This is a genomic window from Maribacter sp. IgM3_T14_3 (assembly GCF_049603095.1).
Taxonomy (GTDB): domain Bacteria; phylum Bacteroidota; class Bacteroidia; order Flavobacteriales; family Flavobacteriaceae; genus Maribacter.
Map to the genome: position 1 here is coordinate 2,045,073 of NZ_CP187138.1, position 57,671 is coordinate 2,102,743.

Sequence of the window (57,671 nt, forward strand, 5' to 3'; positions counted from 1 at the left end):
CCCAAAATATCGGCAATACCTGAGTTCTGTAATATTTTACCAAAAATTCCGCCGGCACCTGTTATCAGTAATATAGAAGCTGCATCCTTAATTGCCTTACCTACCCAACCAGCTGATGATAGCATATCGTAAGTTAATTTTTTAGGTAAGAGCAGACATAAGAAAACTCCAATCAAAAGTGATATCACCGGTTCGCCAATGAAGTTGATAAAATCTAATAATCCGTTTTGTTGACCGATATCCATAGAGTTTAAAACGGACTTCAAGACAATTAGAAAAATAGGAACTAGAATTGGTATTGATGCTTTCAAGGCACTAGGAGAAACTTTAATTTCTTGTTCTGCTTCTAGGGCATCTTCAACATCAGGTTCTATCATCGTTTTTGATGCATACTTTTTAGCGAAAATGATGCCGACTACTAAAGCCACAATACTTGTTGGAAAACCGAAAGCAATAACCAAACCTAAATCTGCCCCAAGAATACCCGCAGCTGCAATCGGACCAGGAGTTGGTGGCACCATCGTATGCGATGCCATTAAGCCCAAACCTAATGCTATTGCCGGACCAGCAATTGATATTTTCGATTTCTTGGAAAGACTTTTATTTAAAGGATGCAACAACATAAATCCGCTATCTGCAAAGACCGGAATAGACACAATGTAACCGATAATACCCATTGCCATCGTTACACGTTTCTTCCCGATTACGCCCAATACTTTTTCTGCAATGGCAAATGCACCACCTGTATGTTCTAAAAATGCCCCGATGATGACTCCGAGTACTATGATTAATCCTATTTTACCAAGAGTACCGCCAAAACCTTCATTAATAGAAACTATAATTTCGGCATAAGGCATGCCAGCAAAAATTCCGTATAAAATTGAAATGATAAACAAGGCTAGAAACGCGTGTATCTTAAGCTTTGTCGTCAGTATAATTATGGCAATGACCGCGAGAAGTAAGTAGAATATTTCCATGATTTCAGATTATTATTTGAGGTTAGGCCTTGTCTTCCTAGTTTCTATAGTCATTAAACTAACAGCTATTTTACCATTCAAAAAATTCAATATAAAATCAAGATAACTTAATTAATATTTATCGAACCTCAACAATAGTCAACTCCTTGCCATTAAAACTAAAGACATCGCCAACGGCTTTACCAAAGGCGAGTTTACCAATAGGTGTTGCAGCAGATATACAGTATACTGATTTAGGTTTGCTTTTAAATTCCCCGGCCGATATAGCTATATAATAAATGAAAGTATCTGTAATGACCAAACTACCTAAACCTATAGTTGGGGCTTTTCTGTCTTTTGGTACTTTTGATAATAGTTGTTGGGTTTTTTCTAGTTCTGCGAGCTGCTGACCTAGTTTTTCACGCTCTAGCTGAATCATTGCGCGACCTGTTTCGTGTTTGTCGCCAGCACTACTTTTTGTCTCTGAGGTAAGTGCAGTTTCCAATTCTTTAATGTGCTCTTGAATTCTTGTCAGCCTATCGGTAACGAAAAGAACACAAAAATTATAAGCTTCTTTTTTTAATGTATCAAATGATTCAGTTTCCTTCAATGTGGTACAGATCTGCCAGTTTATAGATCAAGTAATTTACGATTTGATAATCACTTTCACCAGTACTCATCATCTTTTGAATCTCTTTTTCATTCTCAGATTTAAAATACTCCAAATCACCCGAGCGGTCTTCACTAAAAACATTCCATGATTTGAGTCCGCTGAGCATTGCCTTATGTGCCTCGTAACGTTTTGTAATTTCTTGAATCTTTTTTTTATCCGTTTTTACAGTGTTCTCATTATCATTCAACAACCTATAATCGGCAGTTATTCTCGCATCTGCCTTTTCGGCTTCCGTAATTATTTTGAAGTAGGCCTTAGAAACTAAAGATTCATACTTTTCACCAAAGCCTGATGTTATAGCATCATCTTCTGCCAACGCGCCCTCTGCATCATTACTTACGTAAAAATCTTCAGAAGCATTCGAATTATTGGCTATTAAAGACTGTTTCCATGCCTCACTTTTAATATACTCTTTCCAAACCTTAGTGTATTCTCGGTGGTAATTGGTTTTAGATACCCCACAACTGGTAAGACAAAAACAGGCTAATACAGCTGTAAAAACAGCCATAGTACTTCTTCTAATTAATATTCTCATATAGTATACGCTATTACATACCATCTTAAAAGTCTACTGTTCTAGGTAAACCGATAAGTGCATTATAGGCAATAGATAATCAAATGGGATAGACAATTTATAAATAAAAATAAGAGTACACCTGCCTTTTAGATAAGATTTTAAAAATTGGGTTAAAAAACACTCGTGTTAACTAAGTAATTGTGCCAGCTTTTTACCGATAGTACTGCCAATTGCAATACCCATACCACCTAAACGCACACCGTAGGCCACATTTTCACTTAGATGTTTTACTATTGGTTTCTTTTGCTGACCTACACCCATAATACCGCTCCAACTATAATCAATTTCAAAAGATTGCCCTGGTAAAATAACGGTTTTCAAAAGTTCTTTAAGCTTATTATCTACGAGTGCTGTAGTACCAAATTCGGTGGTCTCTTCTGTTTTAAAATCTAAATTTCTACCACCGCCCAACAAAATTCGGTTATCTATATTCCTAAAGTAATAATAACCTTCCTCTAGATGAAAAGTTCCTTCAATATGTAAATCTTTAATAGGTTTGGTAATCAAAACCTGCGCTCTTGCAGGCTTTACGTTTTCAGTAATTAACTGTGCTGCGAACCCATTTGTCGCTATTAATAATTTTTTAGTGGTAAATTCTAATTCAGTGGTTTTTACAGTTACTGTAGTACCCGAATCTTGAAAAGTTTCTACCTGAGTATTATTTAATATGGTGATGCCTGTTAGCTGAGCCAAATGCACTAAAGCATGCATCATTTTACCAGTATCTATTTGCCCTTCAAAAATTTGAGAAATATAATTGTTATTGATTCCGTTGAAATTAAAGCTATTCGGAGTAATCTTAAAAGTATCCTCTTTAAAAACAGGATGTAATAGCTCATTAACCGACTTTAATTCCTTCAAACAACTCTGGTACAATTCTAAATCTTTGTTTAAAAATAATTCGTGTCCGCCATTATTCTCATACCCGATTACAGCATCGCCTAAAAGATTGCGCAACGAATGTATGCCATCATATCTTTCTTGCACTAAATCAATTACCTCTTGTTCTGAGTGCGTTTTTAGGTCAGATAAAATTTCAGAAATACTGCCAAAACAAGCGAAACCTGCATTTTTAGTACTTGCGCCTTGCGGAAGCATTCCTTTCTCTAAAACAAGAATACGTGCTTTCGGATGCTTCTTCTTTACTTCGAGCGCACAGTTTAATCCCACAATACCACTGCCTATAATAGTAAAATCGATATTCGAAAACCACGAGGTACGTTCCCAATAACTAAGATTCATAATAGTATTTTGATTCGGATATAAGATAGACAAATCCATCTTGAAAAAAAGCATAAAAAAACTCCAACATTGCTGTTGGAGTTTTTTTATTAATCTTCTTTAGGTGGATTCATTTTCCAATCGTTCATAAAGGCTGTTGTATAATTACCAGCCAAATAATCTGGATGATCCATTAACTGCCTGTGGAAAGGAATGGTGGTCTTTATACCTTCAATTACAAACTCATCTAAGGCTCGCTTCATTTTATTGATAGCTTCTTCCCTCGTTTGGGCAGTAGTAATCAACTTAGCGATCATTGAATCGTAATTTGGTGGAATACTGTACCCACTATATACGTGAGTATCCATTCTTACCCCATGACCACCTGGTATATGCAAGGTTGTAATCTTGCCCGGCGATGGTCTAAAGTTATTATACGGGTCTTCTGCATTGATTCTACACTCTATAGAATGCAATTTTGGAAGGTAGTTTTTACCTGAAATCGGCACACCTGCAGCTACAAGAATTTGCTCACGAATTAAATCGTAGTCAATAACCTGCTCTGTAATTGGGTGCTCAACCTGAATACGGGTATTCATTTCCATAAAATAGAATTTACGGTGCTTATCTACCAAAAATTCGATAGTACCCGCGCCTTCATATTTTATAAATTCTGCAGCCTTAACCGCAGCTTCACCCATTTGTTCTCTTAACTTATCTGTCATGAATGGTGACGGAGTCTCTTCCGTCAACTTTTGGTGACGACGTTGTATAGAACAATCTCTTTCTGATAGGTGACATGCTTTACCATATTGATCACCTACAACTTGTATTTCGATATGCCTTGGCTCTTCAATAAGCTTTTCCATATACATACCGCCATTACCAAAAGCAGCTGTTGCCTCATTTACGGCGCTATCGAAAAGTTCTTCCATTTTGTCTTCAGAGAATACCGCACGCATACCTTTACCACCACCACCGGCAGTAGCTTTGATCATAACAGGGTAGCCCATTTTTTTAGCTACCTTTTTTGCATCTGCAACATCTTTCAAAAGACCTTCTGAACCAGGTACACAAGGTACACCTGCTTCTTTCATGGTTTCTTTGGCCGTAGCCTTATCTCCCATTTTGTCTATTTGATCGCCAGAAGCACCAATAAACTTTATATCATGCTCTGCACATATACGTGAGAACTTTGAGTTTTCTGAAAGAAAACCATACCCTGGGTGAATAGCGTCTGCATTGGTAATCTCTGCAGCAGCAATTATATTAGGGATCTTTAAATAGGATTCGCTACTAGCAGCAGGACCAATACATACAGCTTCATCTGCAAAACGCACATGTAAACTTTCTTCATCTGCCTTACTATATACAGCTACCGTTTTAATACCCATTTCTTTACAGGTACGGATAACACGCAAAGCGATTTCACCCCTATTGGCAATCAGTATTTTTTTAAACATCTTTTAAATTTTAAGTTCTAGGTTCGACAAGATTCTTACACATCATTATAAAACGACATCTAACAACTACTACTCAAAATTTAGTTAAGATGGATCTACCAAGAATAATGGTTGATCAAACTCTACAGGCGACGAATCATCTACTAATATCTTAACGATAGTACCTGAAACCTCAGATTCGATGTCGTTGAACAATTTCATTGCTTCAATAACACAAAGTACATCACCTGTACCAATAGTATCACCTACCTCAACAAAAACAGGTTTGTCTGGCGCAGATTTTCTGTAGAAAGTACCAATGATCGGAGACTTTATAGTAATGTATTTAGCATCTTCAGCAATTTTCTTCTCAGCATCGGTGGCACCCGCCGAAGCTATTTGCGGCTCTGCCTGTGCAGGAGCAGCAGCTTGCATAGCTGGTTGAGACATAGGCATTGTATGCACATATGTTGGCTCAGAATTTCCTACTAAGCTTCCGGTACGAATGGTAATCTTAATATCATCCGTTTCCAGTTTTACCTCGCTAGCACCAGATTTGGCCACAAACTTGATAAGGCTTTGAATTTCTTTAATATCCATATATTTCTAAGTTATAATTGGTCGTTGTTGTTAGTTAATAAGCCCATTTTAAATAGATAGAACCCCAAGTGAATCCGCCACCGAAAGCTGCGAAGACTAAGTTATCTCCCTTTTTAAGCTGTTTTTCGTAATCAAATAATAATAATGGCAATGTTGCAGAGGTGGTATTACCGTACCGTTGAATATTCATCAACACTTTTGATTCGTCTACACCCATTCTTTTGGCAGTGGCATCAATAATACGCTTATTTGCTTGATGTGGCACTAACCAGTCGACATCTTCTTCAGTAAGGCCATTTCTTGTCATGATCTTAGCTGCGACGTCTGCCATATTTGAAACGGCAAATTTGAATACCGTTTTTCCTTCTTGAAAAATGTAATGTTTTTTATTGGTTACACTTTCTATAGTGGCCGGCATGATAGATCCGCCACCTTCCATTCCTAAAAACTGCCTTCCGCTACCATCTGCTCTCAAATACTCATCTTGTAGACCAAGACCTTCTGTATTCGGTTCAAAAAGAACTGCCCCTGCACCATCTCCAAAAATAATACAAGTTGTACGATCGGTATAGTCAATAATAGATGACATTTTATCGGCACCTATTAATAATACTTTTTTATATCTACCGGTTTCGATATGCCCGGCAACTGTTGACATGCCAAAAAGAAAACTTGAACATGCAGCTAATAAATCGTAAGCAAAGGCATTTACAGCACCAATTTCTGAAGCAACGAAAGCTGCCGTAGAAGCAACCATACTATCTGGTGTTGCCGTGGCAACAATAACAAGGTCTATTTCTGCTGCATCTAACCCCTTCTTCTGCATTAGGTCTTGTGCCGCTTTAATGGCTAAATACGACGTGCCTTCTCCCTCCTCCTTCTTAAGCACCCTTCTTTCCTTAATACCAGTTCTAGTTGTGATCCACTCGTCATTGGTATCGACCAAATCTTCAAGCATTTTGTTGGTCATTACAAACTGGGGAACATAGCCTCCTACCGCGGTTATAGCTGCTGTAATTTTGGTCATACTTTATTTGCTTTCTTGTAAAAAACTTAAAAAACCTGTCAAAAGTCATGAAAATTAGTGATTTTCAACGACTTTTTTGGTAAAGTTATCGGGTTTTTGAAAAATTGCAATTGATAGCCACACCACTATTGCTCCTTATATTATCTGAATAACAAGGTGCTAAAAAACAAATTGGGCTAAAAAAAACTCCCTACTTCAAATGAAGTGGGAGCTTAGTATAATTTAAAAAAGTCTTAAGCTTCTGCTTCTTCAGTTTTATCAACTAAAACTTGACCTCTATAATGTAATTTTCCTTCGTGCCAGTGAGCTCTGTGAAATAGGTGAGTCTCGCCAGTTGTAGAATCTGTAGCCAAAGTAGGAGCTACTGCTTTATAATGTGTTCTTCTTTTGTCTCTCCTTGTTTTGGAAATTTTTCTCTTAGGATGTGCCATTTAAACCTTATTTATCCGTTAATAGTTTCTTTAATTCGTCCCAACGGGGATCGCTTTCTTTTTTGTCTAATCTTTTCTCTTTTGGTTGAAGCTCCTTTAACCTGTCTAACACTTCAGATTCTAAAGTGCCATCTTCAATACCAGGATGAATTCTTTTTTGCGGAACTGCCAATACTAGCATTTCATACACATACTGCGCAATGTTCAATTGGTGTTCGTTATGAGGAAGAATCAATATTTCATCGTTTTCGTCATTATACTCTTCACCAAACTTAACTATCAAATGCAAATCTCCGCTTACAGCTTGATCGTACGGTTCGCTAGTTATGTCACAATCAACATTCACTGTTCCTGATGCTTCCAAGTCAACCTCCATCATTGTACTTGTTTTATGAAGTACTACATCTAAATTGATGTTGGTAGCGTTGAATTCATCGTATCCAAAAGAATCAAAGAACGTATTTTCAATCTGGTAATTAAAGTTGTGTTTTCCTTGCTTCAATCCTGAGAAAGGAATATTGAACTCCTTTTGCTTCATCTCGTACACACTTAAATTAACACTAATCGCCCACAAAAGGCGGGTGCAAAGATACTATAATTTTGATAAAAGACAATAGTTATCAACTATTTATCTTTATAACTTTTTAATCTGATCAAAAATTAACGTTCTCTCTTTAAACGCTGCTTTTTCAACACATCTTTTGTTAGCTCTTCGTACTCGGTTCTGTTCTTGAATATCTTCAACGCCATAAAGACCGCTTCTTTGAACGAACTTGCGTCAGCCACCCCTTTTCCTGCTATTTCATAAGCAGTACCGTGATCTGGCGATGTTCTAACTTTACTTAGACCTGCCGTAAAATTGACTCCCTGACCAAATGATATTGTTTTAAAGGGAATCAACCCTTGGTCATGATATGCCGCTAAAATTGCATCGAACTTTTTATAGCCATCTGACCCAAAAAAGCTGTCTGCTGAGTACGGACCGTATACTAAATGCCCCATATTCGACATTTCTTTAATGACCGGCTTCATTACCTCATCGTCTTCTTTGCCGATTACGCCATTATCTCCGCTATGCGGATTTATACCTAACAAAGCTATTTTTGGCTTACGAATACCAAAATCCATCATCAAGGACTTTTCTATGGTATTGATCTTATCACGTATGAGTCTAGGAATTATTGCTGCAGAAACATCTTTTACTGCCACATGATCAGTCAACAACCCAACCTTTAAGCTATCTGTAACCATAAACATTAAACTTTCGCCTTCTAATTCTTGAGCCAAAAAGTCGGTATGCCCTGGGAATTTAAATTCTTCTGACTGAATATTGTTCTTGTTGATCGGTGCTGTCACCAACACATCTATATCACCCTTTTTTAAAGCATCTACGGCTGCTCGTAATGATTTTATGGCATATTCGCCACCTTCGTTAGTTGCCTGCCCAAAATCGATTCTAGGCATTTCTTTCCAAACATTAACAATATTGATCTTATTGTCTATTGCCTTGGAAGCTTCAGGTATACCATTGAAAACAATACTGAGATTCAACTGTTTCATTTGAAAGGAAACCGTTTTATTAGAGGCAAAAATAATGGGAGTACAAAAGTCTAACATTCTACTGTCTTCGAATGTTTTCAATGCTACCTCACAACCTATTCCGTTCAAGTCTCCGATAGAGATACCTAACCTAATTTTCCTATTTTCCTCCATGATAATCTGTACCTTTGTAACCCCACTCAAAACCCTAAAAAGGGTTTTTACTTCCCCAAAGGAGAGGCAAAGTGGTTATCCCATTTATACATTGGGATATAAATATTGAAGCACAAAATTACTTAAATAAAACGACACATGTTTACGGGAATTATTGAAACATTAGGTAAGGTTACTTCTCTTGAAGCTAAAGGCGGTAACTTAGATATTACTATAGAATCCAGTTTAACGCCTGAACTGAAAATAGATCAAAGTGTCGCTCATAATGGCGTATGTTTGACCGTTGTTAGCTTAACGGATACTACCTATACCGTAACCGCTATTGCTGAAACATTAAGCAAAACCAATCTTGATAGCTTAAAAACGAACGATACCGTAAACTTAGAACGCGCTATGATTTTAGGGTCTCGGTTAGACGGACATATAGTTCAAGGTCATGTAGATCAAACGGGGGAATGTACTAGTGTCAAGGAAGATAATGGAAGTTGGATTTTCTCTTTCACCTACGATGCCAAAACCGGAAACCCAACCATTGAAAAAGGATCTATTACCATTGACGGTACAAGTTTAACGGTAGTTAATTCTGGCAAGAATACTTTTGAAGTAGCGATTATACCTTATACTTACGAACATACTAGATTTAATACGTACAAACCGGGTACTATTGTAAATCTGGAGTTTGATGTTATTGGGAAGTATGTTGCCAAGTTGATGGCGAAATAACCCGCTATACTTTAATAAATATCTTTTTCTGATATAGAATATAGCCCACAAGACTATAAAATAGCACTACACTTAACCCATATAAAAAGGATGATGTTTCTAGTGCTAAAAAATCATGGACATATACTGTTTGAAACAACCACCCATGTAACGAGGTGTCGCCGATTTGTATTTGCCCCATTACCTTGCTAATGAAACTTGACAAGAAATAAATAACAATAGCATTTGCCCCTGCATACCTAAAGACGGAACCGAATTCTATTTTCTTGACGTCGGTCAAATAATAAATAAGTGCTAAAATCAAATTTGCCCAACCTGCTGTTACCAGCACAAAGCTACTTGTCCAAAGGGCTTTGTTTATTGGGAAGACGATGTCCCAAATATGCCCTATAATTAGCAGACTGCCGCCCAATCCCATTAAAATGGTAGCTTTCTTTTCTTGATTACTGGTTAAAATGAGACCGGTGAAGACCCCCAACAAAGAACTGGCAATAGAAGGTATGGTACTTAATAGTCCCTCTGGGTCATAATCTGCTTTGTAATTATGCGAACCGAATACTTTTACATCTATCCAGTTCGCTAAGTTGTTTGGAGCTCTTTCTAGTGTTGATGTCAATCCGTCCACAGGTACAAAAGTCATCAACAGCCAATATCCTATTAATACTATAGCCGTTACCCAAATCAACTGTCTCCAATTCAGGTTGATAAATAATAATGCCGTAAAAAAGAACACAACACCTATGCGCTGCAACACCCCCGGAAAACGAATATCACTGAAACTTTTAATGAACGGAAAATGAATTATAAATGCTCCTAAGAAAAGACCTAATGCAATCAACTTCAACGCCCTTACTGAAATCTTCTTGTAGGCTTTGGCATCTACTGTTCTATTTTTATAGGAGAATGCTATTGATGTACCCACTATAAATAAGAAGAAAGGAAAAACTAAGTCGGTCGGTGTGTAGCCATGCCAATCTGCATGGAGGAAAGGGGCATATACATTAGACCATGTACCCGGAGTATTTACCAAGACCATTAGTAATATGGTAGCTCCCCTAAAAATATCGACCGATAAAATTCTATCCTTCACCATACTATTACTATAAGATGTTTCCTTTTAAGCGGTTCCACGCTTTTACCAATAATACTCCTGCAATTGCAGAAATAACAGTTAGCACTATAGCTTGTGTGGTTCTGCCATAGATCCAATAGCCTGTAGCGAACATTATAGAATAAATTAGAATTACCCCTAACAACATTGCGGTTATACCTGCGGGCACACTCCACTTTTCTTTATCTTTTACAATTTCTACAGCATCGGTTTTTGCATCGGCTACAACTTTAGACCACCCTGGGCCGCCTGGTTGAATCTTCTTGTAGAAACTTCTTAAGGTATCGTTAGATTCTGGTTGTGTCATAAATGTCGCTATCAACCAAATCGTTGTAGTCAACACTACTATAAATATGTACTCTGACCAGTCTGGAAACAGACCCGTCTCTGTAGCAAAAAGATATGCACCTACGGGAGTCAGTTTTAATATGATAGAAATAATACCCGATGCGAACATCGCAGTAATCTCACTCCATGCATTAATTCTCCACCAGAACCATCTTAGAATAAATATGAGTCCGGTACCAGCACCGAAAGCCAATAATATATCAAATAATTGAAGTGCATTTTGAAGTAACAATGCCAATGCAGCACTAAATAGCATTAAAACAACCGTTGAAATTCTACCTACTGCCACCAATCTCTTTTCAGATGCCTCAGGATTTATCTGTTGCTTATAAAAATCAAAAACGATATACGAAGAACCCCAGTTTAACTGTGTACTTATCGTACTCATATATGCCGCAATTAAGGATGCTAACACAACCCCCAACAATCCGCTAGGTAGTTTGGTCAACATTGCTGAATATGCTAAATCATGACCTAATTTATCTGGAGTTACATTTGGGAAAGCTTCTTGTATACTCGCCAAATCTGGGTAGACTACTATAGAAGCCAATGCGACTAGAATCCATGGCCACGGTCTTAATGCATAGTGCATAATATTAAAGAAGAATGTTGCACCAATTGCATGATTTTCATCTTTTGCCGCTAACATACGTTGCGCAATATAACCACCACCACCTGGCTCTGCACCTGGGTACCAAGAACTCCACCATTGTACCGCAAGAGGAATTATAAATAAGGTAATCAATGCTTTCTTGTTACTGAAATCTGGAAGTATGTTCAGTTTCTCCGTTACATTTTCATTCGCCATTAACGCTTCAATACCGCCAACTTCGGGAATATTTACCAAGTAATAAGCAGCACCTATGGCACCTGCCATGGCTACAAAGAATAAAAGGAAATCGGTATAAACTACCCCTTTGAATCCCCCAAGGGCGCTAAAAGTCACTGTAATTAATCCGGCACTTACAACCGTTTGCCAAGGTTCTAAGCCAAGCATAATACTTCCTATTTTTATCGCCGCCAATGTTACGGCCGACATGGTAATTACGTTAAAGATCACCCCTAAATAAACCGCCCTAAACTTTCTTAAAAAGCTAGCAGGTTTTCCGCCATAGCGCATTTCATAAAATTCTAAATCTGTATTTACGTTCGACTTACGCCATAGTTTAGCATAAACGAAAACGGTCAACATACCTGTTATCAAGAAACACCACCATACCCAGTTACCAGAGACTCCGTTGGTACGTACAATATCTGTTACCAGATTGGGAGTATCTGTAGAAAAAGTCGTCGCCACCATTGAAAGCCCTAAAAGCCACCACGGCATGGTTCGACCAGATAGAAAAAATTCTGATGAACTTTTACCAGATGTTTTAGATACATAAAACCCTATGCCTAAGACAAGGGAAAAGAAAACTACAATAAAGGTATAGTCTAACGTACTGAGTTCCATAAGTTGGTTTTAGGTTGATTGTTAAAGATATATTATTTTCGAACATTTATATACCTAATACGCTAAACGTACCACGTGCTACTATCAATAACTACTGAAATTACCCCAACAGCTTGGATTTTGGCCTCTATTGCTACATTTATTATAGGATTATCTAAAGCGGGTATTAAAGGTATTGCTGTCTTAAACGTTACCATTATGGCTTTGGCTTTCGGCGCTAGACAGTCTACAGGCATGGTGGTACCTCTTTTAGTTCTTGCTGATATTTTTTCCGTTATCTACTATAATAAATATACACAGTGGAAATATGTTTTTAAAGTATTACCGTGGATGCTCGTTGGTTTATTAATAGGTGTATTCATAGGAAACGAGCTACCCGAAAAGTTCTTTAAAATAGCCATGGCAACCATAATTATCATAACCGTAGGTATGATGTTTTACTGGGATCGCAAAAAGGATAAGAACGTACCTTCTCACTGGACATTTGCCGGAGCCATTGGCACCATAGCAGGTATTACTACCATGGTGGGTAATTTAGCGGGAGCTTTCTCCAACATTTACTTTTTAGCTATGCGCTTGCCAAAAAATCAATTTATAGGTACGGCAGCTTGGTTATTTTTAATTGTAAATATCATTAAACTTCCATTTCACTTTTTCGTTTGGAAAACCATAACCATTGAATCTTTACAATTGAACTTGATGCTTTTACCTGGTATTCTTTTAGGGTTTTTCGTTGGAGTCCGATTTATAAAACACATTAAAGAAGCTTTCTTTAGAAAGATGATTTTGGTATTGACAGCTGTGGGTGCGGTGCTTATTATGCTTAGTTAGTGCTTTGTTTTAAGTTTGAGTGATTTTGGTATGAAAATCAATTTTAAAGACCTTTTTCGATACTAGATGAAAAATTACATTTTAATACTTTCAATTTTTTCTGTCTTAAATATATTCGGTCAAGATTCAATGACTGCAAGTTTAGTTGAAAATGTTATTGATCATGATTTCCCGAAAGACTTTGAGCACTATTTGTTATTTAAAGAAGGTTTAGAAGAACCTATTATTAACGATTCGCTTCAAAAATTTCAAATACGAGAATTAAAATTGATAGCCAATAATTTTCCTTTAGACTTGATATATAAATCAAATGAGGAAACTATAGACTGGACAAACTACTCTTTAAAAAATGTAAAAAATCTGTCTAGTAAAAAGTATAAAAGATTTTCTCCACCTCTAGCAAAGAGTATCATTTTTGTAAAATATAATATTAGTCCCGGGAAATACGATAGTATTTTAAGAAATAAAAAACGCCATTCTATAGTTGTAAAGAAAAAACTTCTTTGGAATAAAAATAAGATTTGGGCAAATAAAAAACTTAACGAAGAACTGGTTAAAGCTTGGGAAATTGACGAGGAAATTAATGAAGAAGAGAATATATACTTTCAAATTTCTAAGCCTATATTTTCAAAAGACCATAAATATGCTAAAATTTCTATTTTTGAAAACCACCGTTGTAAAGGTGAAGGTTACACCCTACTTTATAGAAACCACAATGAAACTTGGGAAATGCTATTGAGATACAATTTTGTGTCATCTAAGATTTGGACATCGCATGCAAAATGTGGCAATATTCAAATAGTAGGCAAATAATATATTACCAAAGAAACAAATCTAATTAATAGGATTATTTTGGTGTTGATTTCTGTGGGTGCGGTGCTTATTATGCTTAGTTAGTGTTGTATCTTTAGGTTTAATTCTTAGCATAATTGTCAAATTATATAATAGATGAAATTTGGATTAAAATCATTACTAGTTTTACTATCAATACTGGCTTTTTCAAGCACTAATGGACAAGACATTGTTGAAGAATATCAAAAAGCCAAAAACGACAGTTTAAGAATCGGTGAACTAGATTCTGATTTTCTAAAATTTATTGAAAAAGGTTACATACTTGCCAAACCCGAAAATGGAGCGAATATTTCTGGAGTAATTATCTTTTTAGAAGGTTCGGGATTTGATAAAAAGAATATGAGTGCAAAACAAATGTATACACAAGCAAATAAAGCTGGGTTTGCGGTTTTATCTGTTTCGACAGAAATACCATTGGACTTCTTTTTCTCTGAGAACTCAATTTTAGATGCGCATAAAACAATCGAGAGGGCTTTCGACAAAAATAATTTACCGAATAATAATGTATTCTTAATTGGTGTTGGTTTATCTGGTCATCGAGCTTTAAAATATGTTGAATATCAAGAAAAAAATAGTCCAGATTTCACATTAAACTTATCTGGACTCGTTATTTGTGATGCACCATTAGATTGGGTAAGACAATACAATGAAGGCAATAGAGATAGAAGAATAAATTATGACGAAGGCGCTGTTTGGGAAGGTTCTTTCTCAAACTTTATACTTGAGGAGAATCTTAAAGGAACTCCAACATCAAATCTTGAGAACTATCTTAATTTTTCAACTTATAGTTATTCAGACAAAACCGATAGAAAAATTAAATATTATAAAAACTATCCGGTAAGAGCCTACATGGAAGTTGCTATACAATACTGGTTAGAGAAGAAAAGAAAGACTACAATAGACAATAATGGCCCAGATATGGTCGGATTCATTGCTCAATTAAAATTGACAGGAAATGAGAAGTCAGATTTAGTGATATTTTATCCACATGAAAGTAAAACAGAGAAAAAGAATACTGCTGCTACTTGGATTGCGGTAGATAAAGACGAACTAATGGCTTGGATAATAAAATGGTCCAAATAGAAACTAAAGCTATATCCTTAAATCGCCAACCCAATAAAGTCCACAAATTTAAGATTAGGGTTAATCTTTACCTCACGCAACTAGTAATTTAGCAGCAATAACTTAAAAACACTGCTACACATGAATATCATAGGAAATTTCATAAAAGGGGTTATCGACATTACCGACAAAATTACTGGTGATGACAACCCTATTGAAGATCAAAAAGCTGTTCTTCAAAATCTGTTGGAGACCGCGAAAGATACTTCTTTTGGAAAAGCCTATGAATTTGAAAGTATTCTAGAAAGTGACAACCCAGAACAAACATTTCGCGATACCGTGCCTTATTTCGACTATAATCAAATCAATGAGAAATGGTGGAACAAATTGCACGAAGATGAGACCGATGTTACCTGGCCTGGCAGTCCCGATTATTTTGCACTAAGCTCAGGCACTACAGGAAAAATAAGTAAACGTATTCCGGTGACCGATGAAATGATAGATGCTATTCGTCAAGCAGGAATTAAGCAGGTTCTAGCACTTTCTAATTTCGATCTTCCGGCAGATTTCTTTGAAACAGGCATTCTTATGTTGGGCAGTTCTACCGATTTGGTTGAAAATAATGACCATTTAGAGGGTGAAATTAGTGGCATAAGTGCGAGTAATATTCCGTCATGGTTTAGTGGCTACTACAAACCTGGAAAAGAAATTGCCCAAATTGATGATTGGGATGAACGTGTTGCTAAAATTGCTGAAAAAGCTGCGGATTGGGATATAGGTGCTTTAAGCGGAATCCCTTCTTGGATAGAGTTAATGCTGAAAGAAGTCATCAAAAAACACAACCTCAACAACATTCATGAAATATGGCCTAATCTACAAGTCTATACTTCTGGCGGAGTAGCATTCGGACCGTATGAAAAGAGTTTTAATGCCTTAATGGGGAAACCTGTTACGGTAATTGATACCTATTTGGCTTCTGAAGGGTTTATTGCTTTTCAAGCGCGACCAGAAACCGATGCCATGAAATTGGTGACCAATAACGGAATCTACTTTGAGTTTGTTCCCTTCAATCCTGATTATATTTTAGAAGACGGTTCGCTTTCTCAAGATGCTCCTTCACTAACATTGTCCGAGGTTGAAACTGGTCAGAATTACGTACTTATTATAAGCACGGTTAGTGGTGCATGGCGCTATCTCATTGGTGATACTATTGAGTTTACTGATGTAGAACGTGCCGAAATTAAAATTACAGGGCGTACCAAGTTCTTTTTGAATACTGTCGGCTCTCAGTTATCTGTCAATAAATTGGATGATGCCCTACAAGATATCATGGAGACTTTTGATATTGAAGTACCTGAATACACACTATGCGCAAAAAAGTATGAAGACGGATTTTATCACACTTGGTATTTAGGAACCACGGCTACTCAAGACCCAAAAGAAATAGCCGAAAAACTAGATGAATCTTTGAAAGCTGCCAACAAAAATTATAACGTTGCCCGTTCTAAGGCACTAAAAGGTGTGAAAGTTTTTACTATCAATCCTGATATATTTTACGATTGGAACGATAGCAACAAAAAGAAAGGCGGACAAGTAAAAATGGAGCGAGTAATGAAAAAAGAAAAGTTTGCCGAATGGGAAGCTTTTGTAAATGAGCACAATTAAGCCCTATTTACCTTGACTTAACGCATCTCTTTCTTCAACCAATAACATAATTTCTTCTGGAGATAGGTATAGGTTTTTAATACGGTCTACGTATTCTTGTGTTAATCCTGCTTTCTTTAAAATAAACTCTTTGGTGGCAAGAATATAAGTTTCCATACCATGTGTAACGGCAAAAGAATCTGCACGGCGCTCTGCCTCTCGTATATAATTTTCAGAGGTTACATAATTAAAACCGAAGCCTATTAAATTAAAACCGCTTCGCTGCTGGTAATCCATCACATGACCGAGTTCATGACCTAGCCACCCTATCATAATTTCTGAAGGTATGTTTTTGGTATAGTACACCGAATCGGCAATCTTTATCCTTTCGCTAATCAAAATATTATAAGACCTATTTTTCTTAGACTTAAATACGCTCCAAAATGAAGGCTGTGCCTGCATTGTTGACTTCTTGATTTCCTTTTTAAACTTGAATTCAATTTTAGTATTCGCAAGTTCGGGATAATGAGAAAGTGCAATTTTTGCTTCTTCGGTTATCTCAACGGGAATTGTATGTTGTGCAGATGCAACCATAGTGTAACTTAATAATATTAGGGTTAAATAGTTCAAAATTTTTAATAATTAGATATTATAATAGCGGACTAAAGAATTTTGCCAAGCCTTCTAAAAACTTACTAAATGGTGATCTATTTCTAAATTTTTCAAAATTTATTTTTGCCTCTTCAGTACAGTGTTTTATAAATAGCCCTTCTATTTCAGAAGCTAATTCTTTATCATATAAAATCGCATTGGTCTCAAAGTTGTGTTCGAAACTTCTGTAATCAAAATTACCAGAACCCACAGAAGCTATTTCGCCATCTATGATAATGACCTTGCTATGCGAAAAATCAGGTCTCAAATAAATATTTGCACCCACTTCTAACAAAGCTTCAAACGTAGAAAACATACTATACTGAGCCAATAAAGAATCTGATATTTTAGGCGTTAACAAGTTAACTTCTACTCCGCTTAACGCAGCAATTCGAATAGCCTCCAATACCGGTTCTCCAGGTATAAAATAAGGGTTTGCAATACAAATACGTTTTGTAGCGATATTGATCATCGCCAAATATTGCTGCATAATCGCCGGATACCTAGAATCTGGTCCGCTAGAAATTATCTGGGTTACCGTATCACCGACTGGTTCAACCTTTGGAAAATATCTATCTTGTAACAGCAATTCTTCCTTGCTGGCAAAATGATAGTCTTTTACAAATATGCGTTGTAAACTATTTACCGCCGGACCTGCTATCTGTAAATGTAAATCTTGCCAAACACCCAATTCTGAAACGGGTTTTATGTATTTGTCAGACACATTGAATCCGCCAGTAAATCCTATCTTACCATCAATAATTATAATTTTTCTATGGTTTCTATAGTTAAGGGTGAATAATAGATTACCAAAACGAATGGGCATCGTTGAAAAAGCTTTTACACCAATTTCTTTAAATCGTTTTACTCGCTTTCCGCGCATAGAATTACTACCAAAAGAATCGAATAACATGCGAATTTCTACCCCTTCTTTAATCTTCTGTTGAAACAGCTCGTGAAATTTATCTAACAGCATGCCTTCTTCTAAAATATAATATTGAAGGTGTATGAAATCTTTTGCTTCTTCTATTGCTTTAAATATAGCTTCGAATGTTTCTTCGCCACTATTCAACAACGTTATATTATTACCTTCATACGGTGCGAAATAGCTATTTTTTCGAATAAGTGAGGCTAATTTTTCTGGTTTATAATCATCGAACTTATGCACACTTTGTTCACCACCCTCAAGTTCTTTATGGGTTTCTGAATACAGTCTTCTTTTTTCGGTCTGCTTGAGTTTAAAGAGTTTAAATTTTCTTCTATTAATACCAAACAGGTAATACAAAAGAGGCCCTAAAAATGGAAATATGATTACCGATAATGACCAACTAATCATTTTAGTTGCCCTCGATCCATTAAAAATAATATTGATAATACTCCATATTGTAACTACTAAATAAGCAAGCCATAAAACAGTATTCATCTCAATATATTTTGTTATCAAACAAGATACTATAAATTGCTTAAGCCTTAGTTTAATTCAATCTATCAAGACACTTTTAGTCTTAAACGAGTTAATTACTACCTTTAATTGTGAGTACTTTTAAAAAAAAGTAATGGGAGTAATTGCTATGGATAAAAAACAGATAACCCTATATTACAGTTCTGAAAACTCAATAGGGAAACAATTGAACGCGTATGTTGAATCGTCTGGTAAAGACCATTTAACAATAGACATTTCTAAAACCAATGTCACCGGCACCCAGTGGGCTGAACTAGCTGATGGTCTCGGTAAAAATATTTCAGATTTAGTAAACACCGAACATGCCGATTTTAAAAAAATCTATGGCGATGACACTATCGATTTAGATGATGATGGTTGGTTGAAAATATTAAACAAGAACCCTGTTCTTCTTAAAAATGCTATCGTGATAAAAGGTGAAAAATTTATTGAACTTACCAGTGCTTCTGATTTTAAGCAGTACATGGATCCTGACAGTGCAGGTGTAGACAAGCCGTATTAATAGTTCGCTATCAAATACCGCCTACATATAGACATAGGGTTTTATAAACTTCTATCTACATAGCTTTTAATATAAACCTTATGTTCAAAATTTTAAAATGGGTTGTTCTACTTCTTATTATCTCCATTGGCGGTTATATGCTTGCCGAATGGAAAATGAAGAAAGAGATTGTTAGCTTTTTAGAGAGAAAGGTACCCGATCATATAGATTTTTCATACGACCAATTAACCATTAATCTTATTAAGGGGAACATTGCATTTAACGATGTTGCGGTAATTAGTTTAGGAAAACAGACTTCTTCTTGCGAAATTAAAATCAATGCAGAACAGCTTTCCATACAAGGTTTTAGCTATTGGAAAATTCTTTTTCAAAACTCTATTTACCTAAAAACACTTACGCTTTCTAAACCGCACCTTAATTTTAAAACTTGCCCTAAAGACCCAGATAACGTTGTTGCCAATAAAACCAACCCTATTAATCTTTTAAAAGAAATCTATGTCGAGGAATTAATTTTCGATTCGGGCATCGTTGAAATATGGGACTCAAAAGAGGAGGTCGAATTAATAGCTGTTGAGTCTATTGATCTATCGCTGAAAGAAGTGGCTACCGACCCTAATATTATTACTGAATATGTTCCTTTTACATTTTCTGAATATACCATTGAAATTAAAGATTTTAAGGCACCATTAGGTGTTTACGAGAAATTACAATTAGCTTCTATGGTCATCAACAATTCTTCTATTGATGTTCAAAATATATCTCTTACTACCACTTTTTCTAAGGCTGAATTAAGTAATGAAATTACATATCAGCGAGATCACCTCAGTTTATTTATACCGGCGATAAAAGTGGAACATCATAATTATATAGTGGCAAACGATTTGCTACAGGTCAATTTTAAAACATTGTCGCTTACCGAACCAAAATTAGAAATGTACCGTGATAAATCGAGATTAGAAGATTTTAAAAACAGACCACTTTATGGTAAATTATTACAAAAATTGCCTTTTAAAGTGGCAATTGACTCTGTTTTAGTCAAAAACGGTACTATAATCTATGAAGAGGATATTCCGAATGATGTTAAAGCTGGTGCTCTTAGTTTTGAAAATTTAGATGCTTCCATCAGGAACTTATCAAATATAAGTCATGCCGAAAATCCCGTTAAAATTCAGCTCGAAGCGAATTTAATGGGTACTGGTAAATTTCATATGAATTGGGAATTTGAGGTATATGATCCGCAAAGTACATTCCTGATTTCTGGCGGACTATCAAATTTTAATACTGCTAGTTTAAATGAATTTCTTGTTCCCAATTTAAGAACACAAACTACAGGTACTATAGACCAACTTTACTTTACCATTTCTGGTAATGAACATGTAGCTACGGGTGATATTAAAATGAAATATGACGATTTTAAATTTCAAGTATTGAACAAAGAAAGAAATGGAGTTAAAAAGGTGCTCTCCTTTATCGGCAACCTATTTATAAATGATGGATCAAAAACCGACATAGATGGTTTTAGACATGGAGACATATCTACGCAACGAATCAAAAACAAATCGTTTTTTAATTATCTATGGATCAATCTACAAGATGGTTTGTTAGATGTACTTACCGGCGATGGTAAAAAAGATTAATAGAAATACTGTCAACTAAAAAAGCCAGGTAGTAAACTATCTGGCTTCTCTTTTCATAGCAATATGTATTCTAGTTGTCATCAGTAGCATCATCTACTGCATCTTCAACTTCATCAGCTCCATCTTCGATTTCATCACCTACATCATCCATACCTTCTTCGATTTTCTCTCCTGTCGATTTTTCCTCTCTACAGCTTGTTGCAATACTCATTGTAGCAAATGCAAATACGATCATTAATAGTGACTTTCTCATAATATTGATTTTAATAATTAGGTTAATATTTTTAATACTTAGGCGTTAAAGCTTGCTTATTTACTGCAAAGCATGCCATAGCCATCTTTACAAAAATGAGGCTTTTAAGGCGCAGTGCTTAGTTGTAAAAAAAAGAATATTGACTCATCTACCAAATGCGCATTTGTGTTAATTAACATTTTAAACGTGTCAAGGTCTTTCCCTTTTTTCTGGTTTTTTTGTAAGGTACAGTTTCCATTGTACGTAAAATAAAACAATGAGAAAGTTAACCATACATAGTTCTAAGTCTGATGAAATGTTTGCCCAACTACAAGCGTGTATAAAGGGTGAGCTCAAAGAAGACAGGGGCGAAAGCATTTTAACTTTTAAAAATAAATTTGGTAAAGGGTCTTTAAGAACCATCGATTTTAATTGGGGGGTATCTTTTATAGATTGTAATATAAATCTCTTTGAAGAAACTAAGCTTGTATTTGACACGCAAGATTTAGCACCAATTGAGTTCATCTTTATTACTAAGGGGTATTTTGAATATAGTGAAAACGATACCGATGTGTTTACCAAATTAGAGCAATTTCAGAACACCATCATATCGCATAAACGAAATGCAAAAAAGACTTTTCTGTTTCCGAAGAACGAGAATTTAAGAATAAATTTTATCCGAATAAATCGTCAAGAATATTTACAGAAAAAGAATAATAACGTGTGTCAATTAAATCAGTTATTGGTTTCACTCTTTAATGATAGTCACGGAGAAAACGCATATCAACATGGTGGCAATTTTAGCTTAAGAATTGCCGAAGAAATAAAACTACTACATTCAATTGATAATACCAGTGGTATGATGAGGTCGCTATCTCTAGAGGGTAGAATTTATCTAATATTATCACTACAGCTAATGGAACATAAAAATTTTGAAGAAAACATGAACTTACCTGAAGCTATTTCTAAAGAAGATATTCTAAAAATACACAAACTTACCACCTATATCTTAGAAAACATTTCTGAGAATATTTCTATTACATCGCTAAGTACAGAATCGGGCCTAAGTCCTAAAAAACTTCAAATTGGTTTTAAGATTCTTTACTCAAAGACGGTCAATGAATATGTAAGACAATTGAAGCTTGAAATCTCGAAAGATTTTTTAAAAAATACCGATTTATCGGTTTCTGAAATTGTGTACGCCATCGGTATTAAAAGTAGAAGTTACTTCTCTAAAATATTCTTTGAAGCTTTTGAAATTCTACCAACAGAATATAGAAAACATCTTAAGAATAAGAATTCTGCCTTGCGCTAATTTTCAGGGTATTCATACGGACTCAACATACTATCATAAGATATATCTTGATTGAACAGGTTTCTTGCAATAGGGCGTATTTCTAATTCAGTTGAATGTGGCGGTCTTAATATTTCTTTAGCTCTTTCTAAATCGGTACTACCAGAAAGCCATTCATTCTTGTTATCTCGATCCACAATAGCAGGCATATAATCTACCAAATTTTGATAATTAACGATTTCTTTTTCAAGAGGTCCGGTAAGTAACGAACAGGTTATAAAGCCATCTTCTAATGTGGTATAGATGCCTGCCAAATATAAGATTGCCCCATTTTTTTTGCTGATGTGATAAGGGTAAATTTCTCCTTTTTTTAGAACTGATGTAAAAAAACCTGTTACCGGTATTATACATCTTCTTTGTATGAAAGAATCGTGATACCAAATATTGGTATGTACATTCTGTGAAGGTATGGTCAGGGTATTGGTCAATTTTTGAAATAGCTCCCAGTCTTCATTAAAACTGCTCGGTAATAAGCCCCATATGGCTAAATTGATTGCATTAGGTTCATTCATGGTAATTATAGGAATCGACACCTCTGTTAAACCACTAATAACCACTTGTGGGGTATATAAATTTGGATACTTGAACAAGGCATTTGCATCTCGTTCAATCTCTTTCATTTTTGCTGTATTCGAAATTTTAAAATACATATCAATCATTCGCTTTAAACATAAAGTTCATCAATTATTATCATCACTATTATTGCAGAAAAACAAAAATATAACCCATAAAAATAAGTGACATAAAGAATTAAATAGTGAGCAATTTCATAATCTTAGGGCATAAAAAAAGAGGTCTAAATAGACCCCTTTTAATAAATTTTAGCAATAAACCTATCTAATGCTTTCTAACATTTTAATATTTGATAGTCCGTTTTGTATGGCCTCTTTTTGGCTTCTTAAAATGGTCGCCGTTGTAGAAGGCAATGAAGTTTCTTTCAAAACTTCTTCATACTCTTCAATAGCAGCTTTCTCACCTCTAATTGCTTCTTCTAGCATTGCTTCTGCGCTATCAGATGAAAATAGAGCTTTAACATCCATCCATGCTCTGTGTGCTTTTCCTGTAATGCTATCTCCCTTATCGATTTCTTGACCAAAAGATTTAATCTCTGCTTTTAGCTCATGTCCAAAATCATAACGTTGACTAGCTTTTGAATCGAAAAACGACTTTAATTGCTCATTTTCTGTATTTTCTGCAGCTTTTTTATAGCCTTTTTCAGCATCATACGTTTTTTCTAAAAGTTCGTTTAATTTCTCACCTACTTGTTCTGTATATGTACTCATTGTTTATAATTTTAATGATGCGATTTTTATTTAGAGATGTTAATCGCAATTACATCTTATAAAATTTATTTCTGTTTTTGAAATCTTGTAATTTTCTCTTCAGTTCGGTTACATCTTTTGCTTGCGATTTATCTGCGAACATTATTATATGCTCCATATCGATATCGCAAAAAGCATCTTCTTGACCATTTGTAGAATCGTTACGCATATCGTCAATGATAAAATCTTTTACCAATAAGCTAATGAAGCCTAAACCTATAATTATCGATATACCTGCAATTAATTGTACCATCTGTAATATTTTGATAACAAATATAAACGGGACTTTCACTACTTTTTGCCCTTAAAAATTTTTGAATTAACTCCTTCGAATAGCGTTAAATTTCAGGCTTTTAGCATCAAAAATTTAGTGCCTTTCTTGCACAATATTTAATTTAAACATAGAACTTGTAGTCTCAAATTAGTTCTCATGTTTGTGCATCTATAAATGATATTTTCTATCACATGGTTCTCCAAAAGACTAGCTGTGATGGAAAGCACAAACAATACATACATTTATTATGATACGAAAAGGTACAAGTGTGAAATGGTCTTGGGGTAATGGTACTGCCGAAGGTAAGGTTGAAGAAACATATACTTCAAAAACAACAAAAACAATCAAAGGAAATGAAGTTACCAGAAATGGTAGCGATGATAATAAAGCCCTCTACATTAAACAAGATGACGGCGATTATGTTCTTAAGAGCGAAAGCGAAGTTGAACGCGCCGAATAAATTAATAAACACGATGCTGTAAATTTAGATACCTACTTCTTAATATCTAAATCTACTAACGGATTAAAATCGGCTATTAAATTTATCAAGGCTTTTTCTGCTGCAGTTTGGTATTCTGAAGAAGCAGTCTTCTCTATGCTTTCAAAAACATCATTGAGCTCATTCTTTTCATAGGTACTGACCACAAATGGGTGTACATAGTATTTTTTACATACATTTCTAGTATTACCAAGCGCTTTCGCAGTATCGTCAAACGCCTTTATAACATTTTTTTTCACTTCACTTTCTATATCGGTAGGTTCATTTTCCATAAGCGATTCAAAGAATATGAGTGTACCCGACCATGTTCTAAAATCTTTCGCAGTAAAGAGTTCTCCGCTTATTTCTTGTAAATATTCATTGACCATACCACTGTCAACTCCCGTTTTGATTCCGTCTTCATCAAAAAATTGAAATAGATCCCAACCAGGTATTTCCTCGCATTGCAACACTAACTTGCGCAACTTTCTATTATTTAAAGTGATACTGTGCTTTTTACCTTTTTTACCCGTAAACTCAAACTTTACCTTGTTCTTGCTAGTTTTTAAGTGTCTTGTTCTTAGGGTCGATAAGCCATAGGTTTTGTTTCTTCTTGCATATTGCTGGTTTCCGATTCGAATATGGGTTTCCTCCATTAACCTCACGATTAATGCAAGAACTTTTTCTTTAGGCCATCCGTCTAGCTGTAAATCTTCATCGACCCTTTTTCGAATAAGGGGTAATGCTTCCCCAAAATGATGCATTCTTAAAAACTTCGTGCGGTTTCGAACTCTTAACCATAATTCGTGATAACGGTATTGAAGTCTGTGCTTCATATCATACCCTACCGCTTGTAAATGTGCATTCGATATGGGTGCAATTTTAACCTCTTGCCATGCGGGCGGTATCACCAGCTTTTTAATTCTAGTTAATTCAGCTTTTTTACTGAGCGGTTTGTTTTTTAGCAGATATAGAAATTGATCTTTCTCTTTTATCCGCAGTATAGATAGTGCTTCTCTATTCACATATTTTAAGTGCATATGTGCTGCTACATCATGTGGTTCGCTCGCTAAAAGTTCTGAATAGTTCATTTGAAATTCTTTAAAATAGTACTGATATAGGTAAAGAAAACACTTGTTTTGTTTATTGTTTTAAAAACAACATCAAACAAAAATAATCAAAGAGGTTGCGTATTATGTGTTCAATACCGCTCTATTGTAACTTTAAAAGATCGATTCAAATAAATTAAATGGCTTTAAACGCAAATCGATTGCGATAGTAATTTTACCGTACGCGATCTTTTTAAAATCAAAAGTTATATACCTTTCACCCTCACTTACGACTATAGCTTATGAAAGGAGAACCAATGTTAATATGTATACCAGACATAAGCGGCTTTACGGAGTTTATGAGCGAAACCGATTTTGAGTTAAGCTCAAAAATTATTCCTGCCCTATTGAACCAAATTATCTACACCAATAAAATCGGACTAAAAGTTTCTGAAATAGAAGGTGACGCGGTTTTGTTTTTTAAGACCGGTGAAATGCCCAGCCTAGAAAATTTAATTGAGCAGTGCAGACAATTTTATACCGAGTTCTACAAAGAACTAAACTCACTTAGAGTAAAACATAAGAAAAATAAAGACGCCGATTCGATGCCAGACATTCTGGGCTTAAAAATCATTTTACATTACGGTAAAGAAATTGCTTTGACCAAAGTTGGTAACAGCATTAAGTTATTTGGCGAAGACTTGATTATTGCACATAAACTTTTAAAAAATAAAATTAGATTAAGCGAATATTTACTGCTAACCGAGGGCTTAACTAATTATTATAAAGAGAATAATTTAAACAATCAGTTCGATTGGGGTTCGTTAAAGCAAAACTCAACGGAGTATGACCATGTAGGTGAAATAAACTACTCGTACATAAACTTAAAACCTTTGGTAGAAGAATAAGTTCTACATCACTTCAAAATTGTAAAACGTTCATCATTGCCTCTTCTGAGTCAATGGTAACCTTCTATATACTTTAATTTTGTAGCAGAATAATTAAATAAAATTATGAGCTATTTAGATATAAAATCAAAAGACATAAAGCCAATTGTTGATGAATTAAACACCTTATTGGCAGATTACAATTTATACTACCAAAACCTTAGAGGTTATCATTGGAATGTTTCTGGAAAGAACTTTTTCGACCTTCACATTAAGTTCGAAGAGTTATATACCGATGCAAGAATAAAGATTGATGAAATCGCTGAGCGAATTTTAACTTTAAGACACAACCCTACAAGCGAATTTTCTAAGTATTTTGAAATGTCTTCTATAAAAGAAACATCTTCTCTTATTGCCGATACCGATATGGTGGATCATATTTTAGATCAGCATGAGATTTTGCTAAAGCAAATGAGCAAGGTTGTTAAAAAAGCAGAAGCCGGTGGTGATGAAGGTACAATCGATATGATCGGTGGTTACATTGGCAGCATCGAAAAAGTAAGTTGGATGCTTGACGCCTGGTCGAAAGAATAAAATAATAGTACCCAATACAGTATAAAAAAAAGCACCTCTTTTACAGAGGTGCTTTTTACTTTCAACTAGATTATCATTGCAATCTAATTGTATATTATTTTACTACTTTTCGCATTAAATACAACATACCAAATTTTTTGGCTGCAGAGAATGCTGTCGATACCCAGTTATACGGACTCAAATCTTGCTGTACATCTTGCTTTAACCCTTTTAGTTCTTCTAGAGCAATCTGTCGCTCTAATTTTAGACGCTTTAAATTGTACTCTATCTCATTAAAATTTTTATACATATCTCTATTAGTTAAAAAATTTATCCGACAACTTTCTTACCAACATGTTATCTATTTTAGCTCTAAAAATATAGGCTAAAATCAATAATACTATAAATAAAGCACCAGCAATTAAACAGGCACTTACCATACTATTAAGAACATTTGCAAGAAAAACTACTCCCGCAACAGTAATAAATATAAGTGCCAAAAAAGCAAGACCACCAATGACTGCGATTTTCAGCAGCATACCGGTGGTCATTGTTAATTGTTGAAACACTTTTAGCGTATAGTATTCTTGGGTTTTCTTATAGTAAACCTCTCCTACATCAATTGCCTTGTTAGACGTTTCGTTAAGTGATTCAATAACTCCCATTTATACTGTTTTCTGCAGTTTCTTATTTTTCATTTTCAACTCAGCTAACTTTTTCTCTAAAGTTGAAATAACATCATCTGTCTTGTAACTTAAATCAGATACTAAAGATTCTACCCTTGCATCTAAAGTTACTTTTTCATCTGCCATTTTAGAAGCTACTCTATTTTTAAGGTCTACTGCGCTTTCAGTAAAATTATCTCTTGTTGCAGCTGCTTGGTCAGCAATTAATCTTCTTGTATTCTCACCTTTATCTGGAGCATAAAGAATTCCTAAAGCTGCACCGATTGCAGAACCTGCAATAATTGCTAATAATGTATTTCCACTATTGTTCATATTGTAATATTTTTAGATTAAACGTTTCTTTTATTCATGATAATGTTTGTATTATCATGCTCTACAAAGTTCTATAATAAAGATACAACTACTTAACTCAAAACCTTTAAATATTGACGTTAACAATAGTTTAAAAGGGTTAAGAATTATATGAAACGAATTAACACATACCATTGTATACCTCTAAATTTGTACTTATGAAAGAATATAAAATAATGAACCCTTATAATGGTTCTGTAGTCAACACCTATATACAAGATACATCGGCAGATATTACTGCTAAATTGAATAAAGCGCTCGCCATTGAAGTTTCATGGGCACGTACAGAAATTGAAGATAAATGTGAATTACTCAGCAATGTTGCCGAGCTACTAATAGAACGAAAAGAGCAATATGCAGAATTAATGACACAAGAAATGGGGAAACCTTTTTCTCAAGGTATATCTGAAATTGAAAAGTGTGCTTGGGCTTGTGATTTTTATGCACATAATGCAGAAGATCTTTTGGCTGATGAGGTCATAGAAACCGATGCCGATGAGAGTTTTATTAGTCATGATCCCTTAGGTTGCATTCTTGCCGTTATGCCATGGAACTACCCATTTTGGCAAGTAATACGTTTTGCGGCACCGACATTAACCGCAGGTAATACCGCATTGCTTAAACATGCACAGAATGTAACGGGTTGCTCACTTGCTATTGAACAATTGTTTTTAGATGCAGGATATCCTGAAGGATGTTTTCAAAGCTTAAAAGCAGGTCATGAAGAAATCGAGAAGCTTATTGCCAATGTCGGAATCAAGGCCGTAACCTTAACCGGAAGCGAGAAAGCCGGTAAATCAATAGCAGGTACAGCTGGAAAAAACTTGAAGAAATCTGTTCTTGAACTCGGCGGAAACAATGCTTGTATCGTTTGGGAAGATGCCGATTTAGATGAGCACATCGATACTATGGTAACGGCACGTATGCAGAATACCGGTCAAAGCTGTATTGCAGCTAAGCGCTTTATTGTCTGTGAAGATATATATGACTCTTTTCTCGAAAAATTCACTGCAAAAGTGAAGTCCCTAAAAAGTGGTGACCCCATGAATAAAGATACATTTATTGGTGTTATGGCTCGTGAAGACTTAGCAGAAGAACTTCAAAAACAAGTGAACGACTCTATAAAACAAGGTGCCAAGGTTATATTAGGTAATATGCGTAATGGTGCATATTATTCTCCTACCATACTTACAGAGGTTACCGAAGATATGCCTGTTTTTAAAGAAGAAACTTTCGGGCCTGTAGCGGCAATCATTAAAGCTAAAAATAGAGAAGATGCTATTGCCATTGCAGCGAATTCTAGATTAGGTCTTGGTAGTATGTTATTCACAGAAGATACAGATGCGGCGATGGATATTATTTCTGACATACCAGACGGCGCATTTTTTGTCAACGATATGGTAAAATCTGATCCTAGATTACCATTTGGTGGAACAAAAGCATCTGGCTATGGTAGAGAACTATCTAGAGAAGGCATCTTAGAATTTGTCAACAAAAAAACAGTTTACATTAAAAAATAATACGCATGAACAAAGAAGCAGAAGAAACAAAATTCGTTAAAGAACCTGAAGATAATACACAGCAATTCATCCTTCAGAAAAATAAAAAAACAAAAGTAGGGGTTACCATTTTAGTAGCTTTTCTAGTACTACTTGTAATTGGTGTTATCGTATCGAACATCTTTTTCACCAACTAAAATTATTATCTAATAATTAATATATGATCAACCAACCAATTCAATCAACTTGGGTAAAACATCTCACATTTACCCTTTTATTACTATTAGGTTCTTCCTGTGCTACATTTAAAGAACAAAGCAATATAAATAACGATAAAAGCACAGCAGATAAAGAAGTGACCTATTCATTTTACATTGCTGGCGGACTGGGAAATTCTTCGTCATTACCAAATAAAGCACTATTACAGCGCTTTAAAGAAGAGCTTGATCAAGCTTCAGAAAATAGTACTTTACTATTTACGGGAGATAATATTTCACCAGAGACCAACAATTGGGATAGTGATAGTCTACTTATTAAAACACAATTAGACGTATCATCGAATTTTAAGGGAGAAACCGTTTTTTTACCCGGTAATAATGAATGGAAAAGTTACGAGCTTAAGAAAATCGAAAAGGTTGAAAATTTATTAAAAGATATTGCAAGAGAAAATACTGCGGTTATACCTAATAATGGTTGTCCAATAGAACATAGGGTCATTAACGATGACTTAGATCTTATAATAGTTGACTCCAAATGGTTCGTATCTAATTGGTCTAGAATCGAAGATATCAATAGTAAATGTACAGACATTATTACCCGTAGAAGGTTTATGGAAGAACTTGAGGGTTATATTGGCGATGGGGCAGGTAAAAACATCGTAATTGCAATGCACCATCCAATTTTTACAAATGGCACTTATGCCGGACATACAACCCTTAAAAACCACCTTACTCCAATTCCTGTTTTAGGAACAATCAAGAATACGGTAATGGATTTAGGTGCCTTTAACCCTGAACATGTAAATTCTAGAAGATATAATTACCTAAGAATAGCGGTAAGTGCTTTAGCACAGGCAAACGATAGAATTACACTAGTTTCGGGTCATGAAGAAAGTCTTCAGCTGTTAGAGGGTGGTGGTATACATCAAATCATTAGTGGATCTTTAGGCACAAAAAGTGCAACTAATCTAGGAACCGGCAGAATTACCGCAATAGGTGGGTCTATTGAATACGAAGGTCAATATGCTTTTGGAGATAGAGGATTTGCTAGACTAGATTATTATAAGGATGGAAGTTCAAAAGTTACTTTTATCTCAGAGAATAATCTTGATAAGAATACCGAACTGTCTGTTCTGCCAGAATTTGAACCCAAAAAAGTATATACCCAATTTAGCACAAGCTCGCAATTAACAGAGAATAGTGCAATTTTAGATGATCCTAATGATTATAATAAAAGTGCGGCTTATACATTTCTTTGGGGTGATCGTTATCGTAAATATTATGGTCAACCTGTAGACGCACCAGTTGTAAAACTTGATACTTTATATGGTGGTTTATCTGTAGTTAAAGAAGGTGGTGGTCACCAGTCTTTTTCGCTGCGTTTAGAAGATGCCAATGGCAAACAGTATGCAATGCGTTCTTTACGAAAAAGTGCATTAAAATTTCTAAAATTCAAACTTCCAGGTATTTCATATAATACGGAGGATTATCAAGATACTTGGGCAGAAAAAGCTATTTCTGACTTTTTTACTACTGCTCACCCATACATGCAGTTGGTAATTAATCCTTTGGCCGAATCTGTACAAATTAACCATTCGGACACCGATTTATTCTATGTTCCAAAACAAGATAGTTTAAAGCAATTCAACGAAAATTATGGTGATGAACTTTATTATATAGAAAGAAGACCTTCAGAAGAGCAAGCAAATTACAAAGGTTATAGAAGAAGTATTGATCAAAATTCTGGTAAAGTTGTAGATTATGAAAGTACTACAGATATGCTTGAGAAAATCAAAAGTGATGAATCATATTCTGTCGATGAAAGGGCATTTATACGTGCAAGAATTTTTGATATGTTAATAGGCGACTGGGACCGTCACCAAGACCAATGGAGATGGGTTGAATATGAAAGTCCAGATGGAGAAAAAGAATTTTTGCCGATTCCACGAGATCGTGATAATGCCTTTCCAAGATTTGACGGTAAAGTTATACCCTTTGTAAATTGGTTTGTTCCAAACTCAAGAAATTGGGAAACCTATGATGATGATGTTGATAATGTAAAATGGCTGAACCTTTCTGGTAATAAATTAGACCGTGCCTTATTAACCTCTTTTGGACCTGAGGTTTGGGTCGAAGAAGCTAAGGCTATACAAGATGGTATGACTTCAAATGTAATTGAAAAAGCATTCACCCGATTGCCTAAATCTGTACAAGACGAAACTTCTGAATATATTAAAGAAAGTTTAAAACAACGTCTTTCAACCTTACCTGAGGCCGCAAAAGCATATGCTGAATACCTCAACAAAATCGTAGCTGTAACAGGCACCGAAAAAGACGATATTTTTACCATGACAAAGATGAAAAATGGTGATACAAAGGTTGAAGTCAAACGAATCTTATCAGACGAAAAAGACGAATTAATTTATTCGAGAATTTTTAACGATAGTCTAACCAAAGAACTTTGGGTTTACGGTTTAGGCGATGATGATGTTTTTAAGGTTGAAGGAAGTGAAAACCCTAAAACAAAATTAAGAATCATTGGCGGTTATGGTAAAGACACTTATAAAATCGAAAATAAGAAAAGGGTGAAATTATATGATTGGGAACATGAGAAAATAAATATTGAAGAACTAGAGCCTGCCACATCGTTTACGAATAACTATGAAACAAATACTTTTCATTTTAGATTCTTCGAACCTAATAGCAATATTTTAATGCCAAATATTGGTTTTAGAACAGATGATGGGTTCTTTTTAGGTGGCTCAAATACCTATACTCAAGATGGTATTGACGGCAATACTCTTAAACAACGACATAATGTAAGCGCCAATTACTTTTTTAAATTCAAAGCAGCAGAACTTTCTTATTCTGGCGTATATGGAAGTGTTTTTCCTGGATGGAATTTTGAAATGGACGCCTATTTTGCCAATGATCGTTATGTTAGTAATTTCTTCGGATTTGGAAATGAAACTGTCAATAACGAAGATATGTTGAGTCGAGATTATTATAGGGGTAGAATTAGAACTTTCAAGGCAAGTGCAGGGTTAGCCTTTTACAGTCTTCGTGTAAAAGGTTTGTTTGAATCGTTCAAAGTTGCAAATAACCCTAATCGACTATTTACAACAGGGAATTTAAATGATGCCGTTTTTGATAATCAAAATTATGGCGGCGCTGAACTGACCGGGGAATATGATAGAGATGACGCCGGAGATTTTCCTTCCAAAGCAATATCTTTTAGTTTTGCTGCCGGTTATAAAATGAACATTAATAACAATTCGAACAAATTCGGATATGCCTCTTTAAAGGTAGGTTTTGATCACAAGTTAGAATCAACAGGTAGTTTGGTTTACAGTACAACAGCCGAATATAAAGGATTGTTCGATTATAATGATGTTTACTTTTATCATACCCCATCAATTGGTGGCGCTAATGGCTTACGTGGCTTTAGAGATGAAAGATTTACAGGTAAATCATATTTCTATCAATCATCTGACTTAAAACTGAAGCTTAAAAGCTATGTTACAGCAGTTTCACCAGTTACGATTGGTATGTATGGCGGATTTGATTATGGTAGGGTTTGGATGCCAAATGAAGACTCTAATATATGGCATACATCACAAGGTGGCGGATTTTGGATAAGCAGTCTAAAAGCACTAACCCTTAATATAGGCTACTTCAACTCTAAAGAAAGTAATTTGATTCAGGTTGGTTTCGGTTTGTCCATTTAACACTAGTTTTAATTTTTGTAATTTTCTAAAGTGCAAATCATACCAAAAACACCATGTCTAAAATAGTTTCTACAGTCGAAGAATTTGCCATTAATCTACTAACTGGCAATACTGACCCAAGATATCTTTACCATAATCTTAGGCATACCCAACGTGTTGTAGATGGTACGAAAGAACTTATTACTGGTGAAAAAATTGGTGATGAAGAGAGCGAGCTACTTTTAGTTGCTGCTTGGTTTCATGACCTTGGGTACACTATTTCTATTGAGAACCATGAAGAGCATAGTTGCCAATTATCTAGAGATTTTTTAACCAAGCATAATTGTACACCATCTTTTATTACCAGTGTGTGCGACCTAATTCTAGCAACTAAAAAAGGGTACGAGCCAAAAAATGAATTAGAAAAAATAATTCGCGATGCAGATTCTTCTCATTTTCATGTCAAGAGTTTCATGGTCACGACAGAGTTATTGCGTGAAGAGCTTTCGTCATTAGGAAAACAAAGTATTACATCTGCCGATTGGCGCAAAGAGAATATTGCCTTATTACGAGCCAAACATCGTTTTTATACCGACTACGCTATAAAGAATTGGCAAAAAGGGAAAGACAAGAATATTAAGAGGCTCATCAAAGCAAAAAAGAAGAATAAGGAGCTCATTAAAAAAGAAAGTTTAAAAGCTAAATTTAAAGGAGAATTACCGGATAGAGGCATACAGACACTATACAGAGTTACATTAAGCAATCATTTAAAACTGAGTGATATTGCCGATACAAAGGCGAATATTTTACTTTCGGTTAACGCTATTATCGTTTCTATGGCATTAGCAAATTTGGTTCCTAAATTAGATAACCCTTCTAATGACTATCTATTTTACCCTACATTTCTATTTATCATTTTTAGTGTAGTATCTATGGTGATGTCTATTATAGCTACCAAACCGAACGTGACCTCTGGTCAATTTACAGAAGAAGAAGTTACCACCAAAAAGGTAAATCTATTATTCTTCGGTAATTTTCATAAAATGAAATTACAGCAGTATAATTGGGCAATGTCAGAACTTATTAAGGACAAAGATTATATCTATAGTTCATTAACTAAAGACCTTTATTTTCTTGGGATTGTTTTAGAAAGAAAGTATAGAATTTTACGATGGACGTATACCGTTTTTATGGTAGGAATGATAATCTCAGTAATTGTATTTGGTATTGCGCTGAAGTTCTACGGTCCAGAACGAATATTAGAACTTCCCGTAATGCAGCCCTAAGTAAAACGGCTTTTCTAAATTTAGAAAGAGTAAGTTAAGTGCATTAGTTAGATTCCGAAAGTCATTAGAAATATGCACGTTAAAATTCCGATTGCAGCAATTACTATAGTGAACTTTAAAGCTTTTGCAAAAGCTGGTTCTTTAATTTGATTATTTACATTTACCCTGGTCATGAGCGGTTATTTAGAATTATACAACAAATTTAAATTGAAACATTCTAGAGTTTTAACTTCATAAATGAATTTCTTGTCTCCATTACACTTAATCTAAGTCAATGGCATCATGTAACCTATTATTTTACAGCTAGTTGTCTTTAACTCATTTGTATCATTGCTTCTTTAAACGTAGCTTTTGGAGCCGAACATATTGGGCATTCATACGAATCATCAATATCATCAAACTTGGTACCTGCGGCAATATTAAATTCCTCATCACCGAAAGTTGCATCATAAACCGTTAAGCAATCTTGACATTGATATAACGATTGTGTTGCTTCTACAACTTCAACGCTAGTCGTTTCTTCATAATCATCTACACGACCCAACTGATCAAAGTACATTTTACTAAGCTCCATCAACAACCCAGGCAATTCAATCTTATCGATATCTTGAGCATAGGTAATATACTTTTGACTGTTAGGATCGAAATGCTCAAAATGTAAGACATTGTACGTAGGTCGGACTTCAAATTCTTTAACAATAGTGGGCAAACTATTCTTTTCAATAATCACCGAGGCAAAGTGCGAACGTTTACCCACCTCATTGCTAATACCAAAAGTAAGACCGTAAGTACTTATATCATTTTGATCAAAACTCCGAACCAAATACTTTTTTAACTCTAGCGCTTCGCCATCATCAATAGGCACATGCCAGTTCATCTCTAATTGAGAATGCCTTACATTGATTCCTTTTTTGCCTAAAAAGCGCTCTAAGGCTGGTCTGCTAGATTTTTTTATCCCTTTTACTACAAAAGATTTCCACGGAGTAATACAGATTTTACCAATACTATTATCTAAGCAAAAGCCGCAGAATTCTTTTAAGAAGGATAGGTCATATTTATTATTTCTCCAGTAAAGACCAAGCCAATACATATCTGAACCCAAACGGTTCATACCCTCATAATACGGAAAGGTCTGAAAAGGAACCTTTAATTCCTTTTCCATGGTTTTGTTATTAGTTTCTAAGTTCTTGTTCATCACAAAGAACAACTCATCTATATCGGTAATATCTTCGTAAATCTCTTCGATCTGTTTAGAGATAGAATTGATATCCCAACTATAAATAAGCACAGGATAAAAAGCAGATGATTGCCAGTGTGGTAGTTTAATATTCAAGTACCAATAATCTTCTTGTTCAGATGCTATAAAGTTGAGGTTACCACTAAAAATAGGAACCAAGCGCTGTTTTGGATCGGTAATATTGATTTTCAACTTGGGTAAAAAATCAAATCCTTCTAAAATATATAAGTAGGTAGACCCCTTTAACCAATGCGTCATATCAAAAATATCTGCAGATACATACGAACTGACAATGTTCTGATACGTACGATTTGCAATGATATCTGTATTGAATTTCGAGATACTTTCTAGCTGCTCTTCTTTTGCATCCTTTAGCGGAAACAAAATATCTTGTCGAGACCCAAAATTCACACTTGTAAGTCCTGCAGACTCCAGCATGGTAATAATATCTTTCAATTCACCAGGAGAAGTAACACCACCTTTTATCAATATTCTATGAAGATCATCATTCATGTCTCGCTGTTTTAATTTGCTAATACCAGTTGTTTCTTTAATAAATCTTTTATCTCGGGCTTACAACTACCACAACCCAGACCTGCACCTGTTTCTGAACATAATTTGTTGAAATCCGAACATCCACCTTTTATTGCATCAAGTACATTACCTTCCCCGACCTGACTGCAAGAACAAACCAACTTACCTTTTAGCGGCACAGAGGTCGATGCTCCACGCAGCAACTCATTCCGTTTTTCAGATAGTTCAATCTCTTCTTCTATCAGTCTTTTAAATTCTGCAAATTCATTTTTATCGCCCAATAAAATGGCGCCTTTTAGCGTATCGTCTTTTACAATACACTTTTTATAAAAACGCTTACTTACATCCATTAAAATAATCTCCTCATAAGAAGAATCTCCTATGGGTGAATTCACCATACCGATACTGCAGAGATCCAAATTTTCGAACTTTAAAATGTTCATTAAAACCGAACCATTATAAATACTACTAAAGTCCCCTAGAATAAAGTTAGCCGCAATATCTGCTTGTTGCTCGGCAGCTGAGGTAATACCAAAAAGTGAGTTTTTAAACTCGGCAATTTCTCCCAAAGCAAATATCGATGGATCACTACTTTGTAAATATGAATTTACCACCACACCTCTTCGGGTTTTGATTCCCGTTGGTTTTGCCAATTCTATATTTGGTCTTGTACCAATTGCATAAACTATGGCATTGCACTGAATAGAACGTCCTGTTTTTAGATTTACAGAAAGGCTATGTTTTTGATCCTTATCTTCAAAAACAGTACTTACTTCATTATCGAAATACAGATTTATACCTCTTTCTACTACATCTTCTGCCAATAAGCGACTGGCAATAGTATCTAATTGGCGCTCCATTAAACGTGGTGCGCGTTGAATGATACTGATATTGATGTCTATTTTCTTTAACGCGGCAGCAAGCTCTAACCCTAAAAGTCCGCCACCAACTATAACCACATTTTGGTCTTTAGCCTGCAGTCCGGTCTCTGCGAGGTATTTTCTTAATTTATCGGCATCTCCTCTTTCACGCATCGTAAAACGACCAGGTAATTGTATTTGTACATCGCTAGGTATAAATGCCCTACTACCTGTAGCCATGATCAACAAATCATAGGTGTGCTCATTTCCGTCAGAATCTAAGACCGTTTTATTTTCCGCATCAATATTGTCAATACCAATACCTTTATGTAAAGAGACCTCTAGCTTTTGTAGCTCGCCATCTTTTAACTTCTCTAAGGCTTCCCAAGAAAGCTCATCACTTACATATTCAGGAAGCAAAACACGATTATAAAAAGGATCTTTCTCTTTTGAAAATACGTGTAACTCGTCTATACTATTTTTCTCTCGGTACGATTGTATAAACCGATATGCCGCAGCACCTGCTCCAATTACAACAACCTTCTGTTTTTCTTTTACGAATTTGGTAACCTCAACGGCACAGTACTTAAAATCTGGCTCTTTAGATATGGGATCAACCAAATCGTTTGTTAGGTTATTTGCCCTACCAAAATCATTATTTAATACTTTACCCCAATGCATAGGCAAGAACACAACAGACTCTCGTATATCATAATTAAGCTGCACTTTTACTTGTACTTGCCCTCTTCTACTTTTTACTACTGCAATATCACCTTCCTTAATTTTTCTCAAATAGGCATCTACAGCATTCATCTCTAGATAAGGCTGCGGTATATGGGTCAATAATCTTTTTACCTTACCCGTTTTGGTTCGGGTATGCCATTGATCACGAACGCGCCCTGAATTTAAAATTAACGGATAGTCATTATCTGTTTCTTCAGATTTATTGTAGAGGGTAGAAGGCGCATTAAAATGAGCCTTCTTGTCATTGGTAAAGAACTTGCGATCTGTAAATAATCTTGTTGTACCCTTATGTGTTTTATGTGGCACTGGCCACTGAAAACTTCCTTCATTGATCAAACGTTCATATGATAGACCAGAAATGTCTATTTCAGTGCCTTTTGTTAATAAACAGTGCTCGTCATAGACTTCACTGCTATTTTTATAATCAAAACCTTTATAACCCATTGCCTGTGCAAAACGCCATATAATTTCTGTATCTGGTAATGCTTCACCTGGTGCATCTATAACTTTAGGCAAATGACTAATTCGTCTTTCTGAATTGGTCATGGTACCTTCTTTCTCTAACCAGCCTGCAGCAGGTAGCAAAAGATCGGCAAATTTGGTGGTCTCTGAGTTATGAGATATATCTTGAACTACTACGAATTTTGCCTTTTTTAAAGCTCTTTCTACTTTGTTAGAATTAGGCATACTTACGGCAGGGTTGGTACAAACAATCCAAACTGCTTTTAACTTTCCTTCATCAAGGGCATCGAACATTTCTGTTGCTGTGTACCCTGGTTCCGCTTGAATTTCGCCACCTCCCCAAAAATCTGACACTTCTTTTCTATGTGCAGCATTCCCTAAATTTTTATGTGCCGCCAATAAACTTGCCATACCACCTACTTCTCTGCCGCCCATGGCATTTGGCTGACCTGTCAATGAAAACGGTCCCGCACCGGGTTTGCCTATTTGCCCCGTTAAAAGTGACAAATTTAGTAATGATACATTTTTAGCAACACCAATAACACTCTGGTTCAACCCCATAGTCCACATGCTGATAAACTTCTTGGCATTACCAATAAATTCGGCAGCCTTGCGAATATCCCCAACGGGAATACCACATTTTTTAGCGGCTTCTTTCAATGATAAGGTAAACGCCATTTCTTTAACCGCCTCATAATTTGCTGTGTGCTTTTTTATAAAGGCGGAATCTATTTTTCTTTTCTCAATTAATCGGCGGGCTATGGCATTGAAAAGAATAACATCGGTGCCAGGTAATATCTGTAAATGTAAATCTGCCCCTGCGCACGTCTGTGTTTTACGTGGGTCTACTACAATTATTTTTACCTGCGGATTCTCTTCTTTATGCTTTTCTAATCTTCTATATAAAATAGGATGACACCATGCCGGGTTTGCACCTGCTATCAAGAAGCAATCTGCCAACTCAATATCTTCATATGAAATAGGCACAGAATCTTCGCCCAAGGTTTTTTTATACCCTACTACTGCAGAACTCATGCACAACCTAGAATTGGTATCTATATTATTGGTGCCAATGAACCCTTTTGTAAGCTTATTGATGAGGTAATACTCTTCTGTTAAACACTGTCCTGATACATAAAAACCTACACTATCTGGACCATGCTTGGCAATAATACTTTTAAAAACTGCAGCGGCACGTTCAAAAGCAGCGTCCCAAGAAACACGTTGTAACGGATGATTTCTACTCCATTTCATTTCTGGATACAGAATACGATCTGTAGTATCTTGAGCTACGTAATTTAGATTACGTCCTTTGCTGCACAGCATACCTTTATTAGATGGATAATCGGGATTACCATCTACTGAAATAGTTCCTTTTGCGTCAACATCCACAAGTATACCGCAGCCTACACCGCAATAGGAACATATTGTTTTATGAGTTTTATTGCTATTCATTTTATCAATGATCAAGAATGGTTCAGAAGTATACTGCAAATTATAAAAAGTACGTATAAATACGTACTTTTTTATCGTAAATGTTCTGCGTAAAATCGAGTGATCCGCAATTATTCTGCTTTAAGACTGAGAATGGATCAATAAATAGGAAAGTGAGGTGTTGAAATGTTAAAATAAAGTATCCTTTATTTAAACTTTTGTTTATGATGTAACACCCTTAGTATATAAACGACATCATTATGAATAATAAAATGGATTGAATATCTAAACGTATTAAAATGAGCTCTTCGAACATTTCGATAGTAAATCTGATAAAGAAATGGGTTGGCTTTTAAATATGCTATTTGGCTTTTAAAATCATTATCAAATGTATCCTCTAAACCAGATACTTTATAATGACATTTTGCAGTTAAGAGATCCTTCTCGGCATCTTTTGATACATTAATTTTATATGCCATTCCTACTCATTACTTCTTCAATAGAGGAAAATTCTATTTCATTATTATCAAATTTATTCAATAAATCATCCATCATATCGGTATACTCCTTTGAGGGGACTTCTAGCTTTTTAGCCTGCTCTATAGCTAAAAATTCTAAGTAGTTTTTAAGGCTGCGATTTTGCCTTTTTGCTTCCGCTTCCAAAACAGAGATAATTGTTTCATCTAAGTGTAATTCCTTACGTATCATAATAGAAAAATATTTATACGTACAATTTACGTATAAATATCGAATTTAATACAATTTTATCCTTTACTGAAGTTATGAGCTTTAAATTCTAGATGGTAAGAAATCATGTCACAAACTAGCTCTGGCATGGGCCTGCGTATATAAATTTTTTAGTTAGAGCGCCTAAATTAAACCCTATAATAATCTCCTTTCCAACTTTTGATACTCGATTTAATTTCCTTGGCAGAAAGTTTTTCTTTTAAAGCTTTTTCCATCAAGGATAAAAACTCATCATCGCTAGCGAAACGTAAGGCAATTATTTGAGACATACTCAAATCTGAAGGAAGTAGTTTTCCGGTCATAACATAATGTCTCATATTTTCTTCAGCTCTAATAGCTCTGTCTTGTGCTTTTAAAGGAAATGTTCTCACATACCACGCCATCAGAATCAAGATAATGGCAATTAACACCATTAAAGATGCTAAATACAAGTTTTCTGATGTGGTTCTAAAAAGATGATATACCGATCCAACTAATAATGCAACTAAGGCAACAAATAACACGCCGTGAAACCCTGTTACTAGTTTTCCGTGATTTTTAAAATTCTGATTTTTCATGTTATGATTTTTGATAAAAATACTTGTATTATATGATTTTGCTCAAGTTGTTAGTAGTGATGTGAAGCCATCGATGCGAAAACGTACGTTAAACTATAACCGTTATAGTTTTAGCATGAATGAAAGATGAAAAAAATTCGTTTTAAAGAGAATAAAAATTCTCTAAATCAAATTATGCTTCTGTGCCTTTTTAGAAAGATCTATTAGGTTTTTTACATCCATCTTACGCATTAAATTAAAACGATGCGTTTCAATAGTACGTTTGCTATTCTGTAGTTTTTCTGATATCTGTTGATTCGTTAAACCAGATAAGACCAACTCTAATACTTTCAATTCTTTATTTGTTAAATCAAAAACATTATCAGCACTTTTGCGTGGCTCTTCTTCTTTAACCACTTGTTTTTTAGCTCCCAATAAGTTATTTACCAAAACATTACTTATATCTCCACTAAAGTATTTACCGCCTTCTCTAACAGTATGTATTGCTTTAATGAATTCTGACTTGTCGGTGTCTTTTAATAGATACCCATTAGCGCCCGAACTAATAGATTTTAATATGTATTCTTCTGAGTCGTGCATGGAAAGAATAATGGTCTTCACGCCGGACTTACTTTTGGTAAGTTCAGCTACTGCATCAATACCGTTCATGACGGGCATTCTAATATCAATGATTAGAAGATCAGGATTTACCTTGCCTACCAATTCAATAGCTTCTTTACCGTTCGATGCTTCACCGATCACTTCTAAATCAGATTCGGACTCCAACAAAGAACGGATTCCGTCCCTAACCAAAGCGTGATCATCTGCCAATACTATTCTTGTTATTTCACTCAAAATATAGGTAATTATACGTACCCTGCTAAATTACATATTTTAAAAACAACAATACGGTCTACACAACCAATGCTGCATAGACCGTATAACTAACTAAATTCTTGTAAAACTTTATTCTTTTTTGGTATTCAAAAACTGAGGCTTAATGGTTAACTCTACCCAAGCCCAATTTTGGCTACTTGCCGCTAAATCTTCTGTAACTCCTTTTAGCTCATACATACCGTCCGCAGCAAACATTTGAGAATACCCAACTGCTAACCCATAACCATTGAAAGCCTTTGAAAAGACCAAGTCAATTTCTGTACCCAATGATTTTTCTCCGCTTGGCAATTCTTGTTCTCCACTAAAATTTAAGACTTTAACCAGTAAGCTAGATTTCTTTCCTAAATCGAATTTTGCACTGGCGTGAATATCAAATAGACCTACAGAATTTGCGTGGTTACCTACGTAGAAATAATCCATGAATCCGTTAAACTTATGATTGGTTCCGTATAGTGGAAAAAATGCCTCTGTTTTGTCTGTAGTATCCGCTTTGTTTCCGCTAATAACTTCTGTACCCAAACCTAAAGACACTTTATCACTGACCTTATACCCAAGCTCTAAACCTAGTAAATATGCACCGCCAACCTTTACTTCGTTCTGTCTTTCACCGGTTTGGATAAATGCATTTGCCTCTGCATTAAATTTACCTGCTTTATAACCCAAATGAGTACCTATAGTTTGTAAACTGCTTACACCATCTGCAGCGCTATCAGTATCAAAATTCTGGAAACCATTATTTAATGCCAATATACTACCGGAGAATTTATCCCATTGTTGTTTCGCATATAAGTATTGCATGGTTTTATAGGTAAAAAACCCTGATGTATTATACGCTGTACCTACAGATTGAAACCCTGTTGGGTTATCAAAATCTTGACTAAAAGCAAGACCTACATCTAACATAAACTTATCTTTCTTGTACTTTAAAAGTCCTGCATCATGGTTTCTACCTTGTTGTGCCCAATCCAATCCGCCAAAAATACGTTGGTCATCATATGAAATTACTTGTCTACCTAACTTAGTAGACCAGCCTTTGCCTAAATTAATGTTTGCCCAAGCTTCGAAAACTGCGAAAGAATCGTTTTGATCATCAGGTAGAATTTGTCTATTTTCTCCCCAAACCATCACATCTTGTATGCTTAAATAAAACTGATAAGCCTCAGTTTCATACTTTGCATTTAAACGTGCACGGGTAGAAATTGCGAAACCAGCATCTGCGGCATCGGGAATTAAACTACCAAAACCATGTCTATATTCTGTTCTTGGTCTAAACTGACCGTCTAATGTAAATTGGGCATAAATTGCATTCGCCGATAGCAGCAATAGGGTAATGATTAGATACTGTTTTTTCATAATTTTAATTTTTAATAATTGAGTTAGTTAATGGTTAGTGTTCTAGAAAGTCTATTAGGTGTTTTCTATAGGTGTAATAATCATCGCTTTCCAAAACCGATTTTCGAGTACGGGGTCTTTCAAAGTCTATGGAAAGAATATCTCCTATTTTTGCACTTGGACCACTGGTCATCATAATGACACGATCTGCTAGAAAAATAGCTTCATCAACATCATGTGTAATCATAACCGCGGTAATTTTCTCCTTGTTCCAAATCTCTATAAGAATATCTTGTAATTCTCCCCTAGTTAATGAATCTAACATTCCGAATGGCTCGTCTAGCAAGAGTACTTTTGGCTTTATGGCAAATGCTCTAGCAATACCCACACGTTGCTGCATACCTTGAGATAACTCTGCTGCTTTTTTGTGGAAGGCATTCTCCAAACCTACTTTATGTAAATAGTATTTTGCAATGTCTTGACGTTGCCCTTTTGTTGCATGCGGAAAAACTTGATTTACCCCAAGTAATACATTCTGCAAGGCAGTCATCCATGGCATTAAACTTGGCGACTGAAAAATAACTCCCCTATCTGGACCCGGACCTTTTACAGGATTTCCTAAAACCGAAATATTACCTCCGGAAATTGGATTTAAACCTGCTATCATAGAAAGCATGGTTGTTTTACCACAACCTGAATGCCCTATAATTGTTACAAATTCTTCTTTTAAAATTTGAAGATTCAAGTCTTCGAGCACTACGTAATCTCCCTTTGGCGTTGGGTATACCTTTTTTAAATTAGAAAGGTCAAGCATTACTTTTGATGGATAGACTATGCCATTCTCTGAATATACTTCGTTAGCTTGTTGTGTTGTGTTCATATACTATTTCTTTAGGCTACAAAGCTTTTGGGAGTAAGCTCTGGAAGTTTATATTCTACGTCAGAAACTGTCTTTCTTTCATCACCTATATCCATTAAGTATTCGATGATGGAGTTTCTTGTTTTCTTGTATTCAGGATTATCATTCATTGCTGTTTTATCCCTTGGTCTTTCAATATCAATCTTAAACTCCGGACCCAGAGTGGCATTCGGACCTGGTTTTAAAGGGATTATTCTATCTGCCATATAAATACCTTCATCAACATCATTGGTAATCAGCAATGCGGTTCGCTTGTCTTGGCTCCAAATATTTAAGATTTCATCTTGTAAATTTCCTCTTGTCAAAGCATCTAATGCTCCTAAAGGTTCATCCATAATGATCATTTCAGGATTCATGGCCAAAGCACGTGCTACCGCAACCCTTTGTCGCATTCCCCCTGATAATTCTTTAGGTCTCTTATTAATTGCCGGACTAAGATTTACCATGCCTACGTAATTTTTCACTATTTCCATCAAGGCTTTTTTATTCTCCTTAGGAAAAGCTTCTTTTACCGCCATGTAAATATTTTGACCCACTGTCAACCAAGGTAACAGCGAATAGTTTTGAAAAATCACACCACGCTCATGACTAGTCTCGGTTACCGGAACTCCTTTAAAAAGAACCTCTCCGCTAGTTGGTTGCAAGAGCCCGTTTATAAGATTTACTAAAGTGGTTTTTCCACTTCCGGTAAATCCTACAATAGCTACAAACTCACCTTCATCCATAGTCAGGTTGATGTTAGAAAGTACTTCTGTACTACCATCTCCCTCACCATAGGTTTTATAAATATTATTTAGTTCTAAATATGCCATGTTCTATCTTTTGAAAGCGTTATGCCATTTCATTTTTATTGAAAGAAACCATATTCTGTACAGCAAGCATTAGTCTATCTAACAAGAAACCAATGATACCAATAACGAACATTGCCACAATGATTTTTGAGTTAGAATCGTTAGCACCGTTCTGAAATTCTTCCCATACGAAAAGACCTAATCCTTGACTTTGTGCTAAAAGTTCAATGGCAATCAATACCATCCAAGCAACGGATAGCGTAATTCGTAGTCCTGTAAATATTAATGGTAAAGAGGATGGCAAAATGACTTTGAACACTTTCTGGAACGTACCTAGCTTTAATACCTTGGCAACATTGATATAATCTTTATCTACCGACGAAACTCCCATTGCCGTATTGACCAACGTTGCCCACATGGCACAAAGACCTACACTAATAAATGAGATTACAAATGCATTATCAGAACTGTCGCCGATATACAATGTCTTTACAATCATAAAAACCAACAGGTACCATACAACTGGCGATACTGGTTTAAAAATTTGAATGAACCAGTTGAAGGCGCTTCGTAATGACGGACTAAGCCCTATAACTATCCCGATAGGTACTGCGATAAACATTGCTAAAAGAAAACCGGCAAATACTGTTTTTATACTTGTTAAGACTATGTCTACAAAAGAGGCTCTACCTGTATATACAATTGGATCTTGACCTTGAGAAATCATTTTCTCATTAGTGACCGCCATTTTCTCAACAAATGCCGCTTTATCTGCACGTATAACTTTATGGTCCGCTATCAAAGATTGTAAGGATGCCCATACTTGAGAAGGCGATGGCAAGGTATTGGGCTGGCAAGTACTGTCGCCAGATTCAATACATGCACGTTCAGCAACTGCAGCCGCTTCTCCCTGTTCTTGCATTGCTTTTTCTACTCTGTAATTTGCCTCTTTGTTATACAAGGCTTTAGAACCCATCTGCCATAAACCAATAAACAATAATATGGATAGAAGAGTTATACCAGTATTTTTTAAGGATTTTATAATACCATCTTTTTTAATACTTGGCGTAAGTTTCAAAAGCATTTGCTTCAAACTAGAAGTCAAACTATTTTCGTTTTTTAAGACCATTTCTTGTTCCATACTATTTAATTTAAGGTCAATGAATTACTTTAATTATTTCTTGTCTTTGTTGCCGATCGAGAAACTGTTGATATACCCAATTGGATCCTTGGCATCATAGCTTGTACCATCTATAAAATCTGAAGTCACTGCTTTGTAACCATCAGTATTCGGAACATCGGCGGCTGGTATTTGACCTTCTGCAACCAAAAGATCTGCGGCTTTTTTCCAAATATCCGGACGGTAAATGTCTTTAATGGTAGAAGCATACCAATCTGATGATTTTGATTCAGGAATTTGACCCCATCTACGCATTTGTGTTAAGAACCATATTCCGTCGGAATAGAATGGATATGTTGCATTGTACTTATAGAATACATTGAAATCTGGCATTTCACGCTTGTCTCCTTTTTCGAATTCGAATGTACCTGTCATAGAGTTTGCCAATACTTCCTTTGGTGCACCCACATATTGAGACATGGAAAGTATATCTACAGCCTCTGCTCTATTAGAAGGTTCATCTAGCCATTTACCAGCTCTAATTAATGCTTTTGTTACCGCTATAGCAGTGTTCGGATTTTGCTCTACAAACTGCTTTGTCATTACAAATACTTTCTCTGGATTGTTCTTCCAAATATCATAGTTGGTTATTACCGGTACACCTATTCCTTTAAATACCGCTTGTTGGTTCCAAGGCTCACCTACACAGTATCCATAAATAGTACCTGACTCTAATGTAGCTGGCATTTGTGGCGGTGGCGTTACAGAAAGTAAAACCTCAGCATCTATCTGCCCTTGCACATTATCTGCCGTATACATACCTGGGTGAATACCAGCAGCAGCTAACCAATAACGCAATTCATAGTTGTGTGTAGATACTGGGAAAACCATTCCCATTTTAAAAGGTTTACCTTCATTTTTATACGAAGTAATTACCGGTTTTAAAGCATCTGCTTTAATTGGGTGAATTGGCTTACCATCTGAATCTGCTGGTACATTCGGCTTCATTTTAGACCAAACATCATTAGATACCGTAATTCCGTTACCGTTTAAATCCATTGAAAACGGAGTAACCAATTCTGCTTGTCTACCAAAACCTGCTCCTGCAGCGATTGGCTGACCTGCCAACATATGTGATCCGTCTAATTGACCATCTATTACACGGTCTAAAACATTTTTCCAGTTAGATTGTGCTTCTACCGAAACAAAAAGTCCTTCTTCTTCAAAAAAGCCTTTTTCTTTTGCTATAGCCAAAGGAGCCATATCTGTAAGTTTAATAAAGCCAAATGTTAATTGAGGCTTTTCAATATCAAGCATTTTGGTTTTAGACGTTACAGCTTCTTCTACAACCGTTTCGGCTTTCTTGCTTTTTGTATCTCCACAAGACATAATGACTGCCGCCATTGATGCAAGTAAAGATGCTTTTGTAAAAATAGTTCTCATATCAGTGTGTTTAAAAATTTAACTACGTATTTATACTTATTTTAAACAAATGTATACGTAATGAGTTTTACAAATGATGTTATAGCGCATAAGCTTTCAATCTTTTGTTCCACAGTAAAACCTGCTAAAAAACATTTAAATCTTGTAAAACATTGATATATAGTTAGTACTTATACTTAAAGTATAATTACGTAGTACTATTAAAAATGAAATTTTTTAAAACTCTGGTTTTAAGGAAAGGGAAATAAGTAAACTATTTTTTTTGAAGTGTCTTGATCCACGCGGGCTCTGAAAGTCCGATGTATTTTTTATCGGTTCCATAAGGATCCTTACCGCCATCAAAATAAGCTTGTATCGTTTTCATAGGAATTGTGTCCTTAATCTTAACCGGTACATTATATTTATGGTTGCCATGAAAATCGTGACATTGAATACAGGTAAACCATTGCTCATTAGCAATCAGTTCAGAATGGGGTACATCAATAGGATCATCTTCGACCTCTAAATCCTGATGGCAATTCATACAATAATTTATAGAAGCTACACTTACCCGTTCACCATTGTGTTCGGTATGACAGGTAATACATGTGGTAGCGTCAATTTTAGCAATTGCCTTTTTAAATCTAGGTTCTGAAAACCGATACGAAGGATGTCTGTCATTTGGTCTGTCGTGACACTCTAAACAATTATTTACAGTTACATCTTGTGTTCCAAAATCAACGGATTTTTCCCTCATCCCCGCCAGGTGTGAAATGTTGGACTGAACTTGCTGAATCAAATTACCATTCGCATCTGCATGACAGGTAACACATGATAGATCTTCATGACCTTTGTTCATTGTACCAAGAGAGATATATTCTTCTGAAGCTTCTAATGAGAAAAAACCAACGATACCTATGGCAACCAAAAGACCGATAAGCCCTCCAAAAAATTGTCTTCCTCTTAAAGGTGATACTTTAATAAAACGCATACTCTATATTTCAATTATAACATTCTCGCTAGCAGGATAGCTTACACAGGTCAATATTTTACCGGCGTCTACATCTTTTTGATCTAGAAAATGACCCTCTGTCATAGTAACTTCCCCTGTTTGGCAAGTTGCTAAACATGTTGAACACATACCTGATCTACAGGAATAGGGCATATCAATGTTGTTCGCCATTGCAGCTTGTAAAATGGTCTTATCATTTTCCATATATAGTTCATGATTTTTTCCATTCAACAGAATTTGAACCTTGCTCTGCAGACCACTTTTTACAACTACTTTATCTGGTCTTTTGAATAGCTCTTCTTTAATCTTGCTTGACGAAACCTTATTAACAAGTAAAATACTTTTAACGGCCTCCATAAAACCAAAGGGACCGCAAATCATATATTGACAACTTTTAAATTCTAGATCATGTTTTTCCATTAAATCCATCACCAAAGTTTCCGTAATAAGCCCCTTATGGTAATTGTCTAATTTTGGTGCTTCTTTAGATATAAGGAACTCCACATTAAATCTATCTTTAAAATTTTGCAGCAGTTCTTCAATTTCAGTTTTGAAAATTATAGCATTGGTATTTCGGTTTGCATACACCAATACTATTTTAGACTTCGGTTCTTTGGTCAAGACCGATTTAATGATTGAAAATATCGGAGTTATTCCACTCCCTCCAGCAAAAAAAACATAGGCCGATTCTTGTTTCTTTTCTGGGATAACAAAAAAACTACCGTCGGGCTTATCTATCTCTAGTTTATCACCGACTTTTAAATGATCATGTATGTGATTAGAAATCAATCCATTGTCAACTCTTTTAACTGTAACTTTCGGCTCTTTGTCAGTATAAGGGTTACTACTAAATGAATAGGCCCTTTTATGAATTTTATTATCTACTTTAAAGTGCAGGGTTACGAATTGCCCCGGTAAGTATTTTATCTTATTGAACAGCCCCCCATTTTTAAAAATGACGCTTACGGTATCATCTGTTTCTTTTTCTATGTTTTTTACAGTTAATTTCATTCGTATAATTATTTGTAATAGAAAACCATAGTAATATGGAAAAACATCAAAATGGTAATAATAATAGAGAATGCTACGTGAGATATCATCCAACCTTTGAACAATACCTCACTGTTATTTTTTATAACATCTAGATTTACATAACCTATTAATGCATTTGCAAAGAACAAGTACGCCAATAGTGCCAAGTAACCATAACCCATACCCATACTATGTACGTAGAAAAAAACAGGGCTTAAAGCACCTGCCCACTTATGCATTAATGTCATTTTTATGGAGTGCTTTCTTAGCATTTTAATTACCCTACTAAGTGTCAGTACCCATTGAAATGTGATAAAAAGTGCCAAGAAAAGACCAGACCATCTTTTATACATTTCTTCATGCTGTAATAATTTTAACCAGGTCCATTCTAATTTTAAAAAAAACTGTAAAAAGAACAATACCAAGAGCAGCAAACCTATTATCGAGGTCAAGTTTTTATTTTTCAAAAAATAAGTTTTCTTGTTATTTACTTGCTATCAATGTCTTCATTGTATCATACGAAGAAAGCTTTCTAACGCTATCTAGAAAAACTTCTGGTGATGGAAGATAGTTTCCTTCTGAAGGCCATTTATCTCCTATTACCGGTTTTTCAGAAGATTTAAATGCGGCAATCTCATCTAAGTACTCCATATAAATATCTACGGTACCTTTTGAGTATGCATTTAACACCTCTATTGCTCCTGAATATGTTAAGGAATCCTTTGGATATTGCCAAGTTGTGGCACCCATGACATCGCCTAATTTCCAATCGGTTTTCGTAGTTTGTGGATGATCGTTATGACACGTTACACATGCTTGAGCACTAGCAAGATCCGCAAACATCGCGGTGTGGAGTTCTTGAGACTCGTCATAAAAAAATTTAGGTTCTTGCGTTTCTTTGATATCCTTGAAAAGCTCAGCTTGTTGACCCTCAAATTTATTAGCCTTGTTCACAGGGAAATCAGAACCCAAGTACAAGCCTAATGGTACTGGACCTTTTTTGATACTGGTAGCCACCCCACGTAAAAAAAGCGCAGGTAAAGGACCAGCTTCAACATCATCTTTACGCCAATCTTCATCAAATTTCATTCCCTGTAACATTCCTTTGCCTACAATGGCCTTGGTATATAACGTTCTTGTAACATCATTTTCCTTTGATACCATTTCTAAAACTTCATCAACAGAAAAAACATTGTCTTCTGCTGCACTCGTTTCACCTTTTTCTTCAGGAACTCCGCCGCATGAATTCAAAATCAATAAACTGATGAAAAGAATCATTACTATAAGCAATGGAGAATTGTTTAGTTTTTTCATAATAGAGTGTTTTAAAAATGATAATTATTTGCCGGCATTAATCATAACAGAAGCCATGGTGCCATATACCGAAGCCCAGGCATTTTTAACTTCTGGAGTAAAATCATCTCCCAGACCAGTCTCAAGTGTGCTTAATAATGCTGCACCAACAGTATCGTAATGTGAATCTTCAACCTTATATTCTACATGACGTTTGCCTAAATTTTCTAAAACAGGAACAAGCATTTCTAGATTATTCAACCCTGCTACGGCACTGGCAAGCATAGTCATTAATTTATTCCCCTGAGCGGTAATTGCTTCTTCTCCTGTTGGAAATATGGCTCTTAATGAAGAATCAATCTCAAAAAGCTTGGCATAAAATATTTTTCCCGCTGTCTCTGAAATTGGTTTTACTTTTTCAAACGAACCTTGTACAAGGTCTATAGTAGTCTGTTCCATAATCTAATAGTTTTAATTGTTTTATAATAAACAAGTATTAATACTTATTTATATGACAAATATAAAACCTAGACTACGTACTAGTTATGTGAAAACGAAGCATAAAGAATCTTATTTCAACATAAAAAAATATGTTTTTTATCAGTTTTTTAAACTTTAGTTAAAAACATTTACAGTTATACTTAGTAAAATAAGTAGTTGTAGGTTAAGTAATTAGAGGAAGATATTAGCTATCTAAGTAGAAATTGTGCTCTGATATTTCTTTTTTAAGCAATTCAATATTAGAAATACCTACTCTTTTACCTTTGGTAAGTAACAAGCCTTCTTTTTTAAGAATAGAGAACATTCTTATTACCTGTTCTTCTGTGGTACCTGCATAATCTGCATACTCACGTCTACTTAATAAAAGGGAAGAAAATCCGTTAGTTTGTCCAAACTTACGATCGATATATAATAAGGTATCTATGACACGTTCTCTAACGGTCATTTGAGATAACGATTTTACTCGGATTTCACTACGATTAAGTTCATTCGCGTAAAACAACATAAAATCATATGTTAGACTAGGTGTTTCCCTTAATGTTTCTTGAAGCAATTCTTTTGAGAAATAACATAAGGTACAATCTACCAAAGCAATGGCACTTATAGGGTATGTCTCTTCTGTGCCAAAACCTCTATGCCCAATAATTTCTCCCGGAGTTGCAAAGCGTACAATTTGTTCTTTGCCATGAAGACCGGTTCTCAATACTTTGACCTTACCACTTAGCAGAAAAAATAGTCCGGTAACAGAGGCACCTTCCATAATAAACTGCTGCCCCTTTTTACATTTAATTTCTTTTCTTGCTTGAACTAATTCGCCAATAGTATAAGAATGAATATTCTTTTGAATTAGGCATTTCTTATTGGTACAAATACTACACGCACTATCAAGTAGTTCAGAATTACTGGAAGAAAACTTTGATATGTTTGTTGTGCCTGTACGCATAGATAATCTTATTTATATAGTACTTGGAGATAAATCAATTACAGGCTTGTTAACTGTTTTCAATTCTTCTTTCACTTGTTTTTCATCTTCTGTAGAGAATTTAATAGCAAGTGTTGTCAAGGCCGTAATTACTACAAAACCACCAATTATAAAGTAACCACTTGACACTGCACCCGAAGCAGCAGCAGCTTGTGCCGCTTTCATGGCTTCTTCACCTAAATTTGAATTTGCATCTAAAGCATTGGTCTCTGCCCAGGATGACTTTGATTTTAGCAATAGTGCGGCTAAAAAGGCTCCAACATTACCACCTGCGCCAACAATACCTGAGATAGAACCAATTGCTTTTTTGTTTATAAATGGAACTACCGAAAAAGTTGCCCCTTCTGCCATTTGAACCGTTATACTAAAAGTAATTAAGAATATAATACCCATAGCAAAACTTGTGGTCAGTGAAAAGACCGAAAGCATCGCACCTTCAAGTGCCAGAATTACGGTTAAGAAAAGTACTCTACCACGTAAACCCTTTAATCTACCAAATCGATCTCCGAAAAAACCACCCAAGGTTCTTGCAAAAATATTCATCAATGCAAAAGAAAGTACCAAATTACCAGCCGTAGACCTTGTAAGTCCGAATGTGTTTTGCAAGTAATCATCCATAGTACCATATACCGTAAGCTCCATACCAAAAGATGCTGCATAAACTATGAAAAGTATCCACACTCTATAATCTTTCAATACACTTACAAATGATTCTTCATCTTTTTTAAGCTTTGGCATTTTGCCAGCTTCTTTCAATTCTTTAAAGTTTCCTTCAGGTGTGTCTTGTGTAAAAAAGTAATATACAACACCCATTATCATTGCAATAACACCGGCGATAATCATGGAGTAACGCCAAGCAATTTCATCGGCAACTCCAAAACTGACCACTGCCGCAGCAATTAAAGGCATACCAAGGCGGTTGGCACCACCACCTAAATTCCCCCATCCTGCTGAGGTAGCATTGGCAGTACCAACAATATTGGGAGCGAACATTATAGAGGTATGAAACTGTGTAATTACAAATGATGCACCTATAAAACCTATAAACAATCTACATATTAAGAATTGCGTTGGTGTTTGAACAAAGCCAATAAGAATTACAGGTATAGCCCCTAAAATCAATAAATAGGTATAACATAATCTAGGACCATATTTATCACATAATTTTCCAATTAATAATCTAGCGAAAACAGTACCGGTTACTGCCAGTATAATCGAATTCCACTTTTGATCAGGAGTCAAGCCTAGGTCTTTTACCACATCTGGCATAAACGGTACAATACCAAACCAAGCAAAGAAGCATATAAAGAACGCTATTGATGTAATCCAAAAAGTACGTATTGGCATACTTTTTAAATCAGTTAACTTTAAAGTGGTCGATTTTTTGGATTGATTTTCCATAATAATATAGATTTCAATTATAACTTAGTACAAACCTACTATAATTTATACGTAATTATACGTATTTTTAAATAATTTTCTCACTTACTACGTATAATTACATACTTTCAATTATTTGGGCTGGTCAATTATCACATTCGAAATTTAGATAAGACGAAAATCAATTATTCGGAATTTCAGATTTAAAACAAGAAGTTGTTTTCTAAAATTGCTACGTAGAAAGTAGTATTTAAAGGAGGATATATGCTTTAAATTGCATCATGTAATATTCGCTGCACTTCTTCTTCAAAAAAGGATGGGTGATCAGCTACTACATCACCAATAACTATGATACCGTGCATGTTGGTTTCTATAGTCGATGTATACTTATGTATCGATTCTAAAGTAGCCACAACACATCTTTCATTTGGTGTTGTTCCATTTTGAATTACAGCAATAGGTGTCATTCTACCCCTGTATTTACTGACCTCATCAATAATTTTATCTAATTTCCTTATCCCCATTAAAATCACCATAGTAGTCGATGACTTAGCAGCATATTGCAAATCTTGAGAGAATGTACCATCTTTTTTGGTCGCGGTCATAACCCAAAAACTACTACTTACCCCTCTTTTGGTCATCGGTATGCCCTGACTAGATGGCACGGCAATAGAACTCGAAATACCTGGTATTACACTTACAGGTATACCGAATGCCTCTACATATTCAATCTCTTCATTTGCTCGTCCAAATACAAAAGGATCTCCGCCTTTTAAGCGTACTGCATGCCCATACTCGAAGGCGTATTTTACTATCAATTCATTGATTTCGTCTTGGGTGTGTGAGTGCTTTCCACATCTTTTACCTATGTATATTTTAGGTATATCGCTACGTATTTCAGATAATAGCTCATCGCTAATTAATGCATCGTACAGTATTATATCCGCCTCGTTCAAAACCCTTAAACCCCTTACTGTTATTAAGTCTTTAGCGCCAGGACCCGCACCTACTAAACTCACTTTTGCCGTTTTCTCTGATTCCTTCTTCATAGTATTTAGCTGTAATAATTATTGATTCCACAACAATAATACGTATTTATTTCGATTAAAACATAGAATATATACGTATTTATACGTAATATTGTTATGTAGCTAAATAAAAAGGGTATGAAAACTATACTAGTTGTCGGTAATGGAATGGTAGGGTACAAATTCTGTGAAAAATTTGTCGCCAGAGAAGAAAGCAAGCAATTTAAACTCATCGTTTTTGGCGAAGAACCTCGTGCTGCCTATGACAGAGTTCACCTAAGCGAATTTTTTGCGAGTAGAGATGCCAAAGCATTAGAAATGGCTCCTTTAGAATGGTATGTAGAAAACGGAATAGATTTGGTCGTTAACGAAAGGGTAACCGATATACACAGAACTAAAAAGACCATTACTACGGCAAGTGAAAAAGAATTTAGCTATGATTATCTTATTCTTGCTACTGGTTCTGCCCCCTTTGTACCGCCTATTAAGGGAGTAGAGAAAAAAGGTGTCTTTGTGTATAGAACTATTGAAGATCTAGAGCAAATGCTAGACTATGCCGAAGAAATTAAAAAGGTAAAACCTAACGGAAGAGCTGCTGTTCTAGGTGGTGGCTTATTAGGTCTAGAAGCTGGTAAGGCGGTTATGGATATGGGTCTTGAACCCCATGTTGTTGAATTCGCACCCAAACTTATGCCAAGACAGTTAGACTCAAGAAGTAGTAATGTGCTTCAACTCACTTTAGAATCTATTGGTATCGCAATACATACCGGTAAGGCTACCAATAGTATTATGGGCAATGGCGCCATTACGGGAATGGATTTTGGTGAAGACGATACATTAGATGTTGATATGTTAGTCATTTCCGCAGGTATACGCCCAAGAGATGAGCTCGGTAAAACGTGTAATCTAGAAATGGGTGTACGTGGCGGCATTGTAGTAAATAATAAAATGCAAACATCTGACCCTACAATCTATGCCATTGGCGAGGTGGCTTTATACAACCATATGATTTATGGTTTGGTTGCCCCTGGTTATGAAATGGCAGAAGTTGCGGTGAATCAAATATTGAATTCTACCGACATTGTAATGAAGTCTGAAATTGATATGTCTACCAAACTAAAACTTATAGGGGTAGATGTTGCTAGCTTTGGCGTGCCTTATATGCCTGCTGATAAAGGACTTTCCATTATCTATGAAAACAAGACAAAGGGTGTTTATAAAAGAATCAACGTAAGTCATGATGGTAAAACATTGTTAGGCGGTATCATGGTTGGCGATGCTGAAGATTATAGTATTCTTCATCAAATGTACCTCAACAATATGCCTTTGCCCGATAATGCCGAAGAGCTTATTGTGGGTTCTAGAGGCGAAGGCGGTTCTGCTTTTGGTAGTGCCATGGATCTGCCAGATACTGCCGTAATCTGTTCATGTGAGGCAGTTACCAAAGGTGATGTTTGTTTTTCTGTTCTTGAAGATGGTAATGAGACTATCAAAGATGTTGCCAAAGCGACCAAAGCAACTACAGGTTGTGGGGGTTGCAAGCCGATGGTAGCCGATTTAATTAAAGAGAGTTTAAAGACACTTGGTAAAACTGTCAAAGAACGTCTTTGTGAACATTTTGATTATTCTCGTCAAGAACTTTTCGACCTCACAAAATTGAAAGGGATTACCGATTACGATACATTATTAGATGAAGTGGGTACCGGTAATGGATGCGAAGTTTGCAAACCTGCCGTCGCAGCAATTTTTGCCAGTCTTTACAATGAGACAGCAAATAGACAAGAAACTATTCAAGATACCAACGATCGATATTTAGCAAATATTCAACGTAACGGAACGTATTCTGTAGTGCCAAGGGTAGCGGGTGGCGAAATAACACCGAAGCAACTAATGGCTATTGGTAGAATAGCCCAAAAATATGATTTGTACACCAAAATTACTGGTGGTCAACGAATAGATATGTTCGGAGCCAAACTACATGAGCTTCCTCCTATCTGGGAAGAATTAATTGCAGAAGGATTTGAAACGGGACAAGCATATGGTAAATCTCTACGTACCGTAAAAAGCTGTGTAGGATCTACCTGGTGCCGTTATGGTATGGATGAAAGTGTAAGCTTTGCGGTAGAAATTGAGCACCGATATAAAGGCATTCGTTCTCCGCATAAATTTAAAGGCGGTGTATCGGGTTGTATTCGCGAATGTGCCGAAGCAAGAGGTAAAGATTTCGGATTCATTGCCGTTGAAGGCGGATGGAATGTTTATGTTGGTGGTAACGGTGGTGCTACTCCAAAACATGCAATTTTACTTGCCGAAAAGGTTGATAAAGAAACTGCTATAAAATATGTAGATCGCTTTATCATGTTCTATATTAAAACAGCCCAACCATTACAAAGAACTGCCCCATGGCTAGAGAAATTGGAAGGCGGAATAACCTATTTACAGAACGTTGTCATCAACGATTCTTTAGGTATTGCGAAACAACTTGATTACGAAATGCAAGCTCTGGTAGATTCTTATGTATGCGAATGGAAAGAAGCTGTTGAAACCCCAGAAATAAGAGAGCGTTATACTCACTT

57 protein-coding genes (2 of these 57 cut by a window edge) are annotated in these 57,671 nt (G+C 35.5%); 16 read left to right on the top strand and 41 right to left on the bottom strand.

Going from position 1 to position 57,671, the window contains the following annotated elements; translation table 11 throughout:
• The 10 genes from ACPF9A_RS09240 to pdxA form a co-directional block, all read right to left on the bottom strand.
• Window positions 1–977: the 5' portion of a GntP family permease gene (locus tag ACPF9A_RS09240; protein ID WP_424003763.1), read on the bottom strand. It extends 352 nt beyond the left edge of the window; only the first 977 of its 1,329 coding nucleotides appear in the window; its start codon is at window positions 975–977; the stop codon falls past the left edge of the window.
• Between the two features lie 118 nt (window positions 978–1,095).
• Window positions 1,096–1,566: a 3-oxoacyl-ACP synthase gene (locus ACPF9A_RS09245; RefSeq protein ID WP_424003765.1), complete on the bottom strand. Its 471-nt coding sequence runs from the start codon at window positions 1,564–1,566 to the stop codon at window positions 1,096–1,098.
• Window positions 1,553–2,164 carry a hypothetical protein gene (locus ACPF9A_RS09250; RefSeq protein ID WP_424003767.1) on the bottom strand — a complete coding sequence of 204 codons (612 nt, stop codon included), beginning with the start codon at window positions 2,162–2,164 and terminating at the stop codon, window positions 1,553–1,555. The genes ACPF9A_RS09245 and ACPF9A_RS09250 overlap by 14 nt, the downstream gene beginning before the upstream one ends.
• Before the next feature lie 168 nt (window positions 2,165–2,332).
• A complete protein-coding gene (locus ACPF9A_RS09255) occupies window positions 2,333–3,448 on the bottom strand; it encodes an NAD(P)/FAD-dependent oxidoreductase (protein WP_424003769.1) in 1,116 nt (371 codons plus the stop codon).
• A gap of 89 nt (window positions 3,449–3,537) precedes the next feature.
• Window positions 3,538–4,890 (bottom strand): acetyl-CoA carboxylase biotin carboxylase subunit, encoded by a 1,353-nt coding sequence (accC, locus tag ACPF9A_RS09260; protein ID WP_424003770.1) that lies wholly within the window; start codon window positions 4,888–4,890, stop codon window positions 3,538–3,540.
• Between the two features lie 84 nt (window positions 4,891–4,974).
• Window positions 4,975–5,469 (bottom strand): acetyl-CoA carboxylase biotin carboxyl carrier protein, encoded by a 495-nt coding sequence (accB, locus tag ACPF9A_RS09265; protein ID WP_424003772.1) that lies wholly within the window; start codon window positions 5,467–5,469, stop codon window positions 4,975–4,977.
• Between the two features lie 34 nt (window positions 5,470–5,503).
• Window positions 5,504–6,496: a beta-ketoacyl-ACP synthase III gene (locus tag ACPF9A_RS09270; RefSeq protein WP_424003774.1), complete on the bottom strand. Its 993-nt coding sequence runs from the start codon at window positions 6,494–6,496 to the stop codon at window positions 5,504–5,506.
• 233 nt (window positions 6,497–6,729) lie between these two features.
• Window positions 6,730–6,927 carry a 50S ribosomal protein L32 gene (gene rpmF / locus ACPF9A_RS09275; protein ID WP_027065618.1) on the bottom strand — a complete coding sequence of 66 codons (198 nt, stop codon included), beginning with the start codon at window positions 6,925–6,927 and terminating at the stop codon, window positions 6,730–6,732.
• A gap of 7 nt (window positions 6,928–6,934) precedes the next feature.
• A complete protein-coding gene (locus ACPF9A_RS09280) occupies window positions 6,935–7,465 on the bottom strand; it encodes a YceD family protein (protein ID WP_424003777.1) in 531 nt (176 codons plus the stop codon).
• 122 nt (window positions 7,466–7,587) lie between these two features.
• The gene (gene pdxA / locus ACPF9A_RS09285; RefSeq protein ID WP_424003779.1) at window positions 7,588–8,640 is read right to left on the bottom strand and encodes a 4-hydroxythreonine-4-phosphate dehydrogenase PdxA; all 1,053 of its coding nucleotides are present in this window, start codon (window positions 8,638–8,640) and stop codon (window positions 7,588–7,590) included.
• 138 nt (window positions 8,641–8,778) lie between these two features.
• Between pdxA and ACPF9A_RS09290 the strand changes: the two genes are divergently transcribed.
• On the top strand, window positions 8,779–9,363 hold the full coding sequence (locus ACPF9A_RS09290) for a riboflavin synthase (RefSeq protein WP_424003781.1): 585 nt from the start codon (window positions 8,779–8,781) through the stop codon (window positions 9,361–9,363).
• 4 nt (window positions 9,364–9,367) lie between these two features.
• Here the strand turns inward: ACPF9A_RS09290 and ACPF9A_RS09295 are convergent, their stop codons facing one another.
• Window positions 9,368–10,456, bottom strand: a complete 1,089-nt coding sequence (locus ACPF9A_RS09295; RefSeq protein ID WP_424003783.1) for an acyltransferase family protein — start codon at window positions 10,454–10,456, stop codon at window positions 9,368–9,370.
• Between the two features lie 7 nt (window positions 10,457–10,463).
• Window positions 10,464–12,275: a sodium:solute symporter family protein gene (locus ACPF9A_RS09300; RefSeq protein WP_424003785.1), complete on the bottom strand. Its 1,812-nt coding sequence runs from the start codon at window positions 12,273–12,275 to the stop codon at window positions 10,464–10,466.
• A 75-nt stretch (window positions 12,276–12,350) separates the two neighbouring features.
• Between ACPF9A_RS09300 and ACPF9A_RS09305 the strand changes: the two genes are divergently transcribed.
• From ACPF9A_RS09305 to ACPF9A_RS09320, 4 genes are all read left to right on the top strand, one after another.
• Window positions 12,351–13,106, top strand: a complete 756-nt coding sequence (locus ACPF9A_RS09305; RefSeq protein WP_424003787.1) for a sulfite exporter TauE/SafE family protein — start codon at window positions 12,351–12,353, stop codon at window positions 13,104–13,106.
• A 66-nt stretch (window positions 13,107–13,172) separates the two neighbouring features.
• The gene (locus ACPF9A_RS09310) at window positions 13,173–13,919 is read left to right on the top strand and encodes a hypothetical protein (protein WP_424003789.1); all 747 of its coding nucleotides are present in this window, start codon (window positions 13,173–13,175) and stop codon (window positions 13,917–13,919) included.
• 135 nt (window positions 13,920–14,054) lie between these two features.
• Entirely contained in the window at window positions 14,055–15,041 is a 987-nt protein-coding gene (locus ACPF9A_RS09315) for a hypothetical protein (RefSeq protein ID WP_424003791.1), read from the top strand.
• A gap of 120 nt (window positions 15,042–15,161) precedes the next feature.
• Complete coding sequence (locus ACPF9A_RS09320) at window positions 15,162–16,685, top strand: GH3 family domain-containing protein (RefSeq protein ID WP_424003793.1); 1,524 nt, start codon at window positions 15,162–15,164, stop codon at window positions 16,683–16,685.
• A 3-nt stretch (window positions 16,686–16,688) separates the two neighbouring features.
• Here the strand turns inward: ACPF9A_RS09320 and ACPF9A_RS09325 are convergent, their stop codons facing one another.
• Together ACPF9A_RS09325 and cls are read right to left on the bottom strand one after the other, a co-directional pair.
• Window positions 16,689–17,294, bottom strand: coding sequence for a hypothetical protein (locus ACPF9A_RS09325; protein ID WP_424003795.1), 606 nt, complete (start codon window positions 17,292–17,294; stop codon window positions 16,689–16,691).
• A gap of 19 nt (window positions 17,295–17,313) precedes the next feature.
• Window positions 17,314–18,738, bottom strand: a complete 1,425-nt coding sequence (gene cls / locus ACPF9A_RS09330) for a cardiolipin synthase (protein ID WP_424003797.1) — start codon at window positions 18,736–18,738, stop codon at window positions 17,314–17,316.
• Between the two features lie 133 nt (window positions 18,739–18,871).
• Here cls and ACPF9A_RS09335 point away from each other — a divergent pair, with 133 nt between their 5' ends.
• Both ACPF9A_RS09335 and ACPF9A_RS09340 read left to right on the top strand, forming a co-directional pair.
• A complete protein-coding gene (locus tag ACPF9A_RS09335; protein ID WP_424003799.1) occupies window positions 18,872–19,279 on the top strand; it encodes an arsenate reductase family protein in 408 nt (135 codons plus the stop codon).
• Between the two features lie 80 nt (window positions 19,280–19,359).
• The gene (locus tag ACPF9A_RS09340) at window positions 19,360–20,916 is read left to right on the top strand and encodes a hypothetical protein (protein ID WP_424003801.1); all 1,557 of its coding nucleotides are present in this window, start codon (window positions 19,360–19,362) and stop codon (window positions 20,914–20,916) included.
• Window positions 20,917–20,986: 70 nt separating this feature from the next.
• Here the strand turns inward: ACPF9A_RS09340 and ACPF9A_RS09345 are convergent, their stop codons facing one another.
• Window positions 20,987–21,169, bottom strand: coding sequence for a hypothetical protein (locus ACPF9A_RS09345; protein WP_424003803.1), 183 nt, complete (start codon window positions 21,167–21,169; stop codon window positions 20,987–20,989).
• Window positions 21,170–21,425: 256 nt separating this feature from the next.
• Here ACPF9A_RS09345 and ACPF9A_RS09350 point away from each other — a divergent pair, with 256 nt between their 5' ends.
• Window positions 21,426–22,463: a helix-turn-helix domain-containing protein gene (locus ACPF9A_RS09350; protein WP_424003805.1), complete on the top strand. Its 1,038-nt coding sequence runs from the start codon at window positions 21,426–21,428 to the stop codon at window positions 22,461–22,463.
• Here ACPF9A_RS09350 and ACPF9A_RS09355 read toward each other — a convergent pair.
• From ACPF9A_RS09355 to ACPF9A_RS09365, 3 genes are all read right to left on the bottom strand, one after another.
• Window positions 22,460–23,122: an SOS response-associated peptidase gene (locus tag ACPF9A_RS09355; protein ID WP_424003807.1), complete on the bottom strand. Its 663-nt coding sequence runs from the start codon at window positions 23,120–23,122 to the stop codon at window positions 22,460–22,462. The genes ACPF9A_RS09350 and ACPF9A_RS09355 overlap by 4 nt on opposite strands.
• 213 nt (window positions 23,123–23,335) lie before the next feature.
• Window positions 23,336–23,785 carry a ferritin-like domain-containing protein gene (locus ACPF9A_RS09360; RefSeq protein ID WP_424003809.1) on the bottom strand — a complete coding sequence of 150 codons (450 nt, stop codon included), beginning with the start codon at window positions 23,783–23,785 and terminating at the stop codon, window positions 23,336–23,338.
• 49 nt (window positions 23,786–23,834) lie between these two features.
• A complete protein-coding gene (locus ACPF9A_RS09365) occupies window positions 23,835–24,077 on the bottom strand; it encodes a hypothetical protein (RefSeq protein ID WP_424003811.1) in 243 nt (80 codons plus the stop codon).
• Window positions 24,078–24,345: 268 nt separating this feature from the next.
• Between ACPF9A_RS09365 and ACPF9A_RS09370 the strand changes: the two genes are divergently transcribed.
• Entirely contained in the window at window positions 24,346–24,558 is a 213-nt protein-coding gene (locus ACPF9A_RS09370) for a DUF2945 domain-containing protein (protein ID WP_424003813.1), read from the top strand.
• 32 nt (window positions 24,559–24,590) lie between these two features.
• Here ACPF9A_RS09370 and ACPF9A_RS09375 read toward each other — a convergent pair whose 3' ends face one another.
• On the bottom strand, window positions 24,591–25,667 hold the full coding sequence (locus tag ACPF9A_RS09375; RefSeq protein ID WP_424003815.1) for a DNA topoisomerase IB: 1,077 nt from the start codon (window positions 25,665–25,667) through the stop codon (window positions 24,591–24,593).
• Between the two features lie 260 nt (window positions 25,668–25,927).
• Here ACPF9A_RS09375 and ACPF9A_RS09380 point away from each other — a divergent pair, with 260 nt between their 5' ends.
• Together ACPF9A_RS09380 and ACPF9A_RS09385 are read left to right on the top strand one after the other, a co-directional pair.
• The gene (locus ACPF9A_RS09380; RefSeq protein WP_424003817.1) at window positions 25,928–26,533 is read left to right on the top strand and encodes a DUF2652 domain-containing protein; all 606 of its coding nucleotides are present in this window, start codon (window positions 25,928–25,930) and stop codon (window positions 26,531–26,533) included.
• Window positions 26,534–26,638: 105 nt separating this feature from the next.
• Entirely contained in the window at window positions 26,639–27,106 is a 468-nt protein-coding gene (locus ACPF9A_RS09385) for a Dps family protein (protein ID WP_424003819.1), read from the top strand.
• A 94-nt stretch (window positions 27,107–27,200) separates the two neighbouring features.
• Here the strand turns inward: ACPF9A_RS09385 and ACPF9A_RS09390 are convergent, their stop codons facing one another.
• The 3 genes from ACPF9A_RS09390 to ACPF9A_RS09400 are packed head-to-tail and all read right to left on the bottom strand — an operon-like array spanning window position 27,201 to window position 28,083.
• Window positions 27,201–27,395, bottom strand: a complete 195-nt coding sequence (locus ACPF9A_RS09390) for a hypothetical protein (protein WP_133685718.1) — start codon at window positions 27,393–27,395, stop codon at window positions 27,201–27,203.
• Between the two features lie 7 nt (window positions 27,396–27,402).
• Complete coding sequence (locus ACPF9A_RS09395) at window positions 27,403–27,750, bottom strand: phage holin family protein (protein WP_424003821.1); 348 nt, start codon at window positions 27,748–27,750, stop codon at window positions 27,403–27,405.
• On the bottom strand, window positions 27,751–28,083 hold the full coding sequence (locus ACPF9A_RS09400) for a YtxH domain-containing protein (RefSeq protein ID WP_424003823.1): 333 nt from the start codon (window positions 28,081–28,083) through the stop codon (window positions 27,751–27,753).
• A gap of 197 nt (window positions 28,084–28,280) precedes the next feature.
• On the opposite strand from ACPF9A_RS09400, the gene ACPF9A_RS09405 reads away from it, so the two are divergent.
• From ACPF9A_RS09405 to ACPF9A_RS09420, 4 genes are read left to right on the top strand one after another with little or no spacing between them, the layout of a single operon-like run.
• Window positions 28,281–29,642, top strand: coding sequence for an NAD-dependent succinate-semialdehyde dehydrogenase (locus ACPF9A_RS09405; RefSeq protein ID WP_424003825.1), 1,362 nt, complete (start codon window positions 28,281–28,283; stop codon window positions 29,640–29,642).
• A 5-nt stretch (window positions 29,643–29,647) separates the two neighbouring features.
• Window positions 29,648–29,818, top strand: coding sequence for a hypothetical protein (locus tag ACPF9A_RS09410; RefSeq protein WP_424003826.1), 171 nt, complete (start codon window positions 29,648–29,650; stop codon window positions 29,816–29,818).
• A gap of 23 nt (window positions 29,819–29,841) precedes the next feature.
• Window positions 29,842–33,567, top strand: coding sequence for a hypothetical protein (locus tag ACPF9A_RS09415; RefSeq protein WP_424003828.1), 3,726 nt, complete (start codon window positions 29,842–29,844; stop codon window positions 33,565–33,567).
• 53 nt (window positions 33,568–33,620) lie between these two features.
• The gene (locus ACPF9A_RS09420) at window positions 33,621–34,832 is read left to right on the top strand and encodes a Pycsar system effector family protein (RefSeq protein ID WP_424003830.1); all 1,212 of its coding nucleotides are present in this window, start codon (window positions 33,621–33,623) and stop codon (window positions 34,830–34,832) included.
• 313 nt (window positions 34,833–35,145) lie between these two features.
• Here the strand turns inward: ACPF9A_RS09420 and ACPF9A_RS09425 are convergent, their stop codons facing one another.
• The 19 genes from ACPF9A_RS09425 to cobA form a co-directional block, all read right to left on the bottom strand.
• The gene (locus ACPF9A_RS09425; RefSeq protein ID WP_424003832.1) at window positions 35,146–36,582 is read right to left on the bottom strand and encodes a rubredoxin; all 1,437 of its coding nucleotides are present in this window, start codon (window positions 36,580–36,582) and stop codon (window positions 35,146–35,148) included.
• An 11-nt stretch (window positions 36,583–36,593) separates the two neighbouring features.
• Window positions 36,594–40,124, bottom strand: coding sequence for a molybdopterin-dependent oxidoreductase (locus ACPF9A_RS09430; protein ID WP_424003834.1), 3,531 nt, complete (start codon window positions 40,122–40,124; stop codon window positions 36,594–36,596).
• A 185-nt stretch (window positions 40,125–40,309) separates the two neighbouring features.
• On the bottom strand, window positions 40,310–40,582 hold the full coding sequence (locus tag ACPF9A_RS09435) for a type II toxin-antitoxin system RelE/ParE family toxin (protein WP_424003836.1): 273 nt from the start codon (window positions 40,580–40,582) through the stop codon (window positions 40,310–40,312).
• Window positions 40,572–40,811: a hypothetical protein gene (locus tag ACPF9A_RS09440; protein ID WP_424003838.1), complete on the bottom strand. Its 240-nt coding sequence runs from the start codon at window positions 40,809–40,811 to the stop codon at window positions 40,572–40,574. Before ACPF9A_RS09440 ends, ACPF9A_RS09435 begins: the two co-directional genes overlap by 11 nt.
• A 167-nt stretch (window positions 40,812–40,978) precedes the next feature.
• Window positions 40,979–41,407: a DUF6526 family protein gene (locus ACPF9A_RS09445; RefSeq protein WP_424003840.1), complete on the bottom strand. Its 429-nt coding sequence runs from the start codon at window positions 41,405–41,407 to the stop codon at window positions 40,979–40,981.
• A 162-nt stretch (window positions 41,408–41,569) separates the two neighbouring features.
• A complete protein-coding gene (locus ACPF9A_RS09450) occupies window positions 41,570–42,241 on the bottom strand; it encodes a response regulator (protein WP_424003842.1) in 672 nt (223 codons plus the stop codon).
• Between the two features lie 111 nt (window positions 42,242–42,352).
• Window positions 42,353–43,636, bottom strand: coding sequence for an alginate export family protein (locus tag ACPF9A_RS09455; protein ID WP_424003844.1), 1,284 nt, complete (start codon window positions 43,634–43,636; stop codon window positions 42,353–42,355).
• Window positions 43,637–43,670: 34 nt separating this feature from the next.
• Window positions 43,671–44,495 carry an ABC transporter ATP-binding protein gene (locus ACPF9A_RS09460; protein WP_424003846.1) on the bottom strand — a complete coding sequence of 275 codons (825 nt, stop codon included), beginning with the start codon at window positions 44,493–44,495 and terminating at the stop codon, window positions 43,671–43,673.
• Between the two features lie 11 nt (window positions 44,496–44,506).
• Window positions 44,507–45,346: an ABC transporter ATP-binding protein gene (locus tag ACPF9A_RS09465; protein WP_424003848.1), complete on the bottom strand. Its 840-nt coding sequence runs from the start codon at window positions 45,344–45,346 to the stop codon at window positions 44,507–44,509.
• A 19-nt stretch (window positions 45,347–45,365) separates the two neighbouring features.
• Window positions 45,366–46,466 carry an ABC transporter permease gene (locus ACPF9A_RS09470; RefSeq protein WP_424003850.1) on the bottom strand — a complete coding sequence of 367 codons (1,101 nt, stop codon included), beginning with the start codon at window positions 46,464–46,466 and terminating at the stop codon, window positions 45,366–45,368.
• Between the two features lie 33 nt (window positions 46,467–46,499).
• Window positions 46,500–47,888, bottom strand: a complete 1,389-nt coding sequence (locus tag ACPF9A_RS09475) for a CmpA/NrtA family ABC transporter substrate-binding protein (RefSeq protein WP_424003852.1) — start codon at window positions 47,886–47,888, stop codon at window positions 46,500–46,502.
• A 253-nt stretch (window positions 47,889–48,141) separates the two neighbouring features.
• Window positions 48,142–48,858 (bottom strand): cytochrome c3 family protein, encoded by a 717-nt coding sequence (locus tag ACPF9A_RS09480; protein WP_424003854.1) that lies wholly within the window; start codon window positions 48,856–48,858, stop codon window positions 48,142–48,144.
• Window positions 48,859–48,861: 3 nt separating this feature from the next.
• A complete protein-coding gene (locus ACPF9A_RS09485) occupies window positions 48,862–49,890 on the bottom strand; it encodes a 2Fe-2S iron-sulfur cluster-binding protein (RefSeq protein WP_424003856.1) in 1,029 nt (342 codons plus the stop codon).
• An 8-nt stretch (window positions 49,891–49,898) separates the two neighbouring features.
• Window positions 49,899–50,378 carry a hypothetical protein gene (locus ACPF9A_RS09490; RefSeq protein ID WP_424003858.1) on the bottom strand — a complete coding sequence of 160 codons (480 nt, stop codon included), beginning with the start codon at window positions 50,376–50,378 and terminating at the stop codon, window positions 49,899–49,901.
• A gap of 16 nt (window positions 50,379–50,394) precedes the next feature.
• On the bottom strand, window positions 50,395–51,225 hold the full coding sequence (locus ACPF9A_RS09495) for a c-type heme family protein (RefSeq protein ID WP_424003860.1): 831 nt from the start codon (window positions 51,223–51,225) through the stop codon (window positions 50,395–50,397).
• Window positions 51,226–51,249: 24 nt separating this feature from the next.
• Window positions 51,250–51,663 (bottom strand): globin family protein, encoded by a 414-nt coding sequence (locus ACPF9A_RS09500; RefSeq protein ID WP_424003862.1) that lies wholly within the window; start codon window positions 51,661–51,663, stop codon window positions 51,250–51,252.
• A 226-nt stretch (window positions 51,664–51,889) separates the two neighbouring features.
• On the bottom strand, window positions 51,890–52,648 hold the full coding sequence (locus ACPF9A_RS09505) for a Crp/Fnr family transcriptional regulator (RefSeq protein ID WP_424003864.1): 759 nt from the start codon (window positions 52,646–52,648) through the stop codon (window positions 51,890–51,892).
• 12 nt (window positions 52,649–52,660) lie between these two features.
• A complete protein-coding gene (locus ACPF9A_RS09510) occupies window positions 52,661–54,088 on the bottom strand; it encodes a NarK family nitrate/nitrite MFS transporter (protein WP_424003866.1) in 1,428 nt (475 codons plus the stop codon).
• Window positions 54,089–54,336: 248 nt separating this feature from the next.
• On the bottom strand, window positions 54,337–55,116 hold the full coding sequence (gene cobA, locus ACPF9A_RS09515; protein ID WP_424003868.1) for a uroporphyrinogen-III C-methyltransferase: 780 nt from the start codon (window positions 55,114–55,116) through the stop codon (window positions 54,337–54,339).
• Window positions 55,117–55,233: 117 nt separating this feature from the next.
• Here cobA and nirB point away from each other — a divergent pair, with 117 nt between their 5' ends.
• Window positions 55,234–57,671: the 5' portion of a nitrite reductase large subunit NirB gene (gene nirB / locus ACPF9A_RS09520; RefSeq protein ID WP_424003870.1), read on the top strand. 79 nt of this gene lie beyond the right edge of the window; only the first 2,438 of its 2,517 coding nucleotides appear in the window; it begins with the start codon at window positions 55,234–55,236; the stop codon falls past the right edge of the window.

Bases quoted from the DNA above. Each gene is read 5' to 3' on its own strand.
- ACPF9A_RS09250 (WP_424003767.1), bottom strand. From the start codon at position 2,164: ATGAGAATATTAATTAGAAGAAGTACTATGGCTGTTTTTACAGCTGTA.
- ACPF9A_RS09255 (WP_424003769.1), bottom strand. From the start codon at position 3,448: ATGAATCTTAGTTATTGGGAACGTACCTCGTGGTTTTCGAATATCGAT.
- accC (WP_424003770.1), bottom strand. From the start codon at position 4,890: ATGTTTAAAAAAATACTGATTGCCAATAGGGGTGAAATCGCTTTGCGT.
- accB (WP_424003772.1), bottom strand. From the start codon at position 5,469: ATGGATATTAAAGAAATTCAAAGCCTTATCAAGTTTGTGGCCAAATCT.
- ACPF9A_RS09270 (WP_424003774.1), bottom strand. From the start codon at position 6,496: ATGACCAAAATTACAGCAGCTATAACCGCGGTAGGAGGCTATGTTCCC.
- rpmF (WP_027065618.1), bottom strand. From the start codon at position 6,927: ATGGCACATCCTAAGAGAAAAATTTCCAAAACAAGGAGAGACAAAAGA.
- ACPF9A_RS09280 (WP_424003777.1), bottom strand. From the start codon at position 7,465: ATGAAGCAAAAGGAGTTCAATATTCCTTTCTCAGGATTGAAGCAAGGA.
- pdxA (WP_424003779.1), bottom strand. From the start codon at position 8,640: ATGGAGGAAAATAGGAAAATTAGGTTAGGTATCTCTATCGGAGACTTG.
- ACPF9A_RS09290 (WP_424003781.1), top strand. From the start codon at position 8,779: ATGTTTACGGGAATTATTGAAACATTAGGTAAGGTTACTTCTCTTGAA.
- ACPF9A_RS09295 (WP_424003783.1), bottom strand. From the start codon at position 10,456: ATGGTGAAGGATAGAATTTTATCGGTCGATATTTTTAGGGGAGCTACC.
- ACPF9A_RS09300 (WP_424003785.1), bottom strand. From the start codon at position 12,275: ATGGAACTCAGTACGTTAGACTATACCTTTATTGTAGTTTTCTTTTCC.
- ACPF9A_RS09310 (WP_424003789.1), top strand. From the start codon at position 13,173: ATGAAAAATTACATTTTAATACTTTCAATTTTTTCTGTCTTAAATATA.
- ACPF9A_RS09315 (WP_424003791.1), top strand. From the start codon at position 14,055: ATGAAATTTGGATTAAAATCATTACTAGTTTTACTATCAATACTGGCT.
- ACPF9A_RS09320 (WP_424003793.1), top strand. From the start codon at position 15,162: ATGAATATCATAGGAAATTTCATAAAAGGGGTTATCGACATTACCGAC.
- cls (WP_424003797.1), bottom strand. From the start codon at position 18,738: ATGAATACTGTTTTATGGCTTGCTTATTTAGTAGTTACAATATGGAGT.
- ACPF9A_RS09335 (WP_424003799.1), top strand. From the start codon at position 18,872: ATGGGAGTAATTGCTATGGATAAAAAACAGATAACCCTATATTACAGT.
- ACPF9A_RS09340 (WP_424003801.1), top strand. From the start codon at position 19,360: ATGTTCAAAATTTTAAAATGGGTTGTTCTACTTCTTATTATCTCCATT.
- ACPF9A_RS09345 (WP_424003803.1), bottom strand. From the start codon at position 21,169: ATGAGAAAGTCACTATTAATGATCGTATTTGCATTTGCTACAATGAGT.
- ACPF9A_RS09350 (WP_424003805.1), top strand. From the start codon at position 21,426: ATGAGAAAGTTAACCATACATAGTTCTAAGTCTGATGAAATGTTTGCC.
- ACPF9A_RS09355 (WP_424003807.1), bottom strand. From the start codon at position 23,122: ATGAAAGAGATTGAACGAGATGCAAATGCCTTGTTCAAGTATCCAAAT.
- ACPF9A_RS09360 (WP_424003809.1), bottom strand. From the start codon at position 23,785: ATGAGTACATATACAGAACAAGTAGGTGAGAAATTAAACGAACTTTTA.
- ACPF9A_RS09365 (WP_424003811.1), bottom strand. From the start codon at position 24,077: ATGGTACAATTAATTGCAGGTATATCGATAATTATAGGTTTAGGCTTC.
- ACPF9A_RS09370 (WP_424003813.1), top strand. From the start codon at position 24,346: ATGATACGAAAAGGTACAAGTGTGAAATGGTCTTGGGGTAATGGTACT.
- ACPF9A_RS09375 (WP_424003815.1), bottom strand. From the start codon at position 25,667: ATGAACTATTCAGAACTTTTAGCGAGCGAACCACATGATGTAGCAGCA.
- ACPF9A_RS09380 (WP_424003817.1), top strand. From the start codon at position 25,928: ATGAAAGGAGAACCAATGTTAATATGTATACCAGACATAAGCGGCTTT.
- ACPF9A_RS09385 (WP_424003819.1), top strand. From the start codon at position 26,639: ATGAGCTATTTAGATATAAAATCAAAAGACATAAAGCCAATTGTTGAT.
- ACPF9A_RS09390 (WP_133685718.1), bottom strand. From the start codon at position 27,395: ATGTATAAAAATTTTAATGAGATAGAGTACAATTTAAAGCGTCTAAAA.
- ACPF9A_RS09395 (WP_424003821.1), bottom strand. From the start codon at position 27,750: ATGGGAGTTATTGAATCACTTAACGAAACGTCTAACAAGGCAATTGAT.
- ACPF9A_RS09400 (WP_424003823.1), bottom strand. From the start codon at position 28,083: ATGAACAATAGTGGAAATACATTATTAGCAATTATTGCAGGTTCTGCA.
- ACPF9A_RS09405 (WP_424003825.1), top strand. From the start codon at position 28,281: ATGAAAGAATATAAAATAATGAACCCTTATAATGGTTCTGTAGTCAAC.
- ACPF9A_RS09410 (WP_424003826.1), top strand. From the start codon at position 29,648: ATGAACAAAGAAGCAGAAGAAACAAAATTCGTTAAAGAACCTGAAGAT.
- ACPF9A_RS09415 (WP_424003828.1), top strand. From the start codon at position 29,842: ATGATCAACCAACCAATTCAATCAACTTGGGTAAAACATCTCACATTT.
- ACPF9A_RS09420 (WP_424003830.1), top strand. From the start codon at position 33,621: ATGTCTAAAATAGTTTCTACAGTCGAAGAATTTGCCATTAATCTACTA.
- ACPF9A_RS09425 (WP_424003832.1), bottom strand. From the start codon at position 36,582: ATGAATGATGATCTTCATAGAATATTGATAAAAGGTGGTGTTACTTCT.
- ACPF9A_RS09430 (WP_424003834.1), bottom strand. From the start codon at position 40,124: ATGAATAGCAATAAAACTCATAAAACAATATGTTCCTATTGCGGTGTA.
- ACPF9A_RS09435 (WP_424003836.1), bottom strand. From the start codon at position 40,582: ATGGCATATAAAATTAATGTATCAAAAGATGCCGAGAAGGATCTCTTA.
- ACPF9A_RS09440 (WP_424003838.1), bottom strand. From the start codon at position 40,811: ATGATACGTAAGGAATTACACTTAGATGAAACAATTATCTCTGTTTTG.
- ACPF9A_RS09445 (WP_424003840.1), bottom strand. From the start codon at position 41,407: ATGAAAAATCAGAATTTTAAAAATCACGGAAAACTAGTAACAGGGTTT.
- ACPF9A_RS09455 (WP_424003844.1), bottom strand. From the start codon at position 43,636: ATGAAAAAACAGTATCTAATCATTACCCTATTGCTGCTATCGGCGAAT.
- ACPF9A_RS09460 (WP_424003846.1), bottom strand. From the start codon at position 44,495: ATGAACACAACACAACAAGCTAACGAAGTATATTCAGAGAATGGCATA.
- ACPF9A_RS09465 (WP_424003848.1), bottom strand. From the start codon at position 45,346: ATGGCATATTTAGAACTAAATAATATTTATAAAACCTATGGTGAGGGA.
- ACPF9A_RS09470 (WP_424003850.1), bottom strand. From the start codon at position 46,466: ATGGAACAAGAAATGGTCTTAAAAAACGAAAATAGTTTGACTTCTAGT.
- ACPF9A_RS09475 (WP_424003852.1), bottom strand. From the start codon at position 47,888: ATGAGAACTATTTTTACAAAAGCATCTTTACTTGCATCAATGGCGGCA.
- ACPF9A_RS09480 (WP_424003854.1), bottom strand. From the start codon at position 48,858: ATGCGTTTTATTAAAGTATCACCTTTAAGAGGAAGACAATTTTTTGGA.
- ACPF9A_RS09485 (WP_424003856.1), bottom strand. From the start codon at position 49,890: ATGAAATTAACTGTAAAAAACATAGAAAAAGAAACAGATGATACCGTA.
- ACPF9A_RS09495 (WP_424003860.1), bottom strand. From the start codon at position 51,225: ATGAAAAAACTAAACAATTCTCCATTGCTTATAGTAATGATTCTTTTC.
- ACPF9A_RS09500 (WP_424003862.1), bottom strand. From the start codon at position 51,663: ATGGAACAGACTACTATAGACCTTGTACAAGGTTCGTTTGAAAAAGTA.
- ACPF9A_RS09505 (WP_424003864.1), bottom strand. From the start codon at position 52,648: ATGCGTACAGGCACAACAAACATATCAAAGTTTTCTTCCAGTAATTCT.
- ACPF9A_RS09510 (WP_424003866.1), bottom strand. From the start codon at position 54,088: ATGGAAAATCAATCCAAAAAATCGACCACTTTAAAGTTAACTGATTTA.
- cobA (WP_424003868.1), bottom strand. From the start codon at position 55,116: ATGAAGAAGGAATCAGAGAAAACGGCAAAAGTGAGTTTAGTAGGTGCG.